51 protein-coding genes (1 of these 51 only partly in view) are annotated in these 56,496 nt (G+C 70.0%); 24 read left to right on the top strand and 27 right to left on the bottom strand.

Annotated features, from left to right (window positions below):
- The 3 genes from HKK74_RS34465 to HKK74_RS40540 form a co-directional block, all read left to right on the top strand.
- A protein-coding gene (locus tag HKK74_RS34465) for a sodium-translocating pyrophosphatase (RefSeq protein WP_187247601.1) crosses the window boundary here: on the top strand, positions 1-2,148 show its 3' portion. The gene continues 315 nt to the left of window position 1, outside the view; the window shows 2,148 of its 2,463 coding nt (coding positions 316-2,463); its start codon lies off the left edge, out of view; the stop codon is at positions 2,146-2,148.
- Positions 2,149-2,375: 227 nt separating this feature from the next.
- Positions 2,376-2,849: a SixA phosphatase family protein gene (locus HKK74_RS34460; protein ID WP_187247600.1), complete on the top strand. Its 474-nt coding sequence runs from the start codon at positions 2,376-2,378 to the stop codon at positions 2,847-2,849.
- 82 nt (positions 2,850-2,931) lie between these two features.
- Positions 2,932-5,214, top strand: coding sequence for an FUSC family protein (locus tag HKK74_RS40540; protein WP_187247599.1), 2,283 nt, complete (start codon positions 2,932-2,934; stop codon positions 5,212-5,214).
- Here the strand turns inward: HKK74_RS40540 and HKK74_RS34450 are convergent.
- The 14 genes from HKK74_RS34450 to HKK74_RS34385 all read right to left on the bottom strand — a co-directional run bounded on the left by HKK74_RS34450 (position 5,189) and on the right by HKK74_RS34385 (position 18,892).
- A complete protein-coding gene (locus HKK74_RS34450; RefSeq protein WP_187247611.1) occupies positions 5,189-6,403 on the bottom strand; it encodes an ROK family transcriptional regulator in 1,215 nt (404 codons plus the stop codon). The genes HKK74_RS40540 and HKK74_RS34450 overlap by 26 nt on opposite strands.
- Positions 6,404-6,437: 34 nt before the next feature.
- Positions 6,438-7,688: a sugar ABC transporter permease gene (locus tag HKK74_RS34445; protein ID WP_246492273.1), complete on the bottom strand. Its 1,251-nt coding sequence runs from the start codon at positions 7,686-7,688 to the stop codon at positions 6,438-6,440.
- Positions 7,685-8,470: an ATP-binding cassette domain-containing protein gene (locus HKK74_RS34440; RefSeq protein ID WP_187247598.1), complete on the bottom strand. Its 786-nt coding sequence runs from the start codon at positions 8,468-8,470 to the stop codon at positions 7,685-7,687. Before HKK74_RS34440 ends, HKK74_RS34445 begins: the two co-directional genes overlap by 4 nt.
- A gap of 75 nt (positions 8,471-8,545) precedes the next feature.
- Positions 8,546-9,652 carry a sugar ABC transporter substrate-binding protein gene (locus HKK74_RS34435; protein ID WP_187247597.1) on the bottom strand — a complete coding sequence of 369 codons (1,107 nt, stop codon included), beginning with the start codon at positions 9,650-9,652 and terminating at the stop codon, positions 8,546-8,548.
- Between the two features lie 354 nt (positions 9,653-10,006).
- Positions 10,007-11,239 (bottom strand): phosphoserine phosphatase SerB, encoded by a 1,233-nt coding sequence (serB, locus tag HKK74_RS34430; RefSeq protein ID WP_187247596.1) that lies wholly within the window; start codon positions 11,237-11,239, stop codon positions 10,007-10,009.
- Positions 11,240-11,375: 136 nt separating this feature from the next.
- Complete coding sequence (locus tag HKK74_RS34425; protein WP_187247595.1) at positions 11,376-12,416, bottom strand: S-adenosylmethionine:tRNA ribosyltransferase-isomerase; 1,041 nt, start codon at positions 12,414-12,416, stop codon at positions 11,376-11,378.
- Complete coding sequence (locus HKK74_RS34420) at positions 12,409-13,857, bottom strand: MFS transporter (protein WP_246492272.1); 1,449 nt, start codon at positions 13,855-13,857, stop codon at positions 12,409-12,411. Before HKK74_RS34420 ends, HKK74_RS34425 begins: the two co-directional genes overlap by 8 nt.
- Positions 13,854-14,543, bottom strand: coding sequence for an SDR family NAD(P)-dependent oxidoreductase (locus HKK74_RS34415; protein WP_187247593.1), 690 nt, complete (start codon positions 14,541-14,543; stop codon positions 13,854-13,856). Before HKK74_RS34415 ends, HKK74_RS34420 begins: the two co-directional genes overlap by 4 nt.
- A gap of 99 nt (positions 14,544-14,642) precedes the next feature.
- The gene (locus HKK74_RS34410; protein WP_187247592.1) at positions 14,643-15,230 is read right to left on the bottom strand and encodes a Clp protease N-terminal domain-containing protein; all 588 of its coding nucleotides are present in this window, start codon (positions 15,228-15,230) and stop codon (positions 14,643-14,645) included.
- A complete protein-coding gene (locus HKK74_RS34405) occupies positions 15,227-15,454 on the bottom strand; it encodes a helix-turn-helix domain-containing protein (protein WP_187247591.1) in 228 nt (75 codons plus the stop codon). Before HKK74_RS34405 ends, HKK74_RS34410 begins: the two co-directional genes overlap by 4 nt.
- A 98-nt stretch (positions 15,455-15,552) precedes the next feature.
- A complete protein-coding gene (locus HKK74_RS34400; protein WP_187247590.1) occupies positions 15,553-16,305 on the bottom strand; it encodes a PP2C family protein-serine/threonine phosphatase in 753 nt (250 codons plus the stop codon).
- Positions 16,306-16,341: 36 nt separating this feature from the next.
- The gene (locus tag HKK74_RS34395; protein WP_187247589.1) at positions 16,342-16,983 is read right to left on the bottom strand and encodes a response regulator; all 642 of its coding nucleotides are present in this window, start codon (positions 16,981-16,983) and stop codon (positions 16,342-16,344) included.
- Positions 16,980-18,122: a GAF domain-containing sensor histidine kinase gene (locus tag HKK74_RS34390; protein ID WP_187247588.1), complete on the bottom strand. Its 1,143-nt coding sequence runs from the start codon at positions 18,120-18,122 to the stop codon at positions 16,980-16,982. Before HKK74_RS34390 ends, HKK74_RS34395 begins: the two co-directional genes overlap by 4 nt.
- Positions 18,119-18,892: an Rv1486c family protein gene (locus HKK74_RS34385; protein WP_187247587.1), complete on the bottom strand. Its 774-nt coding sequence runs from the start codon at positions 18,890-18,892 to the stop codon at positions 18,119-18,121. The genes HKK74_RS34390 and HKK74_RS34385 overlap by 4 nt, the downstream gene beginning before the upstream one ends.
- Positions 18,893-18,963: 71 nt before the next feature.
- Between HKK74_RS34385 and HKK74_RS34380 the strand changes: the two genes are divergently transcribed.
- The 5 genes from HKK74_RS34380 to HKK74_RS41160 all read left to right on the top strand — a co-directional run bounded on the left by HKK74_RS34380 (position 18,964) and on the right by HKK74_RS41160 (position 23,378).
- Positions 18,964-19,752 (top strand): ABC transporter ATP-binding protein, encoded by a 789-nt coding sequence (locus HKK74_RS34380; RefSeq protein WP_187247586.1) that lies wholly within the window; start codon positions 18,964-18,966, stop codon positions 19,750-19,752.
- A 111-nt stretch (positions 19,753-19,863) separates the two neighbouring features.
- Positions 19,864-20,619: a sulfite exporter TauE/SafE family protein gene (locus HKK74_RS34375; RefSeq protein WP_187247585.1), complete on the top strand. Its 756-nt coding sequence runs from the start codon at positions 19,864-19,866 to the stop codon at positions 20,617-20,619.
- Positions 20,620-20,707: 88 nt separating this feature from the next.
- Positions 20,708-20,965 carry a DUF8836 family protein gene (locus HKK74_RS34370; protein WP_187247584.1) on the top strand — a complete coding sequence of 86 codons (258 nt, stop codon included), beginning with the start codon at positions 20,708-20,710 and terminating at the stop codon, positions 20,963-20,965.
- A gap of 163 nt (positions 20,966-21,128) precedes the next feature.
- Positions 21,129-21,650, top strand: coding sequence for a DivIVA domain-containing protein (locus HKK74_RS34365; protein ID WP_187247583.1), 522 nt, complete (start codon positions 21,129-21,131; stop codon positions 21,648-21,650).
- Positions 21,651-21,707: 57 nt separating this feature from the next.
- A complete protein-coding gene (locus HKK74_RS41160; RefSeq protein WP_187247582.1) occupies positions 21,708-23,378 on the top strand; it encodes a hypothetical protein in 1,671 nt (556 codons plus the stop codon).
- Between the two features lie 11 nt (positions 23,379-23,389).
- Here the strand turns inward: HKK74_RS41160 and HKK74_RS34355 are convergent, their stop codons facing one another.
- Entirely contained in the window at positions 23,390-24,322 is a 933-nt protein-coding gene (locus HKK74_RS34355) for a Rieske (2Fe-2S) protein (RefSeq protein WP_187247581.1), read from the bottom strand.
- 265 nt (positions 24,323-24,587) lie between these two features.
- Between HKK74_RS34355 and HKK74_RS34350 the strand changes: the two genes are divergently transcribed.
- The 6 genes from HKK74_RS34350 (at position 24,588) to HKK74_RS34325 (ending at position 30,948) form a co-directional block, all read left to right on the top strand.
- The gene (locus tag HKK74_RS34350; RefSeq protein ID WP_187247580.1) at positions 24,588-25,019 is read left to right on the top strand and encodes an NfeD family protein; all 432 of its coding nucleotides are present in this window, start codon (positions 24,588-24,590) and stop codon (positions 25,017-25,019) included.
- A 23-nt stretch (positions 25,020-25,042) separates the two neighbouring features.
- Positions 25,043-26,248 carry an SPFH domain-containing protein gene (locus tag HKK74_RS34345; RefSeq protein ID WP_246492276.1) on the top strand — a complete coding sequence of 402 codons (1,206 nt, stop codon included), beginning with the start codon at positions 25,043-25,045 and terminating at the stop codon, positions 26,246-26,248.
- A 116-nt stretch (positions 26,249-26,364) separates the two neighbouring features.
- Positions 26,365-26,874, top strand: coding sequence for a Fur family transcriptional regulator (locus HKK74_RS34340; protein ID WP_187247578.1), 510 nt, complete (start codon positions 26,365-26,367; stop codon positions 26,872-26,874).
- A gap of 19 nt (positions 26,875-26,893) precedes the next feature.
- Complete coding sequence (locus HKK74_RS34335; RefSeq protein WP_187247577.1) at positions 26,894-28,348, top strand: catalase; 1,455 nt, start codon at positions 26,894-26,896, stop codon at positions 28,346-28,348.
- Positions 28,349-28,531: 183 nt separating this feature from the next.
- Positions 28,532-29,701, top strand: coding sequence for an aminotransferase class V-fold PLP-dependent enzyme (locus tag HKK74_RS34330; protein ID WP_187247576.1), 1,170 nt, complete (start codon positions 28,532-28,534; stop codon positions 29,699-29,701).
- 161 nt (positions 29,702-29,862) lie between these two features.
- Entirely contained in the window at positions 29,863-30,948 is a 1,086-nt protein-coding gene (locus HKK74_RS34325; RefSeq protein ID WP_312882071.1) for a CapA family protein, read from the top strand.
- Between the two features lie 15 nt (positions 30,949-30,963).
- On the opposite strand, the gene HKK74_RS34320 is transcribed toward HKK74_RS34325, so the two are convergent.
- The gene (locus HKK74_RS34320; RefSeq protein ID WP_246492274.1) at positions 30,964-32,343 is read right to left on the bottom strand and encodes a GH1 family beta-glucosidase; all 1,380 of its coding nucleotides are present in this window, start codon (positions 32,341-32,343) and stop codon (positions 30,964-30,966) included.
- Between the two features lie 48 nt (positions 32,344-32,391).
- On the opposite strand from HKK74_RS34320, the gene HKK74_RS34315 reads away from it, so the two are divergent.
- The 5 genes from HKK74_RS34315 (at position 32,392) to HKK74_RS34295 (ending at position 36,877) form a co-directional block, all read left to right on the top strand.
- Entirely contained in the window at positions 32,392-33,018 is a 627-nt protein-coding gene (locus tag HKK74_RS34315; RefSeq protein WP_312882070.1) for a TetR/AcrR family transcriptional regulator, read from the top strand.
- Positions 33,019-33,106: 88 nt separating this feature from the next.
- The gene (locus HKK74_RS34310) at positions 33,107-33,685 is read left to right on the top strand and encodes an LURP-one-related family protein (RefSeq protein ID WP_187247574.1); all 579 of its coding nucleotides are present in this window, start codon (positions 33,107-33,109) and stop codon (positions 33,683-33,685) included.
- A 108-nt stretch (positions 33,686-33,793) separates the two neighbouring features.
- Positions 33,794-34,672 carry an alpha/beta hydrolase gene (locus HKK74_RS34305; RefSeq protein WP_187247573.1) on the top strand — a complete coding sequence of 293 codons (879 nt, stop codon included), beginning with the start codon at positions 33,794-33,796 and terminating at the stop codon, positions 34,670-34,672.
- A gap of 186 nt (positions 34,673-34,858) precedes the next feature.
- Positions 34,859-35,956, top strand: coding sequence for a ferritin-like domain-containing protein (locus tag HKK74_RS34300; protein WP_187247607.1), 1,098 nt, complete (start codon positions 34,859-34,861; stop codon positions 35,954-35,956).
- 207 nt (positions 35,957-36,163) lie between these two features.
- Entirely contained in the window at positions 36,164-36,877 is a 714-nt protein-coding gene (locus HKK74_RS34295) for a hypothetical protein (RefSeq protein ID WP_187247572.1), read from the top strand.
- Positions 36,878-37,017: 140 nt separating this feature from the next.
- On the opposite strand, the gene qcrB is transcribed toward HKK74_RS34295, so the two are convergent.
- The 3 genes from qcrB to HKK74_RS34280 all read right to left on the bottom strand — a co-directional run bounded on the left by qcrB (position 37,018) and on the right by HKK74_RS34280 (position 40,686).
- Entirely contained in the window at positions 37,018-38,634 is a 1,617-nt protein-coding gene (qcrB, locus tag HKK74_RS34290; RefSeq protein WP_187247571.1) for a cytochrome bc1 complex cytochrome b subunit, read from the bottom strand.
- Between the two features lie 162 nt (positions 38,635-38,796).
- Positions 38,797-40,272, bottom strand: coding sequence for a glutamate-cysteine ligase family protein (locus HKK74_RS34285; protein WP_187247570.1), 1,476 nt, complete (start codon positions 40,270-40,272; stop codon positions 38,797-38,799).
- A gap of 72 nt (positions 40,273-40,344) precedes the next feature.
- Entirely contained in the window at positions 40,345-40,686 is a 342-nt protein-coding gene (locus tag HKK74_RS34280; protein WP_187247569.1) for a YidH family protein, read from the bottom strand.
- A 117-nt stretch (positions 40,687-40,803) separates the two neighbouring features.
- Here HKK74_RS34280 and HKK74_RS34275 point away from each other — a divergent pair, with 117 nt between their 5' ends.
- Entirely contained in the window at positions 40,804-42,147 is a 1,344-nt protein-coding gene (locus HKK74_RS34275) for a sensor histidine kinase (RefSeq protein ID WP_187247568.1), read from the top strand.
- Positions 42,148-42,239: 92 nt separating this feature from the next.
- On the opposite strand, the gene sigE is transcribed toward HKK74_RS34275, so the two are convergent.
- Positions 42,240-42,794 carry an RNA polymerase sigma factor SigE gene (gene sigE / locus HKK74_RS34270; RefSeq protein WP_312882069.1) on the bottom strand — a complete coding sequence of 185 codons (555 nt, stop codon included), beginning with the start codon at positions 42,792-42,794 and terminating at the stop codon, positions 42,240-42,242.
- A 222-nt stretch (positions 42,795-43,016) separates the two neighbouring features.
- Here sigE and HKK74_RS34265 point away from each other — a divergent pair, with 222 nt between their 5' ends.
- Together HKK74_RS34265 and HKK74_RS34260 are read left to right on the top strand one after the other, a co-directional pair.
- Positions 43,017-44,615, top strand: coding sequence for an acyl-CoA synthetase (locus HKK74_RS34265; RefSeq protein WP_187247567.1), 1,599 nt, complete (start codon positions 43,017-43,019; stop codon positions 44,613-44,615).
- Between the two features lie 97 nt (positions 44,616-44,712).
- A complete protein-coding gene (locus tag HKK74_RS34260) occupies positions 44,713-46,083 on the top strand; it encodes a serine/threonine-protein kinase (RefSeq protein WP_187247566.1) in 1,371 nt (456 codons plus the stop codon).
- A 172-nt stretch (positions 46,084-46,255) separates the two neighbouring features.
- On the opposite strand, the gene rho is transcribed toward HKK74_RS34260, so the two are convergent.
- Both rho and HKK74_RS34250 read right to left on the bottom strand, forming a co-directional pair.
- Positions 46,256-47,422 carry a transcription termination factor Rho gene (gene rho, locus HKK74_RS34255; protein WP_187247565.1) on the bottom strand — a complete coding sequence of 389 codons (1,167 nt, stop codon included), beginning with the start codon at positions 47,420-47,422 and terminating at the stop codon, positions 46,256-46,258.
- 436 nt (positions 47,423-47,858) lie between these two features.
- Entirely contained in the window at positions 47,859-48,218 is a 360-nt protein-coding gene (locus HKK74_RS34250) for a cell division protein SepF (RefSeq protein WP_187247564.1), read from the bottom strand.
- Between the two features lie 293 nt (positions 48,219-48,511).
- Here HKK74_RS34250 and HKK74_RS34245 point away from each other — a divergent pair, with 293 nt between their 5' ends.
- Positions 48,512-48,715, top strand: coding sequence for a cold-shock protein (locus tag HKK74_RS34245; protein WP_187237993.1), 204 nt, complete (start codon positions 48,512-48,514; stop codon positions 48,713-48,715).
- A 59-nt stretch (positions 48,716-48,774) separates the two neighbouring features.
- On the opposite strand, the gene HKK74_RS34240 is transcribed toward HKK74_RS34245, so the two are convergent.
- Positions 48,775-48,990 (bottom strand): DUF2277 domain-containing protein, encoded by a 216-nt coding sequence (locus HKK74_RS34240; protein WP_187247563.1) that lies wholly within the window; start codon positions 48,988-48,990, stop codon positions 48,775-48,777.
- A gap of 171 nt (positions 48,991-49,161) precedes the next feature.
- Complete coding sequence (locus HKK74_RS34235; protein ID WP_187247562.1) at positions 49,162-50,739, bottom strand: MFS transporter; 1,578 nt, start codon at positions 50,737-50,739, stop codon at positions 49,162-49,164.
- Positions 50,740-50,892: 153 nt separating this feature from the next.
- Here HKK74_RS34235 and HKK74_RS34230 point away from each other — a divergent pair, with 153 nt between their 5' ends.
- Positions 50,893-51,678, top strand: a complete 786-nt coding sequence (locus HKK74_RS34230; protein WP_187247561.1) for a TetR/AcrR family transcriptional regulator — start codon at positions 50,893-50,895, stop codon at positions 51,676-51,678.
- A gap of 49 nt (positions 51,679-51,727) precedes the next feature.
- Here the strand turns inward: HKK74_RS34230 and HKK74_RS34225 are convergent, their stop codons facing one another.
- The 3 genes from HKK74_RS34225 to HKK74_RS34215 all read right to left on the bottom strand — a co-directional run bounded on the left by HKK74_RS34225 (position 51,728) and on the right by HKK74_RS34215 (position 56,078).
- Positions 51,728-52,762 carry a mechanosensitive ion channel family protein gene (locus HKK74_RS34225; RefSeq protein ID WP_187247560.1) on the bottom strand — a complete coding sequence of 345 codons (1,035 nt, stop codon included), beginning with the start codon at positions 52,760-52,762 and terminating at the stop codon, positions 51,728-51,730.
- 346 nt (positions 52,763-53,108) lie between these two features.
- Entirely contained in the window at positions 53,109-55,682 is a 2,574-nt protein-coding gene (locus HKK74_RS34220; RefSeq protein WP_312882068.1) for a M14 family zinc carboxypeptidase, read from the bottom strand.
- Between the two features lie 21 nt (positions 55,683-55,703).
- Complete coding sequence (locus HKK74_RS34215; RefSeq protein ID WP_187247559.1) at positions 55,704-56,078, bottom strand: hypothetical protein; 375 nt, start codon at positions 56,076-56,078, stop codon at positions 55,704-55,706.
- Between the last annotated feature and the right edge of the window lie 418 nt (positions 56,079-56,496).

Below are 56,496 nucleotides of genomic sequence, written 5' to 3'. Positions count from 1 at the left end.
TTCGTCGTGGGTGCGCTGTTCTCCGCGATCACCGGGTTCGCCGGAATGTGGCTCGCCGTGCGCGGCAATGTCAGGGTCGCGGCGGCGGCCCGCGAGGCCGGCGAGAAGCCGGCCATGCGGATCGCCTTCCGCACCGGTGGCGTCGCCGGCATGTTCACCGTGGGGCTCGGCCTGTTCGGCGCCGCGGTCGTCGTTTTCATCTTCAAGGGTGATGCGCCCGGTGTGCTCGAGGGCTTCGGTTTCGGCGCGGCGCTCCTCGCCATGTTCATGCGGGTCGGCGGTGGCATCTTCACCAAGGCCGCCGACGTGGGTGCCGACCTGGTGGGCAAGGTCGAGCAGGGCATTCCCGAGGACGACCCCCGCAACGCGGCCACCATCGCCGACAACGTGGGGGACAACGTCGGTGACTGCGCCGGCATGGCGGCCGACCTCTTCGAGTCCTACGCGGTCATGCTGGTCGCGGCGCTCATCCTCGGCAAGGCGGCCTTCGGCACCGAGGGCCTCGTCTTCCCGCTCATCGTGCCGATGATCGGTGTCATCACCGCGGTGATCGGGATCTTCGCGGTGGCACCGCGAGAGCGTGACCGCAACGGCATGGCGGCGATCAACCGGGGCTTCTTCCTCTCCGCGATCATCTCGGCCGTGCTGGTGGCCGTGGCCGCCTTCCTCTACCTCCCGTCGTCCTTCGCCGGGTTGCACGGACTCAGCCCCTCGCTGGCGAACGACCCCCAGCTGGCCGACGTCGATCCGCGACTCATCTCCATCGCGGCGGTGATCATCGGCATCGTGCTCGCCAGCGCGATCCAGCTGCTCACCGGCTACTTCACCGAGACCAACCGGCGGCCGGTCAAGGACGTCACCGACAGTGCCAAGACCGGGCCGGCCACCGTCATCCTGTCCGGGATAGCCCTGGGCCTGGAGTCCGCGGTCTACTCGGCGCTGTTGATCGGTGCCGCCGTCTACGGCGCCTTCCTGCTCGGCTTCGGCAACACCACGCTGGCGCTGTTCGCGGTGGCGCTGGCCGGCACCGGGCTGCTCACCACGGTCGGGGTCATCGTCTCGATGGACACGTTCGGCCCGGTCTCCGACAACGCCCAAGGCATCGCCGAGATGTCCGGCGACGTGACCGGCGAGGGCGCCAAGGTGCTGGAGAGCCTCGACGCGGTGGGCAACACCACCAAGGCGATCACCAAGGGCATCGCGATCGCGACGGCGGTGCTGGCGGCGACCGCGCTGTTCGGCGCGTTCCGTACGACGGTCGAGACCGCGCTCGGCGATGCGTCGCAGAGCGTGAAGGAGTCGCTGGGCGTCTTCCAGAACTTCAGCCTGTCGGTCGACTCGCCCAACGTGCTGGTCGGACTCATCATCGGCGCCGCGGTGGTGTTCCTGTTCTCCGGACTGGCGATCATGGCCGTGGGCCGGGCCGCCGGCCGCGTGGTCATGGAGGTGCGCGAGCAGTTCCGCACCAAGCCCGGGATCATGGACTACACCGAGAAGCCGGACTATGACCGGGTCGTCGACATCTGTACCCGGGACGCGCAGCGCGAGCTCGCCACCCCCGGCCTGCTGGCGATCATGACCCCGATCGCGGTCGGGTTCGCCCTCGGGTACGCCCCGCTGGGCGCGTTCCTCGCGGGCGCGATCGCGGCGGGTGTCCTCATGGCGGTGTTCCTGTCCAACTCCGGTGGTGCCTGGGACAACGCCAAGAAGCTCGTCGAGGAGGGCAACCTCGGCGGCAAGGGTTCCCCGGCGCACGAGGCGACGATCATCGGTGACACGGTCGGCGACCCGTTCAAGGACACCGCCGGCCCTGCCATCAACCCGCTGATCAAGGTGATGAACCTGGTCTCGCTGCTCATCGCGCAGGCCGTGGTCACGACCGCCGCCAACACGCCGCTGCGGATCGGGATCACCGTGCTCGCGGTGGCCGTCGTGGTCGGGGCGATCGTGATCTCCAAGCGCCGTGCCGCCCCGCTCGGCTCGGCCGAGGAGACGCCCAGAGAGGCGATCGAGCCCGGTGACGGCGACCCGGCCGGCAACGCCAAGGAGACCACCTCCGCGGTGGGCGCCGGCGACGCGACCGGTGACGGCGCTTCCGTGCAGAGCGAGAAGGACGAGGAGGACAAGGAGTCCGCGACCACGTCGTGACACCTTGACCGATCGAGGGCCGGTGACGCCGTCACCGGCCCTCGATCACGTTCGGCGACCGGTCACCGTACCCTGGTAGGTGACCGAAGGAGGCGGCATGGTGGGCGATGAGAGGACCTCGATCTCGGGGGCCAAGGGCTTCGCGATCGTTTTCGGCGCGATGTTGGGCGTTCTCGCGGTGCTGTGGCTGATCGCGGCGCTCGTCGCGCCGAACTAGGAGCGCCCCGATGCCGACACTGATCGTCCTGCGGCACGCCAAGGCGGTGACCGAGTTCGGGCTGCCCGACATCGATCGTCCGCTGTCCGGCCGGGGCAGGCGCGACGCGACCGCGGCCGGCAAGTGGCTCGGCAAGGCGGGCCTCAAACCCGACCTGGTCCGCTGCTCGCCGGCCAAGCGTACGAGGCAGACGCTCAGCCGCCTCGATGTGGACGCCGAGGTGGGCTTCGAACCGGAGATCTACGCCAATGACGTCGGCGGGCTGTTCGACCTGCTCACGCAGACCGACGAGCAGGTCGGAACGCTGCTGCTGATCGGGCACAATCCGTCGCTGCACCACCTGGTGCACGATCTGACGGGCGCCGGCGGCGACTCCTTTCCCACGTGCGCCCTCGCGGTCATCGCCATCGGAGCCGGTTGGGCGGGCATCCGGCCCGGGGCGGGGCGGCTGACCGCGGACTGGAGTCCCAAGGCCTCGATCTGACCCGCTGACGCGGCACGCGCCGCACCGGGGGACGCGCCGCACCGGGGGACGGGGGACGCGGCGGACCGGGGGGTGCCGCGACGTGACGGTTCCACGCTTGGTCGGTCGCGGGGCCGCGCGCCGTGCGGCCCTGGATTACGCGATCACCTCGGCGGTCGGCGTGGCGGTGCCACTGCTGATCGGAGTACTCTCCGGGCACACGGCCGAGGGCGCCCGGGCGGCGATCGGCGCCTACTTCGTCGCCAACGCGGCCTATCAGGGACCCTACGGCCTGCGGGCACGTTCGCTGATGGCCTCGGTCGCGGTCGTCGCCATCGGGGTGACGATCGGTGGTCTGGTCAGCGGGAACCGCTGGGCCGCGGTCGTCGTGGTGTCGCTGGTCGTCTCCGTCGGATCGGTGATCCCCCAGGTCGGCATCACGCTGGCGATCGCCACGTTGCTCGCCGCCGTCCGGCCGCTGGTCGATCCGCTGACCACCGACGTGTGGCTGGAGGCGGGGGGCGGTCTCTGGCTGGCCCTGCTGTTCCTGGCGCCATGGCCGCACCGGAGACTGCGCCCGTTCCTCGTGGCCGCGGCGGAGGCCATCGGCGCCTTGGCCGAGCTGCTGGAAGCCGTCGTGGGGCCCGACGACATCTGGGAGGAACGGCGTCGCGCCGCCACCGACGCGCTGAACGCGGTACGGGCGGCGGCCGAGCTGTATCCGGCCGGGCACGCGGCGGACGAGGACTCCCGGCTGCGGTCGCTGGCCGAAGCCCTCACCAAGATCATGCACGAGATCGTGGCGCTGCGGGCCCTGGTCATGGCGCCCCGGCGGCGATCGCCCGAGGACGAGGTGGGGGCGGGGTGGCCGCCCGAGACCGACGCGGGGGCGGTGGTCGGGCGGACCCCCGAGGTGAAGCAGGCGATCGCGGCGCCGGCCGACCGGCTCCGCCGGCTGGCCTTCCTGACGCAGGTCGCGGGCCCCGGACCGCTGATCCGGTCGGCGGCCGCGCCGGAGCCGAAGTCCGATGCGCGGGCCCGGCTGGCGGAGCGGGTGGAGGAGCTTCGGAGGGAGGTTTGGCTCGGTCAGGGCCACGGCGATCCGCTGACCCCCGTACTGCTGGGCCAGACGGTACGTGCGATCGACCGGATCGCCGCCGCGACCGACGCGGCCGCCGAGATCGTGGCCGGCGGGCTGAAGGTGGAGATCACCCTGTCCCGGCCGCCCGGTGCTCGCGTCGCCGACGCTCTGAAGACGCTCTGGCAGACCGTGCGCACCGACGTACGGACCCGGTCGCTGCGGTTCCGGCGGGCCACCCGTACGGCCGTCGCGACGGCAATCGCCATGTCGATCTGGGCGGTGCTGCCGTTGCGGCACGCCTACTGGCTGCCGATCGCCGTGGTCCTGTGCATCCGCCACACCTATGGCGAGACGGCGTCCCGGGTGACCCAGCGGGTGGGCGGCACGGCGGCCGGCGCGGCACTGGGCGCCGTCCTGCTCGCGCTCGCCCCCGGCAGGCCGGCCCTCCTCGGGGCCATCTTCTTCGCCGCCCTGGTGGCCTATGCGCTGCGCTCGGTCAGCTACACGGTCTGGACGGCGCTGAACACGCCGCTGGTCATGATGCTGATCGACTATGCCACGCCGGTGAACTGGCCGGTGGCCGCCGAGCGAATCGCGATGACCGTCACCGGTGGTCTCATCGCGCTGACGACCGCGCGACTGTTCTGGCCGTCCAGCCGCGACGACGCCGTGCTGCTGGAGCGGCTGGCCGCCATGTCCGAGGCGTACGCCTCGGCCGTACGGGCGGCGGCGGTCCGGGTCGCCGGGTCGGACGTGCCGTTGGAGGACCGCCTGGCGGCGGCGAGAGAATCGGTCGAGCAGGTCGCCGAATCCATGCTGCGGAGGGGGCAGGAACCCGCTCCCGACAACGAGCGCATCGCCGCGCTCGGGGCGGCCGTCGCGGCGGCGAACCGCATCGGCGACTACCTCGTCACCCTGAGCGAGCTCGCCGGGCAGGAGAACGTGGACCCGGGACCGGTTCCGGCGATCCTGGACCACATCGCCGACCGGCTGGAGGACACGGCGCGTGAACTTCGGGAGGGCCGTGCCCTGGAGCGGCCCGAGCCGGACATCGAACAGCGGCTGGCCGAGCTGGACGACTTCCTGGCCCGCCTGATCCGGCGGCGCCGTTCCGAGCTGGCCGAGGGCATCGGCCTGGGCGAGACCACGCCCGCACGGCGGACCCTCGTGCAGGCGGCCGCCCTCCGCCACGTGCTGCACGCTCTGCACGCGGACGTCGAGGCCCTCTGCCGCGCGCTGCGCGAGGCTCGTCCGGACGTGCGCGCCGCGCGGCCGGGCGTCAACCGGCCGCCACCGCCCGGGTGAGGACCTCCAGTGGGTTGGTGAGCACCTCGGTGAAGGCGAGTTCGGCGGCGCCCACCAGGGTCGCGTCATCGCCGAGATCGGAGGTGCGCAGCCGCAGCCCTTCGCGGGCGGCGGCCATCGTGTTGGTCTTCAGCCGGCTGCGCACCTGCGCGGCCGAACTCAGATAGATCTCCCGCAGAATGCCGCCGAAGATCACCATCTCCGGGTTGAAGATGTTGACCAGGTTCGAGACGCCGAATCCGAGCCAGTCCCCGACGCGGTGCAACGCGTCGCGGGCGAGGACATCGCCTCGTTCGGCGGCGTCGACGATGGCGCGGATCGCGTCGCGGCCGATGAGGTCCTCCGACATCTCGCGCCCGGCGGCGGAGAGCAGGGCCCGCTCGCCGACCTCGGCCTCCAGGCAGCCCGCGGAACCGCACCCGCAGGCGCGTCCTCGCGGGTTGACGACCATGTGGCCGACCTCGCCGCCGTACCCGCCCTCGCCGCCGAGGAGCCGCCCGCCGACGATGATCCCGCCGCCGATGCCGACGTCACCGTGCAGGTAGATCAGGTCCTGGCACCGGGTGCCGATCCCGCGCTGGTGCTCGGCGAGCGCGCCCAGGTTGGCGTCGTTGGCGACCGAGACGGTCATCCCGAGGTCGAGTTCACGGGTGAGGGCGGCTCCGAAGGGCACCTCCGTCTGCCCGATGTTGGGGCCGAAGCGCACCAGACCGTCGCCCCGGCGCACCACACCGCAGAACGCCGCGCCCGCCCCGACGCAGACCGTGTCGGCATCGGCCTTGCGCAGCATCTGCCGGGCGAATCCGGCGAGGGTGGCGACGACCTCGTCCAGGTCGAAGCCGTTGCGTTCCCGTACGGCCTCCCGGCGGTCCAGGATCACGCCGCCCAGACCGACCCGGGCCGCCGCGAGCCGGTCCACCCCGACGTCGAACGCCAGGACGTAGAAGCGGGTCGACTCGGGCCGGACGACCAGTGAGGGTCGCCCGGCCCGGCCGGTCTCGCTGGGCAGCTTCTCGCGAACCAGGCCGGCACCGGTCAGTTCGGCGGTGAGCGCCATGATGGTGCTGCGGTTGAGCCCGAGCCGGTCCGCGAGAACGGTCCTGGAGGTGGGACCGTGCAGGTGGATGTAGCGAAGCAGTGTGCCGAGATTGTGGCGGCGGATCTCCTCTTGTGAGGGACCGGCTCGCATCATTCGATCGGCCTCGCCTGCTTCTCGTACGGCGTCATCTCAATCCCGTCGCGGCGGCCCGCTTCCTGGACAGGGCGTCCACTCCGGCTGCGAGCAGCAGGACCAGGCCGGTGACGACGTACTTGACCCCGGCGCTGTAACCCATCAGGCCCATGCCGTTGTCGATGACGGCGACGACGGCACCACCGAGAACGGCGTCCAGCACCCTGCCCTTGCCGCCGAACAGACTGGTGCCACCGATCACTGCGGCACCCACCGCGTAGAGCAGGACGTTGCTTCCGCCGGTGTTCGGGTCGACCGAGTTGGCCCGGGAGGCCGCGATGACGCCGCCCACGGCGGCCATCGTCGAACAGATCATGAACGCCGAGATGCGGATGCGGTCGACGTTGATGCCGGCCCGCCGCGATGCCTCCCGGTTGCCGCCCACGGCGTAGATGTGCCGCCCGTAGGCGGTGCGGCGCAACACGAAGGTCCAGCCGATCAGCAGCACCACGATGAGCGGTACGACGATCGGCACCCCCTTCAGGGAGACCACGATCGCGTTGCGGCTGCGCTCCTGGTTGAGCACGTAGACGGCGACCCCGGCGATGACGGCCACGGCCGCGACCCGGATCGCGATCAGCGAGATCGGGTCGGCGGTGAGCCCCCGGCTCACGCGTCCCCGAGCCTGCCACAGTTGTACGGCGGCATAGCCGGCGAGGCCGACGGCCAGCATCAGCCATCCGAGCGCCGGGCTCACGTTCTTGTTCGCGACCGCCAGGATGGTGTCGTCCCGGATCGAGATGTTGGAGCCCTCGTTCATGAGCATGAGGACGATGCCCTGGAAGGCGAGGAACGCGGCCAGCGTCACCACGAACGACGGGATGCCGAGCTTGGCGACGAGGACGCCGAGCACGAGCCCGATCCCGGCGCCGGTCACAAGTGAGGCGACGACCGCCCAGTACCACGGCCAGCCGTGGTTGGTCAGCAGCACCGCGAGCACCGCCGCGCACACGCCGCTCGCGAACCCGGCGGACAGGTCGATCTCACCGAGCAGGAGCACGAAGACGAGCCCCATGGCGATGACCGTCACGGCGGCGCCCTGGGTGAACAGGTTCGCGAAGTTGCCCTCCGACAGGAAGGCCGGCCGCAGGATCGTGAAGATCGTGCACAGCACGACCAGGCCGAGGATCGCGGGCAGCGCGCCCACGTCGCCGCCGCGCACGCGGTCGAGGTAACCGCGGACGTGAGAGCTGATGGGGGCCGAGCCGGTCTCGGGGGCTCCCTTCGTCACCATGACGCTCATGCCTTGACTCCGTTCAAACCGTCCCCGTTCGCGAGGCCGAGTTCCCCGCTGCGCCCTGAGGTGATCAGTTCGACGACCTGCGCGTGGGTGACATCGGAGGTCCGCACCTGAGCGGCCATCCGGCCCAGGTAGAGAGCGGCGATGCGATCGGACACCGCGAACACGTCGTTCAGGTTGTGCGAGATGAGGACGACGGCGAGACCCTTGTCGGCCAGCCGCCGGACGAGCTCGAGCACCTGCTGGGTCTGGGCGACGCCCAGTGCCGCCGTGGGCTCGTCGAGGACCACGACCTTGCTGTTCCAGAGCACGGCCTTGGCGATCGCGACGGTCTGCCGCTGGCCGCCCGACAGGCTCGAGACCTGCTGCCGGACGGAGTGAACGGTGCGGACCGACAATCCGGTGAGGGTCTTCGCGGCCATCTCTTCCATGGTCGCCTCGTCGAGCACCAGACCGCGCTTGCGCTCCCGGCCGAGGAACATGTTCTGCACGATGTCGAGGTTGTCGGCCAGCGCGAGATCCTGGTAGACGATCTCGACTCCGAGGCCGGCGGCGTCGCGCGGGCTGTTCACGTGGACCGGCGCGCCCTCGAAGAGATAGTCACCCGAGTCGATCGGGTGGATGCCGCCGATGCACTTGACCAGCGTGGACTTGCCGGCTCCGTTGTCGCCGACCAGGGCGGTCACCTCTCCCGCCTCGGCGGAGAAGCTGACGTCGTGCAGTACCTGGACCGGGCCGAAGCTCTTGTTGAGCCGGCGCAACTCCAGGACGGGTGTCGCGGGCATGCTGAGTGGCTCCTAACTGCCGGATGCCGCGTCGCCGGCGGTGAGGAGCTCACCGTCGGCGACGCGGCCGATGTCTTACTGGATTCCGGCCTCGGTGCACTTGGCCGCGAACTGGCCCTTGCACAGCTCGTCCTTGGTGACGAACCCGTCGGTCACCACGTCCTTGACGTTCTCCTTGAAGATCGACTTCGGCTGCAGCAGCACGGACGGCACGTCGCGCTTGCCCTCGGGGTCGTTCACGGTGCCGTTGGTCTCGCCCTTCTGGCCGCTCGCCAGCGAGATCGCGAGCTTGGCGGCGGCGTCGGCCTCCTGCTTGATCGCCTTGTAGACGGTCATGCACTGGTCACCGTTGAGGATGTTCTGCAGTCCCTGCACGGTCGCGTCCTGGCCGGTGACGGGCACCTTGCCGTTCAGCTTCTGCTTCTTCAGCACGGAGATGGCCGCGTTGCCGAGGCCGTCGTTGGCGGCGAGCACACCGGCGATCTTGGGCTCGCTCGTGAGCATCTGCTCGAAGATGGTTCCGGCCTGGGTGTTGTCCCAGTCCGGCACGGACTCGTCCGGTCCCTTGGCGTACTCCCCGGCGTCGATCTTCGGGTTCAGCACGCCGTCGTAGCCGTTCTTGAACAGCGTCGCGTTGTTGTCGGTCGGCGACCCGTTGAGCCTCGCGACGATCGGCTTCTCGGCCTTCTTGTCGGTCAGGCACTTCACCAGGCCCTCGCCCTGGAGCTTGCCGACGGCGGTGTTGTCGAAGCTCACGTAGTACTGCGCGCTGCCGCCCAGCGTCAGCCGGTCGTAGTCGATGGTGGCGACACCCTGCGACTTGGCCTTGTCCAGCACGGCCTTGCCGGTCCCGCTGTCCAGGTTCACGATCAACAGCACGGTGGCGCCGTTGGTGATCATCTGGTCTGCGATCGTCTGGAACGAGGTCTTGTTGCCCTGGGCGTTCTGAATGTCGGCGGGGATGCCCGCGGCCTTGAACGCCTCGCCGAGGTACTTGCGGTCCGCGGTCTCCCAGCGGGCCGAGGACTTGCTGTCGGGCAGGATGACACCGATCTTGCCCTTGGGCTTGGCCGCGGACGCTCCGGGGCTGGCGGAGGTGCCGCTGTCATCGCTTCCGCAGGCGGTGAGGCCGGCCAGCAGCGCCACCGATACGGCGGCCGTGCTGAGGATCCCCTTGCGCATGTGCACGGGTCCTTTCCGTACGTGCCGCGCATCGGCGCGGCGATGGGGGGGTTGGTTGTACGAGCGCGCTGGATGGTGAGCCGGGTCGCGGTACACCACTGTTTGAATGTTGTGTCCGGCAACGTATGTCGGAAATCTCGCGGGCGCTAGGGGAGACGGACGTGTTATTCGTTGTGCCGCGTAACAATCAGACAACGGGCCCGAAACCCGCCGGAAACCCGTGGTTCAGCTTGGACCCCGTCGAATCAGCTCAATCACCGCAGGTAGCAGGGCTACGCGGGGGCTGAGCGGTGAGATGCGGTGGGCGGCGATCCGCGGCGGAGCGGTCCGTGGAAAGTCACGGTCCGTCGTGGGTCATGGCTCCGTGCGGTCGGTCTCGCCGGCGAGGTCGGGGTCCTCGGCGTCGGCGGCCTCTACCTCGTCGCGGGAGATGCCCAGCAGGAACAGGATGGCGTCCAGGTAGGGCACGCTGACCGCCGTGTCGGCGGCCTGCCGTACGACCGGCTTGGCGTTGTAGGCGACGCCGAGACCGGCGGCCTGGATCATGTCGAGGTCGTTGGCGCCGTCACCGATCGCCACGGTCTGGCTGATCGGTACCCCGGCCTCGTGGGCGAACCGCTCCAGGGCCGCCGCCTTGCCGGCGCGGTCGATGATGGGCCCGACCAGCCGTCCGGTGAGCCGGCCGTCGACGACCTCGAGCGTGTTGGCGGCTGAGTAGTCGATGCCGAGGTCCGCCACGAGCGAGTCCGTGACCTGGGTGAAGCCGCCGCTCACGATCGCGAACTTGTAGTCCAGCCGCTTCAGGGTCCGGACCAGCGTGCGCGCCCCCGCGGCCAGCCGCACGCGGTCGCGCACGTCGTCGATCGCAGCGGTGTCGAGACCGGCGAGCAGCGCGACCCGCTCGCGCAGCGACCCCTCGAAGTCGAGTTCGCCGCGCATCGCCGCCTCGGTGATCGCGGCCACCTCGTCGAGCCGGCCGGTCTTCTCGGCGAGCAGTTCGATGACCTCACCCTGGATGAGCGTCGAGTCGACGTCCATCACGATCAGACGCTTGGCCTTGCGGTGCAGCCCGGCCCGCTGGACGGCCACGTCGACCTGCTGCTCCACGGCCTCGACGGCCAGCGCCGCGCGCAGTGCCTCGGGGTCGGCTCCGGAGACCTCCAGCTCGATGCAGGTCACGGGATAGTGCGAGAGCCGCTGCATCCGGTCGATGTTCGCGCCGCCCACCGCGATGCGCCCGGCGATCCCTGCCATGGCGGCCGGCCGCAGGGGGCTGCCGAGCACGGTGACGTGCAGCCTGCCCCGCCGCCGGCTGAGCGGAGTGCCCTTGTCCCGGCCGGTCGAGAGCTCGACCTCCATGTCCAGGTCGGCGGCGACCTTCTCGGCCGCCGTCCAGACCTGCCCGACGTCGGTGCCGGTGCCGTACGACACCAGCACGCCGAGCACGAGCCGGCCGCGGATCACCACTTGCTCGACGTCGGTCACGGTGAGCGGAAATCCGGCGAGTGTGCCGAACAGCCGCGAGGTCACCCCGGGGCGATCGCGGCCGGTGAGCGTGATGAGCAGCGTGCGCTGTGAGCCGTTCATACGCTCACCAAACTACTGCCCGCGGGTGAACGCCGGGTGACCCGTCCACCATGCGGACAGGGCGTTTCGGCCGGTGGTGCGCCCGATGCCGGATCACCCGGAACAAAGATCACTTGGAACGCGGATCAGTGGGACCTCAGGGCAGCAGCAGGTTCAGATCACCGAACTCGTGCCACAGGTAGCGCTCCTCCAGCGCCGCGTCGTAGACCTGCTTCAGCAGCGCGGGCCCGGCGATGGCGGTGAGCATCATCAGATGCGACGACCTCGGCTCGTGCAGGCCGGTGAGCAGCCCGTCGACGGCCCGTACGCCCGCGTCCGGGGTGACGACGTGCTCGGTCCAGCCGCCGCTCGGCCGCACCGTGCCGTCGCCGGCGGCGGCCGTCTCGAGGGCGCGGACCACGGTCGTGCCGACCGCGATCACCCGGCCGCCACGGGCCCGTACGTGGCCGACCAGCTCGGCGGTCGGCCCGGGCACCTCGAAGCGCTCGGCGTACGGCGGTTCGTGCGCCTCGGGTGAGGCCACCCCGGTGTGCAGGCTCAGCGGCGCGATCATCACGCCCCGCGAGACCAGCCGGGTCACCAGCTCGGGCGTGAACGGCCGGCCGGCGCTCGGCATCTCCGCGCCGCCGTCCCGCCGGTCCCACGCGAAGGCGGTCTGGTAGGCGGACGTGGGAAAGTCCGCGCGCACGTACCCGTACCTGATCGGCGTGCCGTGACGGAGCAGGTACGGCACCACGTCGCGGTCCAGCCGGGCCCGCCACAGCCGGGCCGTCTGCCGGCCGATCAGGTTGAGCGTGGCCCCGCCCGGCATCGGGATCCACTCGCCGGGGAGGCCCCCTCCGTACGGCTCGGTCGCCTTGCCGGCGCGGCGCCGCAGCTCCACCAGCCACACCCCCGGGCGGCCCGGCAGGGGGGTCGAGAAGTGGATCGTCAACCGGTCGAGCGGCACGGCGGCCGGAAGGGTCGAGGAGGTGTTCACCACGAGCAGATCGCCGGGGAGCAGCAGGCCTGGAAGATCACCGAATCGGTGGTGGCTCACCGTTCCGTCACCGCGCCTGCCCACGAGCAGCCGTACGGCGTCGCGGGATCGGCGGTGGGGACCCGGGCGTTCCTCGGGCGGCTCGTGCGCCTCGAGTGCGGGTGGGAGGGCGAAGTCGGGTACCGCGAAATCAGGCATCTCGCCGCTCCCGTCCGTCCCTGACGCGAATCGCGGCGGCCACCGCGATGACCGCGATGAACACTGTCAGGGCGCCCGCCGAGGCGAGACCCGGCCCGAGCCGGTCGGCGCCGAAACCGGTGACGAGCGCGCCCGCGAGGCCGATGGCCAGCGCCCCGCCGAGCGTGTCGCTGATCTGCAGGGCGGCGGAGTTGGCACCCTGATCGCGCGGGGCGGACAGATTGAGCACCAGCACGCTGAGGCCGCCGTAGGTCAGCCCCATGCCCGAGCCGGCGAGGATCCAGGCCGGTACGGCGGACCACGCGTACACGGGCGTGCCGATCGCGATGCCCGTGACGCCCGCGGTGGTGAGCAGGGCACCGAGCACGATCAGGGACCGGTGCGGCCGGTCCGCCCGCCCCTGGACCCACGACGAGGCGGACCAGCCGAGGGCGCCGAACGTGAGGACCACACCCGCCTGGGTCGGGGTGAAGCCGTGCGCCGAGGTGAGCGCGAGCGGGATGAACGCCTCGGTGGCGAAGAAGGCGCCGGACATCAGCCCGCGCATCGTCACCGCGGCCGGCACGCCGCGCCGGAGCAGGAGCGCGCCCCGTGGCAGCAACCGCGGCAGGCCGAACGCCAGCCCGGCGAGGCCGAGGGCCGCCGCGGGCAGCACCGCGAGGGACGGGTGATCGATGGCGAACAGCAGCGCTCCCGCACCCCCGGCCAGCGCGATGGCGGCGACACCGCGTCCTCGCAGGGCCGCGCGGAGGCCGCCGGTGGCCGGACCGGCGTCACGGACGTCGGACCCGCCACCGGAGTCACCCGAGTCACGCCGGTCACCTGGGCCGCCGCCGGCGTCTCGGAGCGAGGGGATCAGCATGACCATCGCGGGTACCACGAGCGGGATCAGCCCGAGGAAGACCCCTCGCCAGTGGAAGTGCTCGGCGACGAGGCCGGCGAAGGCCGGTCCGACCAGCGACGGAACCACCCACGCGGCGGAGAGCGCGAAGAACGCCCGAGGCCGCAGGTGCTCGGGGTAGACCCGGGCCACCAGGACGTAGATCGCGACTCCCGACGCCCCGGCGCCGAGCCCCTGGACCGCCCGGCCGGCGACGAACACCCACATGGCGGGTGCCGTACCGGCGATGACCAGGCCCGTCACGAAGGTCACGAGTCCGGTCATCAGGGGCCGGCCGGGTCCCGCCCGGTCGGCCCAGCCGCCCGCGATCACGTTGGCGAGCAGGCTGGCGATCAAGAACGCGCTGAAGACCCAGGCGTAGAGCGAAAGTCCGTGCAGCTCCCTGGCGGTCACCGGCATCACCGTTCCCACCGCCATCGCCTCGAAGGCGAGAAGCGTCACGACGAGGACGATGCCTATGGTCGGGATCCGGTAGCGGCCGGCCAGGATGGATTTCGATGTTTCGCGTGGAACATCCTTCTCGAGCATGGTGGTCGTCATCGTAGGAGCCCCCCGGCCGTGTACCGGCCACTGGGCAGCCGCCCGTCGATCAGTCGCAACAGTGCCGGCACCACCGTCTCCGGCGGCGGTGTCGCGGACAGGTCCTCCTCCGGCATCGCGTCCCGCAGCATCTCGGTGCGCATCTCGCCGGGATCGACCCACCAGACGGCGAGCCCGGGTTCCTCGACCGACAGCACGTGCGAGATCTGCTCGAAGGCCGCCTTGGTGGCGCCGTAGCCGCCCCAGCCTTCGTAGGCTTCGACGGCGGCGTCCGAGCTGATCCCGAGGACGGCGCCTCGGCGCCGGGTCAGCGCGGGCAGCAGGCTCTGGACCAGCGCGAGCGGGGCGATCGTGTTCGTCCGGAAGGCCCGTTCGAGCTCGTCGAGCGGATAGTCGGCCAGCCGCGGCAGCGGGGCGGCGCCCAGGGTGCTCGCGTTGTTGACGAGGAGATCGAGGCCGCCGCCGCCCTCCTCGACGGCACTGACGAGCGCGGCCCGGTGCCACGAGTCGCCGAGGTCGCCGGCGAGGGCCGTAACGTCTCCCGGCAACTCGGCGGCGACGGCGTCGAGGGCGTCCGCCCCCCGCGCATCGATGATGAGTTTCCAGCCGTCCCGGGCGAGAGCGTGCGCGAGGGCGCGCCCGAGGCCGCGCGATCCTCCGGTGATGAGAGCGGTTCTTTCGGTCATGTGCTCGACGGTAGGAACCGGCCGCCCGGCGCGGCATCGGCCATCGGGCCGGACCGGCATCGTCAGATGGTCCTAAGCCCGCCACCCGGTCACGTGCCATCAGGCGGCGGCGCGGCCGTTCATCAGGTCAGTCCAGAGGCGGCGCAGGTCCACGTCGAGCGCGCGGAGGATCCGCACCGACTCGTTCGCGCCGTCGGCGAGCAGCCCCCAGAGCACGTCGTCACGGTCGGCTAGCCCGCGGCCCCTGCGGCGGGCCGCCCACGACGCCACCTCGACCACCTTCCGGCCGCCTTCGTCGAGCGTCAGGTCGGTCGCCGGGCCGGTGAGCGTTACCCGCAGCGGGCGGAGGCGCGAACGGTGCAGCCGCCAGAGCGCCGGATCGTCGAGGCGCGTCGACGTGGCGGCCGACAGGCGGCGTCGGACCTGCTCGAGATCGATGCCGAGGGCGGCGAGCAGTTCCCCGTCCGGCGGCCGTGGGCCGCCGTCGCGCCGCCGGTCGATCTCGGCGTGCACCTCGGCGGCGGTGACGCCCAGGTCCGGAAGGCCCGGGCCGACCGGTCGCGCCTCGGCGAGGGCCAGCAGCAGGAAGTCGGTGCCGAGCCGCTCGCGCCCGGCCTCTTTCGCCAGCAGTCCGGCCCTGATCAGGGTGGTGCGCGCGGTGGGGGTGAATTTCGCGAGCATCGTCATGGCCGGCCCTCGGCTATCCGGCCGGCGTGCTTCTTGTGCGCGGACTGCCTGCGTACGCCCAGTGCGGAGGCGATCGCCTCCCATGACCAGCCCTGGGCGCGGGCGTTGCTCACGTGCAGAGCCTCGAGTTCTTCGGCCAGCCTGCGCAGGGCGGCCACCGCCGCCAGTCCGGTGGCCGGATCGCGGCTGTCCACGGCCGCCGCCAGTTCCGTCATCGTCGTCATGGTGTCAGTCTAGGCTGACACGAGAAGAATGTCAGCCCAGGCTGACATGGGCGACCGGAGCCGTCACCGCGCGAGACGGCCGCGGTGACCGGGCGGCCTCACCCGTTGTTGGCCGCGGCACCCACGATCACGGGCGCTCTCTGCTCCGTCGGGCCTTCGACCACGTCGGCGAGCACACAGGTGATGTTGTCCGGGCCGCCGCCCTGGTTGGCCAGCTCGATGAGCCGACGTACGGCCTCGTCGAGATCGTCGGTGCCGGTCAGCACCTCGTAGATCTGCTGCGGGCCGACGACCGCGGTCAGCCCGTCGGAGCACAGCAGATAGCGGTCGCCGACCTTGGCCTCGCGTGGCGACATGTCCGGCTCGCCCTCACTGCGGCCGTCGAGCACGCGGAACAGCACGTTGGACAGCCGTGACGGCCCGGCCTCGCCCTCGAGCAGCTTGTCGAGGGTGTGGTCTTCGGTGATCTGGAACAACTCGCCCCCGCGGAGCAGATAGCCGCGCGAGTCGCCGATGTGGGCCAGCGCCATGTACGGGCCCGACCACAGGAGGGCGGTCAGCGTGGTGCCCATCCGGTCGAGTTCCGGGTGCTCCGCGATCACATCGCGCAACCTCGCGTGGGCGCGTTCCACGGCCTCGCCGAGCGTGTCGACCAGCCGATCCGGCGGCACCTGCGCGTCGACGGACCGGAGAGATTCGATGACCGTCGAGCTCGCGACCTCACCGCCGGCGTATCCGCCCATGCCGTCGGCGACTGCGAGCAGGAAGGGGCCCGCGTACGCGGAGTCCTCGTTGTTCTGGCGGCTGACCCCGACGTCCGAGCCTGCGGTGTACTTGATTGCGACGTTCATACTGATTTTGGATGTCGATCTCGTGAGTAGGGTTCGCTAGCCCTCGACGAGCCCGTTCCGGACGGCGTGCAGAGCCGCCTGGGTACGGTCGGCGAGGCCGAGCTTCATCAGGATATTGGAAACATGGGTCTTGATCGTCTTCTCTGAGACAACAAGGGCACGGGCGATCTCCCGGTTGGACCGGCCGAGGGCGATCTGGACGAGCACTTCGCGCTCCCGTTCGGTCAGCGCGGCGAGCCCGGGATCCCGCCCGGCCCCGCCTCCTGCGGCCGGCGGGAGCATCGCGTCGGCGGCCTCGGGCGCGAACAGCACATGCCCGTCGTTCACCGCCCGGATGGCCCGCACGAGGGCGTCCGGGTCGACGTCTTTGTACAGGTAGCCGGCCGCGCTCGCGCGCACGGCCGGTGGCACCAGGGCGCGTTCGCTCATGCTGGTGAGCACGAGCACCCGCGCCCCGACCCCGCGGGCGCGCAGTTCGCCCAGCGCCGCCTGGCCGTCGACCCCGGGCATGTTGAGATCGAGCAGGACCACGTCCGGTTCGAGCGACTCGGCCAGCGTGACCGCGTCGGTTCCGTCGGTCGCCTCGCCCACCACCTCGATGTCCTCTTGCACGCCGAGGAAGGTCCGCAGTCCCTGCCGTACGACGGGATGGTCATCGGCGATCAGCACGCGGATCACAGCGGGACCTCCAGCCGGACGAGTGTGCCGTCGCCGCCCCCGGACCCGATGGTCAGGGTGCCCCCGATCGACATGGCCCGGTCTCGCATCGATGTCAGCCCCAGCCCGTCGCGGCCGCTCTCGGCCGCGACGTCGAATCCGCCGCCGTCGTCATAGACCTCCAGGATCACATGGCCGGCCGAAGTTGACAGCCGTACGGTGATCCTGGTCGCCCGGGCGTGTCGCAACGCGTTGAACAACGCCTCCTGGGCGACGCGGAACGTCACCGCCTCACCCTGGCCGGTCAGCGCGATCCCCGGGTCGGCGGCGAACGTGAGCTCGGCGTCGTAGACCCGGTCGAGCACTTCGACGTGCTTGCGCAGTGAAGCGACGAGGCCGTCGCCGGTGAGGTCGGCCGGGCGCAGCTCGAAGATCACGGCGCGCAGCTCGGCGAGCGCCTCGCCGGCGAGCCGCTCGACCCGCTCGAGCTCCGCGACCGTACGGTCCGGATCGCGGACCGCCAGCGCGGCGGCCGCACGTGCGGTCAGCCGGAGCGAGAAGAGCTTCTGGGCCACCGCGTCGTGCAGCTCACGGGCAAGCCGGTTGCGCTCCTCGACGACGGTCAGCTCACGCCCGCGCTCGTGCAGCCGCGCATTGGTCAGGGCCATGGCCGCGTGCGCCGCGAAGAGCGTGAGCAACTCCTCATCGTCCTCGGTGAAGCCGCCGGGGACGCGCTTGTTGGCGAGGAAGATGATGCCCAGCGTCTGGTCGCCGTCGCGGATCGGTACCCCGAGGAAGTCCTTGAGGATCGGGTGCGCGGTCGGCCAGCCGTCGAAGTCGGGTTCCCTGCGGATGTCGGTGAGGCGATGCGTCCGCGGCTCCCGGAGCATCACGGCCAGCATGCCGTGCTGGCGGGGCAGCGGCCCGATCGCCGCCCACTCCTCGTCCGAGACTCCCTCGACGACGAACTCGGCGAAGGACCCCTGTTCGTCGGGCACGCCCAGCGCGCCGTGGCGGGCGTCCAGCAGCTGGGCCGCCGCCCGCACGATGACCTGCAACACCTCCTGCACGGACAGGTGCCGCGTGACGGCGAGCACCGCCGCGCTCACGGCGTGAAGGGCGACCCCCCGGTCGGCGCAGGCCGTGCATTGAGTGTTCACGGCACCGGATCGAATGCGCTGTTGTGGGCGGCGACGCTGGCGCGCCGTACGGCTCGGTCGAGCAGGCGCAGGGCGTCGGCGCGCCGGCGCATCTGGTCGGCGGTGAGTCCCTCGCTCTCCACCCGCCGGGCCAGGTCGACGACCACGGACAGCCGCCCGGCCAGGGCGGCCACGCGGTGCGCGCGCGCATGGTAACCGGGTGCCAGTTCGCCCGCCGGCTCACCGCGATGGGACTCCCGCACGGCGGTGAGGGCCTCGGCCATCTCGGGCCGCCAGTCCGTCACATCCTCGACCATGAGGAGCGCGTCCGTCGCGTCCCTGAGGGCGAGGGACAACTGGTGGTCGGCCTCCGGCAGCGATGGCACGTCGGCGACGCCCGGCCGCGCGTTGAGAACGTTCCACCGCACGCCGACGTAGGAGGAGCCGCGGCGATCCTCGGCCGGCACGAGACCGACGGGCCCGGAGGTCAGGGTGACGAGGGCGGCCCCACCCGCCTCGAGCGCGGCCGTGTTGAGCTCCGGCGGCCCGGTGAGCCCCAGGAGGTCGCCGGGGACCGGCAGGGCCAGCTTGAGCGCGCTCATCCCGGCCACCCGCAGACAGCCCAGCCCGCGCCGCAGGGGGATCTCGCCGCTCTCTCCCGGGATGCCGGTCACCACGTGCTGGCCGCACATCTGTTCGACGGCATCGGCGGCCTCGTCGAGCCCCACGTGGCCGCTCAACCAGGCGTTGCCCCAGGCGACGAGTGCAGGGGAGGCTTGTGCGACGTGCATGCCGACCACCATAAGTGCTCCAGATGGCATAAGTTCGTCCACTGAGACGGGATTCCTTGGGGAAGGGCGCGATGACCGGAGAGGTACTGCAACTTCACGGTGTCGGGGTCCGACGCGACGGGGCGGCACTGCTCCGGAACATCGACTGGACGGTCAACGAGAGCGAGCGGTGGGTCATCATCGGTCCCAACGGGGCCGGTAAGACGACGCTTTTGCAGGTGGCGGCCACCACACTGCATCCGAGCGAGGGCACCGTCTCGGTGCTCGGCGAGCGGCTGGGCAAGACCGATGTCTTCGACCTGAGACCGCGCATCGGCTTCACGAGCGCGGCGGTCGCCGAGAAGGTGCCCGCGAACGAGAAGGTCATCGACCTGGTGCTGACGGGCTCGTACGCCATCATCGGGCGGTGGAAGGAGGAGTACGACTCCACCGACCTCACCCGGGCCGTCGAACTGCTCGACGCGCTCGGCTGCGCGAGCCTGATCCGGCGTCGTTTCTCGACCCTGTCGGAGGGCGAGCGCAAGCGAGTGCTGATCGCCCGGGCGCTGATGCCCGACCCCGAGCTGTTGCTGCTCGACGAGCCCGCCGCCGGTCTCGACCTGGGCGGCCGCGAGAACCTGCTGGCCCGGCTCAGTCGGCTGGCCGACGATCCGATGGCACCCTCGATGGTGCTCGTGACCCACCACGTGGAAGAGGTGCCCGAGGGCTTCACGCACGCGCTGCTGATCCGGCGCGGCTCGGTGATCGCCATGGGGAAGGTCGACGAGGTGTTCACGAGCCGGCACCTGACGAAGTGCTTCGGGCTGCCGCTGACCGTCGAGCGTCAGGACGGGCGCTGGTACGCGCGCGCCACTCGCTGACGGTGACGGTGACGGCGGCGGGGGCGGAAATCGGTCCCTGGTCTCACCGCGTGATCGGGCCGGTTCTACCATCGAGCGCGTGACCAGCACGTTCGGCCGGGCCGAGTTCGGGTGAATGCCCTCGAGGCGGTAGCCGTCTTCGGCGCCGGCACCGCGGCGGGCGGAATCAACGCGGTCGTGGGCTCCGGGTCGCTCTTCACCTTTCCCGTCCTCATCGCCCTCGGGTACCCGCCGGTCGTCGCGAACGTGTCCAACAACGTCGGCCTGGTGCCGGGCTCGGCGGCGGGGGTCTTCGGTTACCGCAGGGAGCTCGACGGGCAGCGCGGCCGGCTGATCCGGCTCGGCGTCGCCTCCGTGCTCGGGTCGCTCCTCGGCGGTGCGCTGCTGCTCAGCGTGCTCAAGGGCGCGTTCGACGTCATCGTCCCCGTGCTGATCCTGATCGCGCTGGTGCTCGTGATCGTCCAGCCGCGGCTGAACGGGTGGCTGGCGGCGCGGCGCGAGAAGCACCACCCGCACGGTGGGCCGTGGCTCTGGGCCGGTGTCTTCGGCGCCGGCGTCTACGGGGGTTATTTCGGCGCGGCCCAGGGCGTCGTCCTGATCGCGCTGCTCGGCATCTTCCTCGACGACGACCTGCAACGGATCGTCGGCACCAAGAACGTGCTGACGGGTCTGGTCAACGCGGCCGCCGCGGTGCTCTTCGTGGCAGTGGCCGACGTCGACTGGGCGGTGGTCGCGCTCATCGCGATCGGATCGACGCTCGGTGGGCTGCTGGGCGCGGCCTTCGGGCGCCGGTTGCCGGCCGCGGCGCTGCGTGCCTTCATCGTGGCCGTCGGCCTCATCGCGGTCGGCAAGCTTCTCCTCGGCTGACCAGCCGATTCGTCGTCAATGACCGGTTCAACCGAACCCTCAGTGGGTATAACTCGAATATACGTTCGACGAGGCGGAGGGTCACGCCATGAAGGGCGACTGGGTCGAAATCGTCATCGATGCCGGCGGGGTGACGCGGACGTACGAGGTGGTCGCCACCCGCGCCGGGCGGCGGGTCGACATCACGAACAGGCGGGGTGTGGTCGAGGTCAGCGAGGTGACGCGGACGGGCACCCCGGTGCGCACGGCCCGGTTCATGGCCAGCCGGATCCTCGCGCTGGTGGAGCACCCGGTGACGGGTGACGGGCAGGCCAGGCCATCGGGCGAGGGCTCCGAGGGGCATTGAGGTCACGCGCGGCCGGCGGGCTCCCGCCGGCCGTCCGCGACCTCGTTTTTTTTTACCCGCGTCCGCTCGGATGTCAACCAAGGCGGCGATTACTCAGAGCAATGAAAGGGTAGCGTTGTGTGTGGATCGGCCCTGCGACCTGATCGAGAAGGGTTCCCCCATCATGACGCAGCTCGACGACGTTATCGCCCACGCCGACGCTCCCGGCGGGAACCCGGATGCCACCGAGGGGCCTGTCGAGCCCGGGCTCGACCCCGCCTCCGGAGCCGGCTGGCTCACCCCGGCCGACGTGCACAACAAGGTGTTCGCCACCGTCCGCTTCCGCGAGGGCTACGACCTGGGTGAGGTCGACACCTTTCTGTACGAGGTCGAGACCACGTTGACCAGGGTGCTGCGCGACAACGCGGCGCTGAGGGCCCGGCTCGAGTCCTCCCGGCACGGCACGGGAACGGCGGGCGACAGCGCTTCGCGCATCGTCGCGCTGGCCCAGCAGACCGCTGACCGGGCGATCGAGGAGGCCCACCAGCAGGCCCGAGAGATCATCGCGGTGGCCCGCGACAGGGCCGACGTCGTCAGGCGCGAGGCCCTCGACTACGGCGGCCGGCTCAGGGAGACCCTGGAGAGCCAGATCGATCAGTTGCGCGGCCTGCTCGTCGAGATCGACGAGCGGGAGGAGTCCTACTGACGCCCGTGCGGGCGGTCGATCAGCAAGTGGTGCCGGTTCGTCGAGGAGGTGTCGCGCATGCTGCTCAGTCACTGGATACAGGCCACCGACCCGGTGCTGGGCGAGGATCCTCCCGCCGGCAGAGTCTGGTTCGCCGTGCTGCTGGTCTCGGCCGCCACCCTCGCGGGGGCCTGGCTGGCCCGCCGCAGGTCCCGGCACGTGGTGGCGTGGCTGGCGATCGCGTCCGCGACGATGCTGGTGGTGACTCTCACCGACCTGCTTCCCGACGCGTCGCGCGACGCGGCCGAGACGGGCGTGCCCCTGTGGGTGGTCGGGGTCGCGGTCGCGGGCGGCTTCCTCGCCATCGCCCTTTTCACCCGAGAGGCCTACGGGCTCGAGGTCGCCTCCGACGAGGAGGTCGTCGCGACGCACGCGCCGGGACGTCACCGGCGGCTGAAAGAGGCGGTCGGGGCCGCGCTGTTCGGCGGCGTGGGCACCGCGACGGCGCTGACGACGCATCGGGCGATCGAGGGCGCCACGCTTGCGCTGAGCACCTCGGTCTTGATCGTGATGGCGCTCATCGTCCACTCGGCCAGTGAAGGGCTGGCGCTGGCGGCACTGCTGGATATGGCGGAACAGCGGATCGGCCCATGGCTCGTCGTGGCGTGCGTCAGCCCCGCGGTGGGGGTCGTCATCGCGACGGTCAGCCCCCTGCCGGGAAAAGTCGTCCCGGTACTGCTCGGCATGGTGGCGGGCATCCTGCTGCGCACCGCCGTGGTCGGTCTGCGCCTGGCCGTGCACAAACGGGAGGGCGAACGCCTGGTCACCCGGCACCTCGCGGTCGCCGCGGTCGTCGCCCTCTCGGTCGGTGCGCTCCTCGCCATGGCACACGAGGTGCAGCGCAGGATCGGCCGGGAGCAGAACACGCGGTACATCGAGACGTTCGGTCATGTCGGCCGCCCACCGCGCCGCGCCGTCCGCCCCGGTGAGCTGGGGCCGCCGCCCGGACATGGACATGGACATGGACATGGATCGTCTCCCGCACGTCACCGGCCGAGCCAGGGGCAGACCCGGCACCGTCACTCGCCGGTGTCCGCATCGGCGCCATCGTGGCCGGCCGCGCCGCGCCCGCGGGCGGGCAGGCCCTCCGTGCCGGTGCCGTCCGCCGCGAAGTCGCCGGCCGCCAGGCGCGACCCGGCCGGATCCGGTACGACCGGCGCCGCCATCCCCCGGCCCGGTGCGGACGCCCCCGCCGCCACCCGCTCGGGAACGGGCGGGTCCGACACCGCCGACTCGGGCCCGGGCGGACCCGGCTCGGGCAGGTCTGACCAGGGCAGGTCGGGCTCGGGCAGGTCCGGCGCGCGCGGGGGCGGTTCGGCCGGACCCCGGGCGGGCCGGCCCGGGCCCACGACGGTGCGGCCGGCCGCCAGCAGCGCGCCCGGCCCGAGGGCACCGGCGCCGAGCACATCGCCGCCGCGCGCCACCGCCGGGCGTGATCGAGCGTCGATACTGGCGGCGGTCAGATCCGGCCGGATGAGCCTCGCCGACGTTCTCAAGCGCAGGGACCCGGCGGCCAGACGTCTGCGGGTGGGACAGGTGCTGCGTGCTCTGCCCGGCCACGACGCGTCTTCGGCCGCGACGCTGATGGCGCGTGGCGGGGTGGGTGAGAAACGTCGCGTCGGACGGCTCAGCGACCGGCAGCGCCGTCACCTGCTGAGGGCGTTCGCCGGGTGCCGCTGTCCACGGTGAGCGCGGGCCGCTCAGACCTTCGGGCGGACCTGAACGATGCCGTGCTCGGTGACACGCGTCTCGAAGGCGGGCTGGCGTCCGGTCGCGGGCCCGTGGACGACCGAGCCGTCGCTTACGCGGAACGTGCTGCCGTGCCACGGGCAGACCACACAGAGGTCGGTGACGCCGTCGGCGTCGGTCTCGGTGACCATCCGGCCCTGGTGGAGCGGTCCCGCGAGATGCGCGCACCGGTCGGCCAGCACGTGGATGCCGTCCTGCGTCCGTAGCACGAAGAGGCTGATGTAGCCGAGGCGGCGGTGCACCGGCCAGCCATCAGGCAGTTCGTCGGCCGTGCAGAGGTCGTGCCAGCCGAGCGGGACCAGATGTGCCACCGGTTCGGCGTGATTCGCGCCCGCGCCCTGCCGGAACGCGAGGTGCCCGCCGAGGTAGGCGCCCGCCATGAGGAAGGTGAAGCCGGTGTAGCCGAGCGCCTTGCCGGCGGCGGTGCGGCCGCGGCGCCGGGTGATCAGCGACGCCAGGTAGAGGGCGCTCGCGGTGGCCGTGCCGAGGGCGTGGACGAGGCCGACCCGCTGTTGCTCGGGATGCAGGACCGACCAGTCGGCCAGCCCGGTCAGCGTCGTGGGCACCGCGCCCACGAGACCCGCGGCGATCAGAACCTCCGATGCCCGCTCGGTGCCCGGCAACAGATCGAGGACCCCCGCCGAGATCCAGCAGCCGACCGAGACGTCGGTCAGCGGTGGGTGCGCCGGATGGCCCGCGGGCACGCCGTGCAGGAGGTCCTTGACCGGGCCGGGACGGAGGACCTCCCTGATGGTCCTGCTGATCGCGCGCGCGGGGCGGTCCAGCGCACGGGTGTGTTCAAGCCCCTCGGCGAGATCTACCGGATGCGGCGTCGGCAGTGGCAGGGATCTTCGCCGGAAGATCTTGTTGACTCTTTGGTTCACGATCCCGATCCCCCTTTACCGGTACCGGAGGTCCGTAATCGACAGTAGCTCCCAGGCAGGTTCAGGGGCCACCCGCGGATCGGGTGGTCGCTGGTGCGCGCGTGGTTCCCCTTCCCGGAGACGGCGGCGGTAACCCCTGGGCCGCTGCTCTGGGCGGGATCGCAATATCGCGTACGGCCTGATTGGTGGCCGGCAGGCATGGCCGACTCGGCGATCGCGGAGTTACGGTGAAGCCAGGACAAGCGGCCGCCTCTGAGGAGATGCGATGGAGGCCTGGGTCGTCTGGATGGTCATCGCCGCCGTGCTCGGCGTGGCGGAACTGATGAGTCTTACGCTGTCGCTCGGCCTGCTCGCGGTCGCGGCACTCGCCGCCGGAGTGGTCGGAGCCCTCGGCCTGCCCGTCGCGGCTCAGGTGGGCGTGTTCGCCGCCGCCTCGGTCGCGGGGCTCGTCGTCGTACGGCCGGTAGCCACCCGCCACATCCGGCAGCCGCCGATGCTGCGGTCCGGGACCGCCGCCCTCGTCGGCCGGGAGGCGCTGACGCTGACCGAGGTCACCAGGCTGGCCGGGCGGGTGCGGATCGGCGGCGAGGAGTGGACGGCTCGGCCGTTCGACCCCGACATCGTCATTCCCGAAGGCGCCATGGTCGACGTCCTCGCGATCGAGGGCGCGACCGCCCTCGTGTATCCCCGGGAGTAGCCATGACCGACATCGCCGTCGCCATGCTCATCGCTCTCGTCGGTGCGGTGCTCGTGCTGACCACCGCGGTGATGAGAGCCGTGTGGATCATTCCTCAGGCGCGCGCACGCAATGTCGAACGTCTGGGGCGTTACCACCGCACGCTCGAACCGGGCATCAGTTTCATCGTCCCGTTCGTCGACCGGGTCAAGCCGTTGATCGATCTGCGCGAGCAGGTGGTCTCGTTCAAGGCACAGCCGGTGATCACCGAGGACAACCTCGTCGTCTACATCGACACCGTGCTGTTCTTCCAGGTCACCGACCCGAGGGCGGCCGACTACGAGATCGTCGACTACATCAAGGCGATAGAGCAGCTCACCGCGACGACGTTGCGCAACGTCATCGGCACCCTGGATCTGGAGGAGAGCCTCACCTCGCGCGACCGGATCAACACCGCGCTGCGCGGCGTCATCGACGACGCCTCCGGCAAGTGGGGCATCCGGGTGACCCGGGTCGAGATCAAGGCGATCGATCCGCCGCCGTCCATCAAGGACGCCATGGAGAAGCAGATGCGCGCCGAGCGCGAGAAGCGCGCCGCCATTCTCACCGCCGAGGGGCTGCGGCAATCCAAGATCCTCACTGCCGAGGGCGAGAAGCAGAGCGCGATCCTCAAGGCAGAGGGCGAGAGGCGGTCGCTGATCCTCAAGGCCGAGGGGCAGGCCCAGGCGATCGAGGAGGTCTTCGGCGCGATCCACGACAACGACCCCGACCCGAAACTGCTGGCCTACCAGTACCTCCAGACGCTGCCGCAGCTCGCGCAGGGCGAGGGGAACACCTTCTGGGTGATCCCGGGCGAGGTCACCTCGGCGCTGCGCGCGGTCTCGCAGGCCTTCGGCGGCGCGGACGAGGCGGAGTCCGGCGCGCCGGACGAGCGGACCCGAGGCAGGGGCCGGGCCGAGGTCGGCCGCGGGCGCGAGGGGCGGAACGAACGGGGGCGTGAGCGCACCTCCGTGGACGCGGGCGAGAGCACGGAGGCGGAGGCGCTCGTGAACTCGCCGGTCCACACCCCTCCGTACGAGCTCGGACCGGGCATGGCGCAGGCCGGGCCGCGAGGCGGCTCCCTGGCATCGCCGGAGGCGCTCGCCGAGATCGCGGGAAACGCCGGGGCCGAACCCGGGAAGCGGCGGCGGCGCAGTGCCGAGGGACCACCGAACAACGCCGAGGGATCACCGAACACGGACCTCGGCTGACGCCGCCAACGAGGCCGTACACCCGCTGACCTGGGCCTGTCTTTTGCTAAATCATTAACTAAGATGGGGAAATCGTTTTCTTGACTCATTCGTGTTTAGGTGAGTAGGTTGAGGCCGTGACCAGGAGGCCGACGCCGTCGACGCCCTCCGCAGCCGACGAGCTGCGCGGTGCGAAGCTTCGGGTCACCGCCGCCCGGGTGGCGATCCTCGAGACGGTACGGGCCGGCGATCACCTCGATGTCGAAGCCATCGCCCTGGGTGTGCGCGGCAGGGTGGGGCACGTCTCCACCCAGGCCGTCTACGAGGCGTTGCGCGCGCTCACGGCGGCGGGTCTCCTGCAACGCATCGAACCGGCCGGAAGCCCGGCCCGATACGAGGGACGCGTCGGCGACAATCACCATCACCTGGTGTGCCGACAGTGCGGAAAGATCAGCGACGTCGACTGCGCGGTGGGGTACGCGCCGTGCCTGGAACCGGTGTCCGACGCCGGCTACCAGGTCGAGCAGGCCGACGTCATGTACTGGGGCATCTGCCCGGACTGCCAAGGGGCAGCGCGCGAATCCGAGCCGGGCGGGAAGCGGGCCGCGCAGGCGTCCGCACAGCCCGGGCAGAGCGGAACCGAATGAGGCAAGGAGAAGCCGCACCATGACCGAACGGCCCGTGACCACCACCGACGCCGGCATCCCGGCGCCGAGTGACGAGTTCTCACAGTCCATCGGGCCGAACGGCCCGCTGCTGCTGCAGGACCATTACCTCATCCAGAAGATGGCGCAGTTCAACCGCGAGCGGGTGCCCGAGCGCGTGGTGCACGCCAAGGGCGGCGGCGCCTACGGTGTTCTGGAGATCACCGAGGACGTTGGCCAGTTCACCAAGGCGGGCCTGTTCCAGAAGGGCAAGCAGACCGACCTGCTCCTGCGGTTCTCGACCGTCGCCGGTGAGCTCGGCAGCGCCGACACCGCTCGTGACCCGCGTGGCTTCGCGCTGAAGTTCTACACCGAGCAGGGCAACTACGACCTCGTCGGCAACAACACGCCGATCTTCTTCATCCGCGACCCGCAGAAGTTCTCGGACTTCATCCACTCGCAGAAGCGCCGCGCCGACACCCACCTGCGCGACAACAACATGCAGTGGGACTTCTGGACGCTGTCGCCCGAGTCGGCGCATCAGGTGACCTTCCTGATGACCGACCGCGGCACCCCGTACAGCTGGCGGCACGTGAACGGCTACGGCTCGCACACGTTCCTCTGGTACAACGCCGGTGGCGCGAAGTTCTGGGTGAAGTACCACTTCAAGACCGACCAGGGCATCAAGAACTTCACGGCCGCCGAGGCCGACGCCATGGCGGCGAGCGACCCCGACCACCACCTCCGCGACCTGCACACGGCGATCAAGAACGGCGAGTTCCCGACCTGGACGGTCCAGATCCAGGTCATGCCGTTCGAGGAGGCCGCGGACTACCGGTTCAACCCGTTCGACCTGACCAAGGTCTGGCCGCACGCGGACTACCCGCCGATCACCATCGGCAGGTTCACCCTGAACCGGAACCCGCAGAACTACTTCGCCGAGATCGAGCAGGCCGCGTTCGAGCCGGCCAACATGGTGCCCGGCGTCGCCGCCTCGCCCGACAAGATGCTGCAGGGCCGGCTGTTCTCCTACCCCGACACCCACCGGTACCGGATCGGCCCGAACTACCTGCAGCTTCCGGTCAACCGGCCGAAGGCGCCCGTCCACTCGTACAACAAGGACGGCGCCATGCGGTACGAGAACCCGAGCGACCCGGTCTACGCGCCGAACACCGTGGGCGGCCCGGCGGCCGACCCGCAGCTGTGGGCCGGTGAGAGCTGGGACGTCGCGGGCGAGATCACACGCAGCGCCTATCGGCTGCACCGCGAGGACGACGACTTCAGCCAGCCGCGCGCGCTCTGGGAGAAGGTCCTGAGCGACGTCGACCGTGAGCACCTGGTGACCAACATCGTCGGTCACGCGTCGGCGCCCGCGGTGACCGCGGAGATGAAGCCGCGCGTCGTCGAGTACTGGCGCAACATCCACAAGGACCTCGGCGACCGCGTCGCCAAGGGCCTCGGCATCAACGGCGGCTGACGCCGCATCCGACGGTGACCACCTGACACCGCCTCCCGGGAGGGCGGCCGGCCTTCGGGCCGGCCGCCCTCTTTCTCGACCAGCCCTCTTTCTCGACCGGCCTTTGCCGGGGGCTCTGGCCGCCGGTGCGCCGGGTAGTGTCGACCCGCGACACCGACTCGACGGGGCCGGGAGGATTCGGGTTTGGACATCGGGCGGATCAGGGCCGAGACACCTGGGTGCGCGGACGTCGTCCATCTCAACAACGCCGGTGCGGCGCTGCCGCCCGCGGTCGTGCACGACACCGTCATCGACCATCTGCGGCTCGAGGCGAGCATCGGCGGGTACGAGGCGGCCGACGCCGTGATGGACCTGCTCACCGACTCCTATGCGGTGCTCGCCCGGCTCATCGGTGCCCGGTCCGACGAGATCGCCTACGTCGAGAACGCCACCCGGGCGTGGGAGATGGCGTTCCACGCGATCCCGTTCAAGCCCGGTGACCGGATCCTCACCACGACGAGCGAGTACTCCAGCAACGCGCTCGCCTTCATCCACGCGGCGGCCCGGCACAGGGTCGCCGTCGAGGTCGTACCCGACGACGAGCACGGCCAGCTGTCCCTGCCGGCGCTGGCGCGCATGCTGGACGACGGCGGTGTACGGCTGGTCGCGATCAACCATGTGCCGACTCACGACGGGCTCGTCAACCCGGCCGCGGAGGTGGGCCGGCTGACCCGGGCGGCCGGTGCGCTCTACCTCCTCGACGCCTGCCAGTCGGTCGGGCAACTGGCCATCGACGTCACCGAGATCGGCTGCGATCTGCTGTCGGCGACCGGCCGCAAGTTCCTGCGCGGTCCGCGCGGGACCGGTTTCCTGTACGTCCGCCGGGACGTGCTCGACGACCTGCACCCTCCCTTCGTCGACCTGCGCGCCGCCGAGTGGACCGGCCCGCACTCCTACGAGTTGCGGCCGGACGCCAGGCGGTTCGAGACGTGGGAGCGGTTCGTCGCCGGTCAGCTCGGTCAGGCGCGGGCGGCGGCCTATGCCATGGACATCGGCGTCGCGGCCATCGAGGACAGGGTTCTCTCACTCGCGACCCGGCTTCGTGCCGCCTTGGCCGAGCTTCCCGGCGTGACGGTGCACGACCGGGGCCTGCGCAAGAGCGGGATCGTGACGTTCACGCACGCGGACCTCGCCGCCGCCGAGATCGTGGGCCTGCTCGCCGAGCGGCACATCAACGTGCGGGTGGCCCAGCAGAGCTACCGCTATGACGCGGGTCGCAGCCCGCTGCCGAGGGTGCGCGCGTCGGTTCACTACTACAACACCGAAGAGGAACTCGACCGTACGACCGGTGTGCTGGCCGCCCTGTTGCAATGAACCGCTGCTGGACCCGCCCCGCCACGGAACGCGCTCGGCCGCTCTCTGACTGTGGGAGGCGCCGCCACGGAACGCGAACGTCGGCGAGATCACGACGGTGACGAGCGGACGGAACGGCGCCGACGTGGCATTCTGGGGCGACTCGAAGTCTGGGAGGCAGGGTGCGTTCGAACAAGGTGCTGGTGTCCGCTCTGGTGGGCGCGGCCCTGATCGCGACTTCGTGCAGCGGGGGCGACGGCTCCGCGCAGGGTGACACGTTGCCGCCCGCGGGCTCGTCGTCACGTCCGTCGTCGCCGGCGAAGACGCCGCCCGCCGCGAAGCGGCCCATCATCCTGGCGTTCGGCGGCGACGTGCACTTCGAGGGAATGCTGCGGTCGCGCCTCGCCGACCCGGCGACCGCCCTCGGACCGATCAGCGGCACGCTGCGCCGCGCCGACCTCAGCATGGTGAACCTCGAGACCGCCATCACCACGGGCGGCACGCCCGCCCCCGGAAAGCAGTTCACGTTCCGGGCGCCCGCGACGGCGTTCACCGCACTGCGGCAGAGCGGAGTCGACGTCGTCTCGATGGCGAACAACCACGGCATGGACTACATGGAGTCGGGTCTGAACGACTCCCTGCAGGCGATCAAGCGGACCCGCTTCCCGACCGTCGGCATCGGCCGCAACGCCGACGACGCCTACAAGCCGTACCGGGTCACGGTGAAGGGCAACCGGCTGGCGATCATCGGGGCCACGCAGGTGCTGGACGACCACTTGATCTCGGCGTGGACGGCGACCGACGCCAAGGGCGGCCTCGCGTCGGCCAAGAACGTCACGCGCATGGTGCAGGCGGTGCGCGAGGCCAGGAAGGGGTCCGACGCGGTCATCGTCCACCTGCACTGGGGCGGCGAGCTGGAGCCGTGCCCGCTGCCCCGCCAGCAGGAGCTCGCCGAGCAGCTGGTACAGGCGGGCGCGGACGTCATCGTCGGCGGTCACGCGCACATCCCGCTCGGCGGCGGCTTCCTGCGCGGCAGGTATGTCCACTACGGGCTCGGCAACTTCGTCTTCTACTCGGCAAACGGCCAGACCGCCAACTCCGGAGTGCTGCTGCTGCGACTGCAGGGCCGCAAGGTGACCAAGGCGGCGTGGAAGCCGGCACGCATCTCCGGCGGCCTGCCCCGGTTGATGAGCGGCTCGGCCGCCCAAGCCGAGCTGACCCGCTGGAACGGACTGCGCCGCTGCACCGGCCTCACCGCCACCCCCTGACCGCGCGCCCGCCCGTCAGCCGGCGCGGTGTGCGGCGATGAAGTCGCGATACCAGGCGTACGACGCCCGCGGGGTGCGGCGCTGGGTCTGGTAGTCGACGTGCACGAGCCCGAACCGCGCGTGGTATCCCTCGGCCCACTCGAAATTGTCGAGCAGCGACCAGACGTAGTAGCCGCGCACGTCCACGCCCTCGTCCATCGCCTCGCGGACCGCTCGCAGGTGGGCGTCGAGGAAGGCGACGCGGTCGGTGTCGTCGAGGCGTTCGTCGTAGGAACAGCCGTTCTCGGTGATGTGGATCGGCGGCAGCGCGCCGCCGTAGCGGCGCTGCAGGTCCAGTAGCAGGTCGCGCAGCGCCCCCGGCACGACCGGCCACCCCGTTCCGGTGGTCGGGTGGCCCCGCACCGGCCTGATGTCGAAGGGCAACGGACCGTTCTCGGCGGCCGCCACCACGTTGGGCTGGTAGTAGTTCACGCCGAGAGCGTCGATCGGTGCCGAGATGACCTTGAGGTCGCCGTCCCGTACCACCGGCGCGTCCAGGACCGCCCGGCCGGCGCCGGCGCCGGGCGCGCCGGTTCCGAGGCCGGGCACCTCGGGATAGCGGCCGAGCAGGATCGGCTCGGTGAACAGCCGGTTGATCAGCGCGTCGAAGGCTCCGGCGGCGGCGACGTCCTCGGCGGACTCGCCGGCCGGCCAGGCGGGGATGTAGTGGTTGGCGATCGCGATCCGCCGGGCGCCGTGGCCGCGCAGCGCGCCGACCGCCAGCCCGTGCGCGAGCAACTGGTGATGGGCCGTGGGCAACGCGTCGAGCATGAGCGTCCGGCCGGGCGCATGGAGGCCGAACGCGTAGCCGTACGCCATCACCACGGCCGGCTCGTTGAGCGTTATCCACAGCCCGACCCGGTCTGCCAGCCGTTCGGCGACGGCGTCGGCGTACTCGGCGAACCGGTAGGCGGTGTCGCGGTTCAGCCAGCCGCCCCGGTCCTCGAGCGGCTGTGGCAGATCCCAGTGGTAGAGGGTCGGGACCGGCGTGATGCCGTGTTCGAGCAGCCCGTCGGTGAGCCGGTCGTAGAAGTCGAGGCCGGCGTGGTTGACGGGACCGTCGCCGGTGGGCCGGACCCGCGGCCACGCCACCGAGAACCGGTAGTCGTCGAGGCCGAGTCCGGCCATGAGCCGGAGGTCCGCGGCCCAGCGATGGTAGTGGTCACAGGCCATGTCGCCGGTGTGCCCGTCGCGGGTGCGTCCGGGCTGCCGCGAGAAGGTGTCCCAGATCGACGCGCCGCGGCCGTCCGCCGTCACCGCGCCCTCGATCTGGTACGCCGCGGTGGCGACGCCCCAGCGGAACCCCGGAGGGAAGCGTCGTGCCAGGTCGCCGCTGCCGTCGAACGCAGAACTCAGTTCGGTCACAGGTCGTGAGAATCTTGCGCAAATGGGGATGATGTCAAGGTGACGGAGGCCAGGACGACCCCCTTGCGCCGCCATCCGGCGCAGCGCCGCAGCGCCGAGCGGGTAGAGCGGATGCTGGACGCCTGCGCCGAGATTCTGGACGAGTCCGGTTACGACGGGCTGTCGACCACCCGGATCGCTCAACGCGCCGGCGTGGCGATCGGCTCGCTCTATCAGTTCTTCCCGGACAAGCGCGCGGTCGCTCAGGCCCTCGCGCTCCGCAATCTGGAGATGTTCGGCGACCGGGTGTCGTCTCGGATGCGGCAGGGCGGCTACCGGCACTGGTCCGACACCGTCGGCGTGGTCATAGAGATCTTCGTGGAGATGCAACGGACCGTGCCAGGGTTCCGGGTGCTGCGCTTCGGTGACGTGGCCGACCAGCACCTGCTCGACGCGGGGGCGGACAACAACTCCGTGGTGGCCGACCGGCTGCGGGCGATGGTGGTCGGGGTCTTCGGCCTGCCCGACACTCCTGAGCTGGCGCGGGCGTTCGCGGTCGCGGTCGAGGCCGGTGACGCAGTACTGAAGATGGCGTTCCGCCGGGAGCCGGACGGCGACCCGCAGGTCGTCACGGAGGCGGATCGGCTGATCCGCGGTTACCTGGCGACGTATATCGACGGTGCCTGAAAGGCTCGGAAACGAACCGACGCCCGCCGCGGTCTTATGGCAGACTCCCTGAGTTCCACATGAGACGCAACAAGACGGGTGAAACTTCGTGGACTTCAACCAGCTTCAGGCACAACCGCGCCTGCTCGTGCGGCAGCGCATCCGGATGGCGGTCAACCAGTACGAGGTGCACACAGTGGCGCCCGACGGCAGCGAGGGCGGGATGGTCGCGTTCGCGCAGCAGAAGCGGATGGCCTTCAAAGAGCAGGTGACGATCTACACCGACGACAGCAAGCAGTACCCCTTCATGGGCTTCAAGGCCCGGAAGCGGATCGACCTCGGCGCCACCTATGACATCACCGACCACAACGGTGCCGCCATCGGGAACTTCCGCAAGGACTTCAAGCAGTCGCTGCTGCGCTCGACCTGGCACCTCGAGCAGCCGGGTCTCGGCATCACCACCGGCCAGGAGCGCAGCCCCGTGGTGTCGATCCTCCGTCGCTTCATCAGCTCGCTGTCGTGGCTGCCGTACCACTTCGACTTCAAGGCCGGCGAGCAGACCGTCTTCTCGGTGGAGAAGAAGTGGGGCCTGCGCGACCGCTACGTCGTGGAGATCCAGGATCCGAAGCTCGACCGCCGGCTGGTCATCGCCCAGGCCATCGCACTGGACGCGCTGCAGGGCCGCTGACCGCACCCTCGCCGGTCGCCTGCCGGGACCCGAGCACCGAAGACCAAGCACCGAGGACCGAGCGAGAACCGAGGACCGAGCACCGAGGACCCAAGACCGAGGACCGCGATGAGGGGCTCTGATCCGACCCGGCCCCGGGTCGGCACGGTGGCGGAGGTGCCCTACGTCGCCCTGCCCCCCACGGCGGTCGATGCCCCGCGTGACGGACCGCCGGGGCTCATCCTGGGCTGGCACGGATTCGATCCGCCGTGCACCGAGGCGGCCTTCGCGGCGGCCGTGCCGATGACCGGTGTTCCCGCCTGGCGGGTCTACGTGGGCCTGCGGCCGCCCGGCGGCGGGCCGGCCGGCGTACGCGACCAGGTCTATCTCGACCTGTTCGGTCCCGCGGTCGAGCACGCGGCCGACCGGCTGCCGGACGTCGTCGACGAGGTACGGCGCGAGCTGGCGCTGCGGGACGCCCCGCTCGGCCTGGCCGGCTTCTCGGTCGGTGCCGCCGCCGCGCTGCTCGCCCTGGCGACCGGCGCGGTGCCGGTGACCGCCGCCGCGCTCGTCGCTCCGGTCATCGCGCCCGCCCGGGCCGTCGCGGCGCTCGAGCGGCGCACCGGGCGGCCGTACGAGTGGACCGACCGCACCCGGGCCGTCGCCGAGCGGCTGGACTTCACGTCCAGAGTCGGCGAGATCGCCGAACGGGATCCGGCGCTGCTGCTGGTGGCCGGCACCCGGGACGAGATCGTCACGCCGGCCGACGTGACCGGTCTGCGCGACCTGTTGGTCGAGCACGGCGCGACGAAGGTGGAGGCGCTCACGCTGCGGTCGGCCCACGCGCTCGCCGCCGAACCGGGCACTGACGCGGAGCCGCCGACCGAGGCGGCCGTCAGCGTGGACAACGCGCTCACCGACTGGTTCCGCGGCCGGTTGACGGACCGGCCCCGGGCATCGCGCCCGGTGCCGAGGATCCGGGCCGCCTCGTGGACCGTAGCCGGCTGAATTCGGCTGTCTTTTCATGCTATTTGTGCCTTTTGCCGGGATTAGTGAGAATCTACTGATTCGCCAGTAAATGTTCGGGTATAGCCCCTTAGTGCTTTACGTGATACGAACAGATGTAAAGCAGGTCGTCGCCTGTGAACCCAGGCGTCCTGTGCGATCTGACGCGAGGGAGGCTCGCCCGTGACGATGCACGACCGCTACACCGGTCCCGTCGACCTCGGCACCTGGGATGTGCCCAGTGCCGGCGCCGCCCGCTTCAACTGGGAGTACGACGGTGGCCGCGACCGGCTGCTGGCCCTGTACCAGAAGGGCAAGGACAAGCAGTGGGACGCACAGATGCGGATCGACTGGGATGTCGAGGTAGATCCGATCAACGTGGCCGGGCTGCCGGAGCAGTTCAACCCGCTGATCGGATCCGACATCTGGAACAAGATGTCGCAGCGCGAGCGCGACGAGTTCGGGCGGCACCAGGGATCGTGGCTGTTCAGCCAGTTCCTGCACGGTGAGCAGGGGGCGCTGAACGTCTCGGCCAACATCGTTCAGTCCGTACCCGACCTGGACTCGAAGTTCTACGCGGCGACCCAGACGATGGACGAGGCGCGGCACGTCGAGCTCTACTCGAAGTTCGTCAACGAGAAGATCGGCATGGTCTACCCGCTCAATCAGGACCTGGCCAAGCTGCTCAAGGAGTCGCTGAGCGACAGCCGCTGGGATCTGCCGTACCTCGGCATGCAGGTGCTGATCGAGGGGCTGGCCCTCGCCGCGTTCGGTCTCTACCGTGACATGGCGACCAACCCGCTGGTCAAGCAGCTGCTCACCTACGTCATGCAGGACGAGGCCAGGCATGTCGCCTTCGGCCGCCTGGCGCTCAAGGACTACTACGCCGAGCTCACCGAGAAGGAGCGGGCCGAGCGCGAGGACTTCGTCGTCGAGGGCTGCTACCTCATGCGCGACCGGTTCAAGGGCAAGGAGATCTTCGAGACCCTGGACATGCCGGTCGACAAGTGCATGGAGTACGTCGACCAGGGCGAGCTGTACACCCTCTACACCTCCCTGCTGTTCAGCCGCATCGTTCCGTGCGTGCGCGACATCGGGCTGTGGGGCGACAAGGTCCGGACGGCGTACGCCGACATGGGCGTGCTCGACAACGCCAAGGCCGACCTCACCGCGCTCATGCGACAGGACGAGGAGATCGCGGAGCGGTTCGACGAGGAGAAGCACGAGCGCGAGCTCGCGGTCCGGCAGGGCGAAGTGAACGAGGCCATCGCCCTGGGCCAGGAGTAAAGAAACCCCCGGCGCGGAGTAAAGAGAAAGGCGAACGGCGAAGTGCCGTGCGTGTCCTCCCCTCACCGTTCCTTTCCCATCCTCGCCGAATTCGTCATGCGACCCCCTCGGGTGTACTAGCGTCCCCGCTGGGTGTTGTCGCGGTGGGTGAACGAATGGTCACCCCCTGCGACGCACCGGGTTCAGGTAAATGACCCGGGGGGAAAAGTGAATCGTTCGATCAGAAACCTGCTGAGGGTGTCGGCTCTCGCCTCATCGGCGGCGGTGCTCGGCGTCGCCGCCGCGTCGATGAGCATGCACGGCGACGAGCCGGCGGGCTACAAGATCACGAGCGCCGCGGGCCCCGCCCTGCCGGCGCGGTCCGCGCAGGGCGCCCCGCAGCGGGCGGTGACCGGCCTGGGCGACAAGGCGGTCGGAGGCAGCGGCCTCAGGATGTCGTCCTCCGGCTTCGTCGCGAAGTGCGCCGCGACGGCCGGCCGGGCCGTGCGGGCGCCCATCGGCCCGGTGACCGGCGGGCGGGCGGGAAGGCCGCCGGTCCGGCCGCCGGCCCTGCCGGTCGCACCGCCCGCCGACTACCACGTTCCGGTGCACGACCCGAACGCGGTACTCATGATGAGCAAGCAGGTCAACGACCCGTTCGGCGGCATGACGGTGTCGGGCGTGAGCATCGACTCCTCACCGGGCACTCCGCGGGTCGTCCGCGAGTACGCGGCCGCGCGCTGCGAGGCGCTTCGGCGCAGTGGCGCCGTACGCCCGGTGAGCCAGGCGACGCGCAAGGCTCAGGGCCGTGACCTCGCCGGCGCCGTGACCTCGCTCGGCACGGCGGTCGGCGGGCTGACCCGCGCGCCGGCCGGCCGGCCCGGCGAGCTCCTCGGCGGCCTGCCGGAGCTCACCGGTAAGCGGCGCGCCGCCGGGCGCTGATCCGTGGCGGGAGGCACCGCCTCCCGCCGCGGGCGGTCCCGGGTGGGCACGCCGGTCGGAGCGGGCGTTCGGTCGGAGCGGGCGTTCGGTCGGAGCCGGCGTTCGGCCGCACCAGGTGTTATGCCGGAGCAGGTGTTCGGTCAGAGCAGGCGCTCTTCCTCGCTGACGGGGAGCTCCTTGCGCTCACGGTCGGGAAGCGGCGGGCCGAGATCGGCGATGAAGACCTGGTTCAGCTTGATCCGCACCTTGTGCAGCGGCCGCCGCGCGGCGGGATGCTCGACGCCGTCCACCTCGGGCCGCTCGATCGAGACCGCGACCGGCGGTCTGGGTTCGATGATGGGGGCCAGTTCCTCCTTGGTGGCGGGCCGGGTGACCTCCACGTACGCCCCCGTGGGCAGGAGCTTGATGATGCCGGTCTCGACGCCGTGCTCGATGACCTCCCGCTCGCGGTGTTGCAGGCCGAGACAGATCCGGTACGCCACGAGGTAGGCGATCACCGGTCCGAGGATCACCGTGAACCGGAAGAACCACGTCGTCACGAACAGCGGGATGTCGAAGGTCTTGGCCAGGATGTCGTTGCCGCCCGCCGCCCACAACAGCCCGTAGAAGGTGCAGCCGGCGGCACCGATCCCGGTGCGGGCGGGCACGTCGCGCGGCCGGTCCAGGAGATGGTGGATCTCCCTGTCGCCGGTGACCCATCGCTCCAGGAAGGGATAAGCCGCGAGCCCGGTGAACAGCGCGCCCGGGATCACCAGGGCCGGCACGATCACGCTCATGGGCAGCGTGTGGCCGAGGAAATTGATCTCCCACGCGGGCATGATCCGCAGCGCGCCCTCCATGAAGCCCATGTACCAGTCGGGCTGGGAGCCCGCGCTGATGGCCGCCGGGTCGTACGGCCCGAACAACCAGACCGGGTTGATCTGGAAGAACGTCGCGAGGAGCGTGGTCGCGGCGAGGACCCACATGAAGAACGCCGTCGTCTTGCCGATGAACACCGGGAAGAACGGGTAGCCGCGGACGGTGCGGTTGGTGCTGCCCTTGCCCGGGAACTGGGTGTGCGTCTGCCGCCACGTGAGCACCACCGCGTGCAGTGGGATCAGGGCGAGGAGCAGGCCGGGGATCAGCAGGACATGGATGGTGAACAGCCGTGGGATCAGCTCTTCGCCGGGGAACTCCCCGCCGAACACGAACATCGCCAAGTACGTCCCGACCACCGGGACCGACAGGATCACGCCCTCGAGGATCCGCAGGCCGGTGCCGGACAGCAGGTCGTCGGGCAGTGAGTAGCCGAACAGCCCGTTCACCAGCACCAGCATGAACAGCACGACGCCGATCACCCAGTTGAGCTCGCGGGGCTTGCGGAACGCGCCGGTGAAGAAGTTGCGGAGCATGTGCGCGACGATCGCGGCGAGGAAGAGGATGGTCGACCAGTGGTGGATCTGCCGTACGAGCAGGCCGCCGCGGATGTCGAAGCTGATGTGGAGCGTCGACGCGTACGCCTCGCTCATCCGCACGCCGCGCAGGTTCGCGTACGACCCGTGGTAGACGATCTCGGTCATGCTGGGCTTGAAGAAGAACGTGAGGAACACGCCGGTGATCAAAATGATCGCGAATGAGTAGAGCGCGATCTCACCCAGCAGGAAGCTCCAGTGGTCGGGGAACGCCTTGCGTAACGCCTTCTTGCCGAAGCGCGCGCCGCCGACCCTATCGTCGATGGCCCTACCGGTCTTGGCCAGGAGCTTGGGGGTCTTGTCCATGCCAGATCTCCCGCGATGGCGGCTCCCCAGAGGAAGTCACCTGGCTGGTCGCCCGATAACACTTATGCCACTACCCGTTAAAGTTACATAGAAGCATGAACAATGCCATATATGGACAAAGCGCTACTGATAACGGGCCATCTTTGTGGGGACTTGGCCGGGTCAGGGGCCGATCGGCCAGGTGTGGACGGGTTCGTTGGTGTGCATCAGCTCGATGTAGCGGCGGGTCATCAGCCGCAGCGCCTCATGCCGGTCGATGTTGAACGACTCCTCGATCGTCCGGAGCGTCTCGATCTGCCAGGTGGCGCCGTTCTGCCCGGTCATGCAGCGCTGTTCGATGATGCCCATGAGCCGGTCGCGGCGCGCCGGGTCGACTCCCCACCGGTCCAGCCCCTCATGCGCCATCGGCAGCAGCCGGCGCAGTCCGAGCTCGCCCGCGGGGACGTCGCCGAGGCCGGGCCAGTAGAGCGAGGCGTCGATGCCGTTCCGCGCGGCGCTGTGCAGGTTGTCGGCCGCCACCGGGAACGACATCTGGGACCAGACGGGCCGGTCGGCCTCGGCGAGGATGCGCACCAGGCCGTAGTAGAAGGCGCCGTTGGCCACGATGTCCACGACGGTCGGGCCGGCCGGCAGCACCCGGTTCTCGACCCGCAGGTGCGGTTTGCCGTTCACGACGGCGTAGATCGGCCGGTTCCAGCGGTAGATCGTGCCGTTGTGCAGGGTCAGCTCGCCCAGCTCGGGGATGTCGCCGCGCTCCAGGGTGGTGAGCGGGTCCTCGTCCTCACAGATCGGCAGCAGGGACGGGAAGTACCGGGTGTTCTCCTCGAAGAGGTCGAAGACCGAGGTGATCCAGCGCTCGCCGAACCACACCCGGGGTCGTACGCCCTGGGCCTTCAGCTCCTCCGGCCGGGTGTCGGTGGCCTGCTCGAACAGGGTGATCCGGGTCTCGTGCCACAGCTCGCGCCCGAACAGGAACGGCGAGTTGGCGCCGAGCGCCACCTGCGCGCCGGCGATGGCCTGAGCGGCGTTCCAGTGTGAGGCGAACCCGTCCGGGCTGACCTGCAGGTGGAACTGGGTGCTGGTGCAGGCGGCCTCCGGGGTGATGCAGTCGGCGTAGGTCGCCAGGCGCTCGGTGCCGTCGATGGCGATCCGCATGTCCTCGCCGCGCGCCGCGAAGATCTGCTCGTTGAGCAGTTTGTAGCGGTGGTTGGAGGACATCGAGTCCTCGCTGATGTCGGTCTCGCGCAGGGTGGGCAGGATGCCGATCAGGACGAGCTCGCCGCCGGCCTCCTGCGCCCGCCGGCCGGCGTGGTCGAGGTTGCCGCGGATCTCCTGCTCCAGGTCGCCGCTCTCGCCGAGCTCGCGCGGGGGAACGTTGATCTCCAGGTTGAACAGCCCGAGCTCGGTCTCCCAGGCGGGATCGGCGATCGCATCGAGCACGTCGTTGTTGCGCATCAGCGGCATGGCGTCGCCATCGACGAGATTGATCTCGATCTCCAGGCCGATCTGCGGGCGGTCGAACTCGAACTGCGACTCCTGGAGCATACGGGCGAGCACATCCAGGCAGCGGTGGACCTTGTCCCGGTAGCGGCGGCGATCATCTCGGCTTACGGAGATCGGGGTGACATCTCTGCCCATTCGTTCCCTCCACCTGAAGAGCCCACCAGGTGATCTGCCACGGGGTGAGTCGGTCAAACCCTCTTCTTTGGGTTAGCCTCGTACGAGAAGGGACACGGTCAGCACGACGCCGGCGGCGAAGACCAGCGCCGTGAGACCGATCGCGAACCTCGGTGGGGGGAGCGGCTCACCCGTACGGAGTGCCCGCTGGCACGACCGCCAGTGCAGAAACGCCAGAACGCTGAGCACGGCCCCGGTCAGGATCGGCAGGACGGACAGTGTGATCCGTACCCCTGCCGGCCCGATGCGGCCGCCGAGTTCCGCGAGTGCCACGCCACCGGCGATCAACGCCAGACAGGTGCGGATCCACGAGAGGAAGGTCCGCTCGTTGGCCAGCGTGAACCGCGGGTCGGGTTCCTGACATTCCAAGTCCATGGATCAATAGTTACGCAGGTCGCTCGCGTCGATCACATCCCCGGGCCCGGTGGAGTGCGATCTTGGCGGGAGTAGTAGTCGGACACAGGCGTCGCACACGCGGTTCGGGGGGATCACATGCGACTGCGACCCCGGTCGATTCGCGTCCGGGACACGCTGATCGCCACCATGGTCTCGTTGTTCGCCTTCGGCCTGCCGGCGGCGGGGATGGACCTGTTGATCCGCAACGCCACCGAGCAGCGTCACTACCGGGACATCGAGTACGCGGCCCGCCGCGAGGCCGCCGTCCTGCAGTTGCGGACGCCTCCGCGTGATCCGGTGCCGGCGGATCCGAACGGCGTCGACCTGATCCAGGTGATGGACGCCGGCGGCCGCGTGCTCTACGCGAGCGGGGAGGCCGGTCGGCTGCCGATCAGCTCGGCCCGGCCACACGGGCGACAGCTGTTCCGCAACCTCGCGCAGTGCGACACCGGCCACGGGTGCCTGTTCGTCCACGTGACGCGGATGAACCTGGTGCACGCGGACCCGCCGAGAACGGTGTACATCTACACGGCCACGGAGGTGCCGACGATCCTGGCCCCCGGGGTACTGGAGCTGATGACCGTCACGATGGTCCTGGCGCTGGCCGGGCTGACCTCCTGGATCACCTGGCGCACCGTGGGCCGCACACTCGGGCCGATCGACGCGATCCGGCGTCAGCTCGCGGAGATCAGCGCCAGCGATCTCAGCCGCCGGGTTCCCGAGCCGGGCCGCGAGGACGAGATCGCGCACATGGCCCGTACCGCCAACGCCACCCTCGACCGGCTGGAACGGTCGGTGAGCCGCCAGCGGCAGTTCACCGCCGACGCCTCACACGAACTGCGCACTCCGGTGGCGGGCCTGCGGGCCAATCTCGAGGACGCCCTGATGCACCCGGCCGACGTCGATGTGGAGGGCACGCTCGAGGCGGCGCTCAGAGACACCGAACGGCTAGAGGCGATCATCACCGATCTCCTGTTGCTGGCCCGGCTCGGTACCGGCGGCGGCGTTTTCCAGGAGAAGGTCGACCTCGCCGACCTGGCCGCCGCCCAGGTGAGTGGCCGGGGTACCGACATCCGCACGAACCTGGCGTCCGGTGTGATCGTGACCGGAGTGCCCATGCAGCTCTCCCGCCTCCTGGGCAACCTGCTCGACAACGCCGAGGTTCACACGGACAGCCACATCGACGTCGAGGTACGGCGGGAGCGTGATGAAGCCGTGTTGTCGGTGACCGACGACGGGCCGGGCATTCCGCCGAAGGACCGTGAACAGGTGTTCCGGCGGTTCACCCGCCTCGACAGCGCCCGCAGTCGCGAGGTCGGCGGCACCGGCCTGGGCCTGGCGATCGCCCGTGACATCGCCAGGACGCACGGCGGCATGCTGACCGTCGAGGACAGCCCGCGCGGTGCCCGATTCGTGCTGCGGCTCCCGCTCAGTGCCTAGGCCGTGTTCAGTACTACATGGCTGGATGGATCCGGCAGGCGCGCGTCGCGGCCGGCGTTGCGGGTCTTGACCGAGGTGACCTTGATCTCGGGTCAGCCGGACACGGGCTCGAGGGGCACGGAGGGGCGGCGGTGCTCAAGGGCGGCGCGGAGCTGGGCGCGCCCGCGGTGGATGCGGCTGCGGACGGTCCCGAGCTTGACGCCGAGAGTCGCCGCGACCTCCTCGTACGTCAGCCCTTCGATGTCGCACAGGACGACCGCCGCGCGGTACTCGGGCGCCAGGGCGTCGAGCGCGGCCTGCACGTCGGCGTCGAGGGTGCTGTCGTCATAGGCCTGGGCGGGGCTCGGCTCCCTGCCCTGCAGCCGCTCGGCCGATTCGTCGGACAGGGCGTCGAACCGGATGCGCTGGCGGCGTCGCGCGCCGTCGAGGAACAGGTTGGTGGTGATGCGGTGCAGCCAGCCCTCGAAGGTGCCCGGGCTGTACGAGGACAGCGACTTGAAGACCCTGACGAAGACGTCCTGTGTCAGGTCCTCGGCATCGTGCTTGTTGCCGGTCAGTCGGTAGGCAAGCCGGAACACGCGCGTCGAGTGCTGGCGGACGATCTCCTCCCAGCTCGGCGGAGTCCACGCGACCACACCTACACTCACGATTACCCCCCTGATGCGAAATTGTTACCGCCAAGCATGGCCGTACCCCAATAAAAGCCACGTAAGGCGCCACGCTCAAAGTTGGTACAGCATTCTCACCAGAGAGGGCAGGGTGTGGTGTGAGTGAAGTCACTGGACAGGATGTCAATAGGCGTTGAGCCGCCGCCGACCGGTGGTGATGATCAGAGGCACCCTGGTTCAGCCCGATCCGTGAGGAGACCCATGGGGCAGCGCAGCTACAACCTGGCCGACTTGCTCGAGATCCTCACGCAGGCCGGCCCGGAGCGGCCCGCGCTGGTGGCCGGGGACCGGCGGCTCACCTTCGGTGAGCTGAACGCCCGGGCGAACCGGGTGGGCCACCATCTCGAGGCACAGGGTGTGAAGCCCGGTGAGCATGTTGCGATCCTCGCCTACAACCGGGCCGAGTGGCTGGAGACGATGTTCGGCGCCTTCAAGATCCGAGCGGTGCCGATCCCGGTCAACTACCGCTATGTCGCCGCTGAACTGCACCACGTGCTCTCCGACTCCCGGTCGGTCGCCGTGGTGGGCGAGCGCTCGCTGCTGGCCCGGGTCGAGGAGGTGCGCGCGCGCCTGCTGCACCTCCGGCACGTCATGGTCATCGAGGACGGCGGCACCGACGACATCCCGGACGCGGTGCCGTACGAGCGGGCGCTCGCCGCCGCGCGTGCCGACGACGACTTCCCGCCGAGGTCGAACGACGACCGCTACATCGTCTACACCGGCGGGACCACCGGATACCCGAAGGGCGTCGAGTGGCGCTGCGAGGACGTCTTCTTCGGCGCGCTCGGCGGTGGGAACGCGCTCGGCGACCCCATCACCAGCCCCGAGGCCATCGCGGACAACGCGGCCAAGCCGCCGGTGCCGCTCCTCGACTGCGCGCCGGTCATGCACGGTGCGGGACAGTGGGTCGCCTGCATGGGCCTCTTCAGCGGCTCCAAGGTGGTGCTCTACACCGACCACGCCTTCGACCCCGCCAAGGCGCTCGGCCTGCTCGCCAAGGAGCAGGCCAACGCGCTCATGATCGTGGGTGACGTCATGGCCTGGCCGATCGCCGAAGCGCTCGGCTCGGGCTCGTACGACACGTCGTCGCTGGTGGCGATCGCCTCGGGCGGCGCGCCGCTGACCGCGGGCGCCCGCGACGCGCTTCGCCGGCACCTGCCGGACGTCATGTTCCTGGACAGCTACGGCGCCTCCGAGACGGGCGCCTGCGGTCCGTCGGTCGAGGGCGGTCCGGGTGACGAGGGAACGGCGCGGTTCATGATGAACCCGTCGGTCACCGTGCTCCGCGACGACCTCACCCGGGTCGCTCCCGGTGAGATCGGCCGGCTGGCGCGCAGCGGGCACATCCCGCTCGGCTACTACAACGACCCGGACAAGACCGCGTCGACCTTCTTCCGCGACGCCGATGGCAAGCGGTGGTCGATCCCCGGCGACTACGCCACGCTGAACGAGGACGGCACGATCGTCCTGCTCGGCCGGGGATCACTCGTCATCAACACCGGGGGCGAGAAGGTCTACCCCGAAGAGGTCGAGGTGGCGCTGAAAGATCACCCCGGCGTGTACGACGTGGTGGTGGTCGGCCTGCCCGACGAGCGGTTCGGTCAGCGGGTGGCGGCGGTCGTCGCCCCGGTTCGCGGGGCCGAACTCACCCTCGAGGAGCTCACCGAGCACTGCAGGGACCGGCTCGCGGGCTACAAGCTGCCCCGGCAGTTGCAGCTGGTGGCGGAGGTCCAGCGCACCGCCGTCGGGAAATCCGACTATAAATGGGCCCGCTCGGTGCTCACCGGTACGACGCCGTGACCGCTGAGGAACCTGTGCTTTACCGGTAAAATCTGGTCAAGTGACAATCTTCGTGACGCTGGGCATGTCATGGCCCTAATCGGTCAAAAAACCTATTATGGGTGCAGAAGAGGGGATTCTGCTCGCGAAGCGCTACCGTCTGCTTTCGATCGTCGGTCGAGGTGGAATGGGCACGGTATGGCGGGCACATGACGAGACTTTAGGACGGGACGTCGCCGTCAAAGAGGTGGCCCTCCCCGAACAACTGGCCGACGGCGGCAGGCTGCTGCGCCGCCGGTTGATGGCCGAGGCCCGGGCGACGGTGGCGTTGAGCCATCCCGGCGTCATCACGGTGTACGACGTCGTCGAGGAGGACGGCCGACCTTGGATCGTGATGGAACTGCTCCGGGCGCGATCGTTGCAACAGATGATCGACCAGGACGGGCCGTTGGAGCCGGGCCGGGTCGCCGAGATCGGCCGCAGCGTGCTGTCGGTACTGCGCGCCGCGCACGCCGCCGGCATCCTGCACCGCGACGTCAAGCCCAGCAACGTGCTGCTGACCGAGGACGGCCGGGTCGTCCTCACCGATTTCGGGTTGGCCATCAGCAAACGCGAGGGGGCGAGTCCCCGTTTCCGGGGGGTCGAGGGTTCTCCGCCCTATGTATCGCCCGAACAGGTACGGGGTGACTCCATCACCGAGGCGTCCGACCTGTGGTCGCTCGGCGCGACGATGTACACCGCCGTCGAGGGACACTCACCGTACGGTCGGCGAGACCCGCTGGCATCACTGATCGCCCTTTTGATCGAGGCCTACCGGCCGCCTCTGCACGCCGGCCCGCTCCGGCCGGTCATCGATGGGCTGCTCACCAAGAACCCGGCCTGCCGCATGAGCGCCGAGCGGGCGGGCAGACTGCTCGACAGAGCGGTCAGCCACAGCAGACCGCCATGGTGCCGCGCCCGCCTGCAGGCGGGCGCCTTGGCGTGTGTGATGATCCTGGCGGCCGTCGTGGCCATGGTCGGCGCGTGGTCGTCCCGGTGGAACTCGGTCGGCACGGGCGAGACGGTCTCGGTCATCGACGCGAGCGGGCGCGGCACGATCTCCTACCGCGGGCCCGGTTTCTCCGTCGACGTTCCCGCCGACTGGCTGCGCGTCATGCGCAGCGACGGCGTCTATTGGTACGACCCGCACGCCAGTCACCACCTGCGCATCAGCCGTGCCCCCGGCGACCCGCTGCATGGTCTGAAAGAGGCCGAGAAACGCGGTCTGGCGGCCGGCACCTTCCCCGGCTATCGCAAGCTCCGCCTCGAGGCCGCTCCCGAACTGGGCCCCAACGCCGCCGAATGGGAGTTCACCTGGGACCAGGGCCGGCTACGCGGCCTGGACGCGAGAGTGAGCGGTCACGACATCTTCTTCGTCGGCCTCGACGACCACTGGACCCCCAGCCAGCGTCGCTTCGACGCGATCCTGCAGAGTATCCAGACGTTTTAGATTGCCTCGCTCCGCTCGGCGGCTCGCGGGCCTTGAAGATGGCGGCTTCCCTCGTCGCGTGCTCGCTCGTTCCTCGCTCCGCGCGCTCCTCAGTCCAGCCACCATCGGCCCGCTCGCGATGCTTTTGATCACTGATCGGGGTCGATGTCGTAGCCGGATCGATCTGGGGCGGTCAGGTGGTGCGTCGTACCTGAAGGAGGAACTCGGCATTCGATGAGGTGTCCTTGAGCTGGCCGAGCAGGAGCTCGAGGGCCTGCTGCGAGTCGAGGCCGTTCAGCACCCTGCGCAGCCGCCAGGACAACCGCAGCTCCTCCGGTGACATGAGGAGCTCTTCCCGCCGGGTACCCGAGGGGTTGACGTCGACGGCGGGGAAGAGGCGTTTGTCGGCGAGCGACCGGTCGAGCTTCAGCTCCATGTTGCCGGTGCCCTTGAACTCCTCGAAGAACACGTCGTCCATCCGGGAGCCGGTCTCGACCAGGGCGGTCGCCAGGATGGTCAGTGAGCCGCCGCCCTCGACGTTGCGAGCGGCACCGAAGAACTTCTTGGGCGGGTACAACGCTCCCGCGGCGACGCCGCCCGCGAGGATGCGGCTGCCGGACGGTGCCGACAGGTTGTACGCGCGGCCCAGCCGGGTGAGGGAGTCGAGCAGCATCACGACGTCACGGCCCTGCTCGACCAGCCGCTTGGCGCGCTCGACGGCCAGTTCGGCGACCTCGATGTGCTCTTTGGCCGGGCGGTCGAACGTGGAGTGGACGATCTCGCCCCGTACCGACCGCTGGATGTCGGTGACCTCTTCGGGCCGCTCGTCGACGAGCACCACCATCAGATGGCACTCGGGGTTGTTCTCGACGATCGCGTGCGCGAGTGCCTGCAGGACCATCGTCTTGCCGACCTTGGGCGGCGACACGATCAGGCCGCGCTGGCCCTTGCCGACCGGGCTCACCAGGTCGATGACGCGGGTGGCGAGTGCGCCGGTGTCGAGGCGCAGCCGCTCGGTGGGGTGCAGCGGTGTCAGCGTGGCGAAGTGCGGGCGGTCCTGGCGGGGCTCTGCGCCGTTCACGGTGTCGACGTGGACGAGAGTGCTGAACTTCTCCCGGCCCGATCGGGGCTTGCGGGCGGTGCCTTCGAGAACGTCACCGTTGCGCAGCCCGTACGCCCGGAGCTGCGCCGCCGAGACCTGCACGTCGTTCGGGCCGAGGCGATAGCCATTGGTGCGGACGGTCGCCTGCTTGCCCTGCACGGACAGCAGGCCGGAGAAGCGGATGGTCAGGTCGTCGCGGTCCGGCCGGGGGACCGTTTCGGGGGTCTGGGCCGGGCGGGAGGTTTCGGTAATGGTCATAGAAATCCTTTCGCGGAGCGCGAAACGCTCCGGTAGAGGTCCGCGTACGGGCGTGGTGCCCTCGGTCAGTACGCGGGGAATCGCTAATCCGGCGGCACGAGCGGGCGAACTCGGCCTGGACCATTCCCGCCTCGAAAGGATGACGAGGTGAGAAAGAGGCCGTGGCGCTCGGCTCGGCCGGGCGACGCCGATCCCAGATTTCGGATCGGCCGGTCAGCTCGAAGCTGAGAAGCGCCTGCCTCATCGGAACGGAGGCTCCGGCGCTAACCGGAGCGTACCCCACTGTCGCGCCGATCACACGCCGGGAGGGCGGGTCATGTCATCGGACCGTGGGTGTCGGCGGTGCCTTCCGCGACTTCGGACTTCGCCGGCGGTGCCGTCGGCCGGTCGCGTCCGTCAGGCCGGGACGTCAGGCCGGGACAGCCAGGCCGGGACGTCAGGCCGCGACCCCTTCGGGCGACAGCAGGAAGACGGCCGGCGCGATCCGCTCGATCCGCCCGCCGTGGCCGAAGGCGAGACCGGCGCCGAAGTCCAGGAATCGCATCACGGTCGGCTCGTCGGTCTCGGTGAGGTCCATGATGACGGTGGCGCCGGTCCGGAACAGGTCCCCGATCACGGGGGCGTCGCTGTTGAACTGGCGGGCGTGCAGCGTCGCGATGTGATGACGTCGGGGCTCGGCGGTCGCGGGTCGCGCGTCGAGGGTCTCATCGCCGGGTTCGTCATCGTATGCGTCGACCCGATCGGTCTCCTCGGCGAACCCGAGCGACAGCATCGTCCTGCGCAGCAGTCCTGCCATGGGTCCAAGGGTAGACGACCTGCCCGAAGTGCCGTCGGATCCGCGCCTGGAGCGTGACCCCGCGTTGTCATTCCAGCGTTACGGAGTGTGATCTCATGCCCTCTCCTCGGTGACCCCCTCTGCTATAGTTGGGATTAGCTGCTTGATCATGAATGCGCCTGTTGGTCACCACCTCAGGCGCGTTTTTGTTTGGCAGGGCCGGCTGGCAGGGCCGGCCGGCCGGGTCCATCCCGGCCGGATGCGGGGACTCGCAAGGTGCGAGCGTCGCCAGCCCCTGAAGGAGACAGACAGACATGGCTACAGGCACCGTCAAGTGGTTCAACTCGGAAAAGGGCTTCGGCTTCATCGAGCAAGACGGCGGCGGCCCCGACGTCTTCGCCCACTACTCGAACATCGCGGCTGAGGGCTATCGCGAGCTTCAGGAGGGTCAGAAGGTCCAGTTCGACATCACTCAGGGCCAGAAGGGCCCGCAGGCGGAGAACATCGTCCCCGCCTGAGGAACATGAGCGCGGCCGGGCTCGGAACGTTGGACCGGAAGTTCGATCAGAACGTTCAACTAGGACGCCCGGCCGCGCACTTCGATCGACGCGAGCAGCACCGCCGTGGCCTCGGCGACGGCGGTGACGGCCCGGTCGAAGGCTTCTGTGTTGTGCGCCGCCGGGGCGCGGAAGCCGGAGATCTTTCGTACGTACTGGAGCGCGGCGGCCCGCACGTCCTCATCGGTGACGTCGTCGGTGAAGGGCGGGCGGAGAGTCTTGATGCTGCGGCACATTCCCATATTGTCGCGCGGAACCGGCCCGGGTCGGGTGGTGAACCCGTTCCCGGGCCGGTTCGTGCCGTCCTCGGCGGCGTCGCCCCGTCGGAGCGTGTGACCGGTCAGAAGCCGGTCATCGGCGGGTCAGTGGTCGGCGGGTCAGTGGTCGGCGGGTCAGTGGTCCGCGGGTCAGTGGACGAGTTCGCGGCCGGCATTCGTCGTCTCCTCGTCCCCGTCGTGCTGCGCCGTCGGGACATGGCGCAGGAGGATGACCGCGGCGATGGCGGTGGCGACCATGAGGACCGCGCCGGTCGCGGAGGCGACGCTCATGCCTTGGGTGAAGGCGTGGCGAGCGGCGTCGAGCAGGGTGTCGCCGGCCGGTCCGGGCAGTTGCGCGGCGACCGCGTCGGCACCGGCCAGGGTCTCGCGGGCGGCGTGCGACGCCTCGGGAGGCAGCCCGGGGGCCACTACGTCGGCCATCCGATGGTGGTAGACGGCGGCGCCGATGGTGCCGAGGATCGCCATGCCGAGTGCCGCGCCGAGTTCACTGCCGGTCTCGGACAGGGCCGAGGCGGTGCCCGCTCGCTCCGGCGGTGCGGCGGTGAGGATGAGGTCGGCGGTGAGCGTGCTCGCGACGATGATCCCCGAGACAAGCACCCCGGCCGCGATCAGCACGATCACCAGTGGTGACTCCACCCGTACCTGGCTCAACAGGACGAATCCGGCCGAGCTGACGAGGAGCCCTCCGCCGATGACGACGGCGGGCCGCACCGACTTGCCGAGGGTCGCCGCCACGCCGACCGCCACCATGATGGCCGGTGACGCGGCCAGTGACCACAGCGCCGCGGAGAACGGGCGCATGCCGAGCACGAGTTGCAGGTACTGCGTGGTGAACAGGGCGTAGCCGATGAGGCAGAACATGCCCACCACGTTGATCAGGATCGATCCGCTGAAGGCCCGGTCGCGGAACAGCGTGATGTCGATGAGCGGGTGGGCGTACGTCCGCTGCCGGTGGACGAACGCCACGCCGATCAGCAGGCCGGCCACGAGGGTGATCGCGGGGAACGGTTCGACGCCGTCGACCGCGATCCGCTTGATCCCGTAGATGACGGGCAGCACGGCGGTGAGCGACAGGGCCGCACCGAGCAGATCGAACCCACCGGCCTTGGGGGCGCGGAACTCCGGCAGCAGGATCGGCGCGAGGACCAGGAGTAGCGCCATGGCCGGCACGTTGATCATGAAGGCCGAGCCCCACCAGAAGTGCTCCAGCAGGAATCCGCCCACGATCGGGCCGATCATCGTTCCCCCGGTGATGGCGGCGGTCCAGATCGCGATGGCGGTCTTGCGCTGCCGCGGGTCGTGGAACATGTTGCGGATCAACGCGAGGGTCGACGGCATGAGGGTCGCCCCGGCCAGCCCGAGCAGCGCACGAGTGGTGATCAGCAGCTCGGCGCTCGTGGAGTACGCGGCGATCACCGAGGCCACGCTGAAGGCCGTGGCACCGATCATCAGCAGCCGCCTGCGGCCGATCCGGTCGCCGAGGGCGCCCATCGTGATCAGCATTCCGGCCAGCACGAACCCGTAGATGTCCATGATCCACAGCTGCTGGGTACCGGACGGTTCCAGGTCCGTGCTGATGAACGGCAGTGCGAAGAACAGCACGCTGATGTCCATCGAGATGAGCAGGCAGGGCAGGAACAGCACGGCGAGCCCGATCCACTCCTTGCGTCCGGCTCTGATCTCTCTGTGGGTCGTCGGCTCGCTCATGTCGCTCCTCGCTCCTTCGTGGTGCCGCGTGTCGCCGCACCACGCAACGCCTTCTGCGTAACTCATACACTCTATTGTGTATGCCCTACGCTCTATTGCGTATGATATACACAGTCCTAGGATGGTGGTCAAGGCCGGACGAAGGCGGAGGCGATGGCAGAGGTGGCGGCAGAGGTGACGGCGGAGGACGGCGGTGGCGACGGTCCGCGGCTCCCGGCGAGCATCGAGGCCGCCTGGGGGCTGCGCCAACGCCCGGGCAAGGGGCCCAAGCCCGGCCTGAGCCTGGAGCGGATCGTCGAGACCGCCGTCAAGGCCGCGGACTCCGACGGGATCGCCGCCGCCTCCATGAGCCGGGTCGCCGCGGACCTCGGCGTCTCGACGATGTCGCTCTACCGGTACGTCGCCGCCAAGGACGAACTGCTCAAACTCATGACCGACGCGGCGTACGGGCCACCTCCCGCCGGGCCGCCGGCAGAGGAGGGCTGGCGGGCGGCGCTGTCGCACTGGGCTCAGGCCGAACTGGCCGCCCTGCGGCGGCACCCGTGGATCCTGCGCATTCCCATCAGCGGTCCGCCGATCACGCCCAACGCGATCCTCTGGCTCGAACAGGGGCTCTGCGGCCTGCGGGACACCGGGCTGCCGGAGGCCGACAAGTTCTCAGTGATGCTGCTGGTCACCGGATTCGTCAGGAACGCGGCGACGCAGGCCGTCGACGTCCGCGAGGCCGCGGAGAAGTCCGGGTCCACCGTTCAGGACGTGATGGCGTCCTACGGCCGGATGCTCGCGCAGTTGATCGACCCGGTGCGCTTCCCCGCGCTCACCGCCGGTCTCGCCTCGTCGGCACTCGATGACGACGACGAGGACGGCGACGGCGACTTCTTCTTCGGCCTCGAGCGCGTGCTCGACGGCATCGAGGTGCTCATCCGCGCACAGCGCTGAGCCGTGCTCAGTGCCGTGCGCGTGCTCAGTGCCTTGCTCAGTGCCTTGCTCAGTGCTGCTTCGCGTCGTCGAAGACCACGTGGCGCACGGGGAACGGGAGCTGGATGTCCTCGGCTCGGTAGCGCTGGTGCAGCCGCTTGATGAACTCGTGGATGACGATGTACTGGTCGGTGAACGCGCGGGTCCGCAGGATGACGGTGAACTGGATGCTCGAATCGCCGAAGGTGTGGAAACGCACGAGCGGTTCGTGGTCGCCGACTCCACCGTCGACCTCGGCCATCACCTCGCCGGCCACCTCGATGGTCACGCGTTCCACGTGCTGCAGGTCGCTGTCGTAGCCGACCCCGACCTGCACCAGCACGGACATGTCGTGGGCCGGCCGGTGGTAGTTCGTGACGATGGCGTCGGCGAAGCGGGCGTTCGGGACGATGAGCAGGTTGTCGGAGAGCAGGCGGATCGTCGTGTTGCGCCAGTTGATGTCGACGATGTTGCCCTCTTGCCCGTTGTCCAGGCGGACGTAGTCGCCCTGTTCCACCTTCTTCGAGGCGAGGATGTGCACTCCGGCGAACAGGTTGGCGAGCGTGTCCTGCAGGGCGAGCGCGACGGCGAGACCGCCGACGCCGAGCGCGGTGAGCAGCGGCGTGATCGAGACGCCGAGGCTCTGCAGCAGCACCAGAGAGCCGACGGTGATGACGACCACGCGGGTGATGTTGGCGAAGATGGTGACCGACTTCGCGACGCCGGTCCGGGCCAGCGTGACCGATGAGACGATGCCGGCCGCGAGCCGCGCGGCCGCCAGCGAGACGGCCAGGATGATGAGAGCGATGAGGATCTGGGCGATCACGTTGCGCAGGCCCTGGCGCAGGTCCAGGATCAGGACGGCCGCCCACACCCCGGCCGTGGCACCGCCGGTCACCGCCAGGTCGCGCAGCAGCCTGGAGCCGAGGTCGTCCCAGGCCCACCGGGTGTCCTCGGCCCGGCGTGTCAGCCGTACCAACGCGATGCGCAGGCCGATCCCGAAGGCCACGATCGCCGCCGCGACGACGATCGCGATGATGACGCGGCTCAGTTCCAGCTCAGACATGGATCGCCCCGAGGGTCCGTACGGCACCGGCCGGGCGCGAGCGGCCGCAGGCGCTCCGTCGCTCGCTCTCAGGTGGCTCGATACGGCACCACACCGTCAACCCAACTCCTTCTGTGTTCTGCTCGGATTCGGCGTACTGCTCGGATCGCGCCCGCCGCACGTTCCGATGACCCGAGGAGCAAGCTATTTGTCCACTCTGCCGCGATGCTCCCGCTTTGCAAGATCGTAATGCCGACCGGGCGCACGGAGGACATAACGGCCTCCGGCCCCCAGAGCGAGCTCGCTCTGGGGGCCGGAGGCGTACATCGGATCGAACGGTCCGCCGCACAAGGACGGACGCGACGCGTCAGCGCACGGTCTGTGGCTGACCCGCGCTCACGGCCGTCCAGTGCAGTGACCTGGCCACCTCGGCGAACAGGCCCTTCGGGTGGTTGCGGAACATCGGCTCGGTGCCGAAGAGCACGACGGCCGCGCCGCGCTCGTCGACGCCACGCACGATGGCCGGCTGGCCGACGGCGGCCTCCGGGCCGCCGGTGCCGCCCTCCGGACGGGCCCGCCAGTGCCCGGCGATGAGCGGCCCCTGCGTGGCGTACCGCTGCTCCACCGTCACCTCCGGACCGAGACCGGTGAACCAGCGGGGCGAGAACACGAAGGAGTACTTCGGAGCGCCGTTCGTGATCGGGCCGCCCGCGTTGGTCACGGACACCGTGCCGTTCGCGTCCTCGCGGCCCGCCACGGCCGTCGCGGTGAGCAGACCGGCGGCGGAGTTGAACGCCGCGCCGGTCGCCCCACGCGTGACGACGCCGCCCTTGGCGAGGAAGCCGTTCAGCGCCGTACGGGCGGGCTCGTTCAGCTGCGCGTGGTTCAGGCCGCTGGCGACGTAGAGCACGTCCACGCCGGTCCAGCTGAAGCCGGCGTTGAGCACGGCGGTCGAGACCGGCTTGACCGTGAAGCCCATCTCCTGCAGCGAGTAGAGGTCGTCGGCGCTACCGGCCGCCGCGACCGTCAGCTTGCGCAGAGGAGAGGTGCCCGGTGCCGTGGCCTGGGTGAACCGCACGCCGTAGCGGTCGGCCATCGTACGGGCGGCCGCCCGCGCGGAGCCGGGGATCACCGCACTGCCGTCGGCCGCCCACTTCGCGGAGACGCCGTCGGCGAGCAGCGCGTTGAGCGCGGAGACCTCCTTGGCGTCGTCCAGCCGCAGTGACAGGTCACCCGACGGCGCGACCGAGCCGGTCGGCGCGGCGACGGAGACCGGCTTGGCCGGCACGCGGCGCGGGTCGCCGGATTCGGCCGTGTCGACGGTGGCGCCCCACAGGTGGGCCAGGCTCCAGCCGGAGATGTCGTACATCGCGTCGACCTTGGCGCTGATGTCGGCCCCCGGTTCGAGGATGACGTTGGCCATGCCCCGCTTGGGCTGGTGCATGTCGACCACGTACGAGCCCGCGGCGTAGCCGCGTCCGTTGAGCGTGAACGCCTTGGTCGCGCGCTCCACCCGTACGTCATTGGCGATCAGGTGGTCGACCAGGCGCGCGGCGGCGACGTCCGAACGCTGTCCGCCGCCCGCGGGGATGACGTACGCACGCGGGTACTTCGTGGTGTAGACGTCCTCGGGGCCGAAGCCCGGCACGATGTCGAGCGGTGTGGCCTTCGAGGGCTCCCCGGCCGCGCCGCGGCGGAACACCTCGATCTGGTCCGCGATGAGCGACTCACGGCGCTGCTGGACGAACGAGAGCGTCGAGTCGATCGTGGCGGCCGCGATGTTGGTGTTGATCTTCGAGCGGCGCTGGAGTTCCGCGACCGGCCGCGTGTTGTAGTCGTTGTTGTTGACCCGCATCGGGATCTCGATCGTGTGCGAGGCCACCGCGCCGTGGAAGGGCGCGTACTGCGGGGTGAAGATCGGCGGCCAGTCGTCCCAGCCCTCGGTCCAGTCCCGGAACGGGATCTGCGGCGGGTCGACCCCGTCCGCTGCCGGCGTGTAGCCGAGTGCCTTGACCGCGGCCTCCATGCCGAGGCCGTTGGCGTACGCGTTCTTGATGAAGAGGTCGTACTCGTAGTTCTGCCCGTGCGGCGGGGTGGTCGGCTCGATGAGCGTGCCGTTGACGTACCCGTGCAGGTCGAGCATGACCAGGGGCTGAGTGTCGATCATCACCTGCCGCATGCCACGGACCTCCGGCTGGGAGGCCGTGATGAAGTCGCGGTTCATGTCGAAGCCGGCGCCGTTCGCCCGGGTGTTGCCCACCCGGCCGTCGGGGTTGGCGGTGATGTTGAAGTACAGCCGGCTCTGGCCGAGCAGCTTCTCGGTGCTCGAGTCCTTGGCGGTGGCCAGCTTCTCGATCGTGCGGAGGGCGGCGTCGGTGCCCTCCCACTCGTTGCCGTGGATGTTGTTGTTGATGAACACCGGAGCCTTGTACGAGCGCTTGATCTGCGGGTCGCGCGCCGCGCGTGCGGCGTCTTCCTCGATCTCGGCCCGCATCCGGGCCTGCTCCTTGGCCGCAGCGGAGCTCTCCGGCTCGGTCACGGTCACGAGGTACAGATCGCGACCCTGGTGGCTACGGGCGATGACCTCCACGCTGACCCGGTCGCTGATCCGCTGCAGCTCGTTCAGCTTCGGCGCGATGGCGTGGTACGGCGTGAGGCCGAGCTTGATGGACGCGTCGGCCTGGTTCACGGCCGGCAGCGGCAGGTTCTGCTGCCGCGGGTAACCGCGGGTGCCGGTCCGCGGGAACCGCGTGTGGTCGGCGCCGCGGTCGCGCCCGAGTTCAGAGGCGGCGAAGGAGTTTCGCTCCGCGCCGTTGCCGAACTCACGTTGTACGGGCGGTTTGCGACGATTGTCGGGGTCGGCCGACGCGGGCATCACGGGACTCAGGAGCGAGGCCACGAGGCCCACGCCCAGGACTGGATACAAGTGACGTTTTGCCACAGATGCCTCCGTATGGGGGATTCACCTGGTGTCTATCCGGGCAAGATCACCACCCACAAGGTCACAACTGTGACGATTCGGTCCCAGGTTGATGTGGGAGCCGCGGTATGAGCTGCGTGGGTGTGGACCGCACCCCTGGCGGTCGCTCGTCAGCGCAGCCGGTCGAACCATGCGGAGCGCCGCGGCGAACCGTCCCGTCGGGTGCCGCAGCACGTCGAACCCCCGCGCCGTGAGTAGTTCGCCGACGTGCCCCGGCAGGGCACTGAGCATGTCCTGTCCGGGCGCGGTTTCGTCGAACAGCTTCTCCACACGGTCGGCGTAGGGCGCCTGGAACAGCTCCGCCGGCGAGTCGTACAGATCATGCAGTCGGTCGAACGCGACGAGCAGGTACGCCATGTAAGCGACGGTGAGCTGCCCTGCGGCAGAACCAGAAGACCGCCGGCGATCGTGGACCGGCCGAGTCACTCTGGAGTCGCCGGAATCGAAAATGCCAGGTCAGGGTGGGGATGTTTGAGAATCTCGGGGAGTGGGCATCCCTTAATCCGGGTCAGAAGACGTGCCGCTGCGCCACACAGAGTGGGCGATGGCGGCCTCGATTTGACGTTTATCCCAAGCGGACCTAATGTTCTCAGTGCCCCAAGGGGGAGCGGGACGCCGAAAGGCGGCCGGCCCCGGGGGAACCACCTTAGATTCGCTGGGCCGCATTTCGTGTGTCTGGTGGGCCTCTTGTGGGCCAGGTCGGAAGCTTTGGTCGGGTCTCGGTTCGTTGTTCGGGATTTGACTGAGACTTGAGATCTGGTAAAGTAGGAGCTTC

Origin of the sequence: Actinomadura alba (assembly GCF_014323705.1) — a bacterium.
Classification (GTDB): Bacteria; Actinomycetota; Actinomycetes; order Streptosporangiales; family Streptosporangiaceae; genus Actinomadura_C; species Actinomadura_C alba.
This window is presented reverse-complemented; position numbering and strand designations above follow the sequence as displayed.

What these genes read in the sequence shown, in the direction of transcription:
- HKK74_RS34245 (WP_187237993.1), top strand. Translation starts at nt 48,512, where the DNA reads ATGGCTACAGGCACCGTCAAGTGGTTCAACTCGGAAAAGGGCTTCGGC.
- HKK74_RS34380 (WP_187247586.1), top strand. Translation starts at nt 18,964, where the DNA reads ATGACCGGAGAGGTACTGCAACTTCACGGTGTCGGGGTCCGACGCGAC.
- HKK74_RS34400 (WP_187247590.1), bottom strand. Translation starts at nt 16,305, where the DNA reads ATGAACGTCGCAATCAAGTACACCGCAGGCTCGGACGTCGGGGTCAGC.
- HKK74_RS34250 (WP_187247564.1), bottom strand. Translation starts at nt 48,218, where the DNA reads ATGGCAGGACTGCTGCGCAGGACGATGCTGTCGCTCGGGTTCGCCGAG.
- HKK74_RS34405 (WP_187247591.1), bottom strand. Translation starts at nt 15,454, where the DNA reads ATGACGACGATGACGGAACTGGCGGCGGCCGTGGACAGCCGCGATCCG.
- HKK74_RS34350 (WP_187247580.1), top strand. Translation starts at nt 24,588, where the DNA reads ATGGAGGCCTGGGTCGTCTGGATGGTCATCGCCGCCGTGCTCGGCGTG.
- HKK74_RS34415 (WP_187247593.1), bottom strand. Translation starts at nt 14,543, where the DNA reads ATGACCGAAAGAACCGCTCTCATCACCGGAGGATCGCGCGGCCTCGGG.
- serB (WP_187247596.1), bottom strand. Translation starts at nt 11,239, where the DNA reads ATGAACGGCTCACAGCGCACGCTGCTCATCACGCTCACCGGCCGCGAT.
- qcrB (WP_187247571.1), bottom strand. Translation starts at nt 38,634, where the DNA reads ATGGACAAGACCCCCAAGCTCCTGGCCAAGACCGGTAGGGCCATCGAC.
- HKK74_RS34230 (WP_187247561.1), top strand. Translation starts at nt 50,893, where the DNA reads ATGGCAGAGGTGGCGGCAGAGGTGACGGCGGAGGACGGCGGTGGCGAC.
- HKK74_RS34460 (WP_187247600.1), top strand. Translation starts at nt 2,376, where the DNA reads ATGCCGACACTGATCGTCCTGCGGCACGCCAAGGCGGTGACCGAGTTC.
- HKK74_RS34345 (WP_246492276.1), top strand. Translation starts at nt 25,043, where the DNA reads ATGCTCATCGCTCTCGTCGGTGCGGTGCTCGTGCTGACCACCGCGGTG.
- HKK74_RS34300 (WP_187247607.1), top strand. Translation starts at nt 34,859, where the DNA reads ATGCACGACCGCTACACCGGTCCCGTCGACCTCGGCACCTGGGATGTG.
- HKK74_RS34240 (WP_187247563.1), bottom strand. Translation starts at nt 48,990, where the DNA reads ATGTGCCGCAGCATCAAGACTCTCCGCCCGCCCTTCACCGACGACGTC.
- HKK74_RS34235 (WP_187247562.1), bottom strand. Translation starts at nt 50,739, where the DNA reads ATGAGCGAGCCGACGACCCACAGAGAGATCAGAGCCGGACGCAAGGAG.
- HKK74_RS34335 (WP_187247577.1), top strand. Translation starts at nt 26,894, where the DNA reads ATGACCGAACGGCCCGTGACCACCACCGACGCCGGCATCCCGGCGCCG.
- HKK74_RS34305 (WP_187247573.1), top strand. Translation starts at nt 33,794, where the DNA reads ATGAGGGGCTCTGATCCGACCCGGCCCCGGGTCGGCACGGTGGCGGAG.
- HKK74_RS34275 (WP_187247568.1), top strand. Translation starts at nt 40,804, where the DNA reads ATGCGACTGCGACCCCGGTCGATTCGCGTCCGGGACACGCTGATCGCC.
- HKK74_RS34425 (WP_187247595.1), bottom strand. Translation starts at nt 12,416, where the DNA reads ATGCCTGATTTCGCGGTACCCGACTTCGCCCTCCCACCCGCACTCGAG.
- HKK74_RS34280 (WP_187247569.1), bottom strand. Translation starts at nt 40,686, where the DNA reads ATGGACTTGGAATGTCAGGAACCCGACCCGCGGTTCACGCTGGCCAAC.
- HKK74_RS34215 (WP_187247559.1), bottom strand. Translation starts at nt 56,078, where the DNA reads ATGGCGTACCTGCTCGTCGCGTTCGACCGACTGCATGATCTGTACGAC.
- HKK74_RS34225 (WP_187247560.1), bottom strand. Translation starts at nt 52,762, where the DNA reads ATGTCTGAGCTGGAACTGAGCCGCGTCATCATCGCGATCGTCGTCGCG.
- HKK74_RS34260 (WP_187247566.1), top strand. Translation starts at nt 44,713, where the DNA reads ATGGGTGCAGAAGAGGGGATTCTGCTCGCGAAGCGCTACCGTCTGCTT.
- HKK74_RS34435 (WP_187247597.1), bottom strand. Translation starts at nt 9,652, where the DNA reads ATGCGCAAGGGGATCCTCAGCACGGCCGCCGTATCGGTGGCGCTGCTG.
- HKK74_RS34445 (WP_246492273.1), bottom strand. Translation starts at nt 7,688, where the DNA reads ATGAGCGTCATGGTGACGAAGGGAGCCCCCGAGACCGGCTCGGCCCCC.
- HKK74_RS34440 (WP_187247598.1), bottom strand. Translation starts at nt 8,470, where the DNA reads ATGCCCGCGACACCCGTCCTGGAGTTGCGCCGGCTCAACAAGAGCTTC.
- HKK74_RS34385 (WP_187247587.1), bottom strand. Translation starts at nt 18,892, where the DNA reads ATGCACGTCGCACAAGCCTCCCCTGCACTCGTCGCCTGGGGCAACGCC.
- HKK74_RS34265 (WP_187247567.1), top strand. Translation starts at nt 43,017, where the DNA reads ATGGGGCAGCGCAGCTACAACCTGGCCGACTTGCTCGAGATCCTCACG.
- HKK74_RS34410 (WP_187247592.1), bottom strand. Translation starts at nt 15,230, where the DNA reads ATGACGATGCTCGCGAAATTCACCCCCACCGCGCGCACCACCCTGATC.
- HKK74_RS34450 (WP_187247611.1), bottom strand. Translation starts at nt 6,403, where the DNA reads ATGCGAGCCGGTCCCTCACAAGAGGAGATCCGCCGCCACAATCTCGGC.
- HKK74_RS34365 (WP_187247583.1), top strand. Translation starts at nt 21,129, where the DNA reads ATGACGCAGCTCGACGACGTTATCGCCCACGCCGACGCTCCCGGCGGG.
- HKK74_RS34420 (WP_246492272.1), bottom strand. Translation starts at nt 13,857, where the DNA reads ATGACGACCACCATGCTCGAGAAGGATGTTCCACGCGAAACATCGAAA.
- HKK74_RS41160 (WP_187247582.1), top strand. Translation starts at nt 21,708, where the DNA reads ATGCTGCTCAGTCACTGGATACAGGCCACCGACCCGGTGCTGGGCGAG.
- HKK74_RS34285 (WP_187247570.1), bottom strand. Translation starts at nt 40,272, where the DNA reads ATGGGCAGAGATGTCACCCCGATCTCCGTAAGCCGAGATGATCGCCGC.
- rho (WP_187247565.1), bottom strand. Translation starts at nt 47,422, where the DNA reads ATGACCATTACCGAAACCTCCCGCCCGGCCCAGACCCCCGAAACGGTC.
- HKK74_RS34370 (WP_187247584.1), top strand. Translation starts at nt 20,708, where the DNA reads ATGAAGGGCGACTGGGTCGAAATCGTCATCGATGCCGGCGGGGTGACG.